Origin of the sequence: Streptomyces griseicoloratus (assembly GCF_014534645.1) — a bacterium.
Taxonomy (GTDB): Bacteria; Actinomycetota; Actinomycetes; order Streptomycetales; family Streptomycetaceae; genus Streptomyces; species Streptomyces griseicoloratus.
Map to the genome: position 1 here is coordinate 1 of NZ_JACVQF010000177.1, position 57,671 is coordinate 57,671.

Genomic DNA, 57,671 nt, shown 5'->3' on the forward strand with positions numbered 1-57,671 from the left:
TTGCTGCGCAAGGCGGGTGACGCTCCGTCCGCTGCGCTCCCGGAGCTGCGGGGCCTGCGGCCCCGCGAGGTGGCCTCCGCTGCGCTCCAGCCACCCGGGGTGCGGTGCGCCCCAACGGCCGTCCCGCTGCGCGGGGCGGCCAACGGGCCTTCGGCCCGAGCAGCTACGGGGAGGGGTGGCTGGGGCTCGGCTTGCTTCAGGCTTTGCTCTTCTTTATCAGGGACCCTCCGAGCAGGAATTTCAGATAGGACCACGTGCTGGAGCTGTACTCAGGGAACCACTCTGGGAGCGATCCTCCCAGCTCTTCCTCGGTGTGAACGAGTTGCCCCACAGTCACCCGGAAGTGAGCCTCTGCCTGACGGGATTTCAACTGGACCACCCAGGTGCCGGCCTGAGTGGCGAACACGCTGCGGTGCGGCCGGTCCCCCGGGCGGAGGTAGAACGACTCCGGTATGTGAGTCTTTGCCATTCGGAGTCCTGCGGCCTGCGCATCCTCCTGGCTTCCCTCCACGTGCTCGGTCTGCCTCATCTCCCATTGCGGCCGGTAGCAGCACTGCGCGCGCTCGTAGTCTATGTGGCCTTCTTCAAGCAAGGCGTACCAGGATGTTGTCACGCGCTGGATCCTAGGAGAGCGTTCAACTCATCGGGAAGATGTTTGCTGCTAGTACTCTCCACAGTCCTTTGCTTCATTTTTCAGTCTGGATGGACTCTGGAATTATTTGGCGTACCCTGTGAGAGGAGCGGGCCACCTTCTACCGCGCTTCCTCTCCGCATCCCTCAGGCGCGCTAGCTCACTCCCGAAGCTTCAACGAAGCCGATCCGAGGTGTTCTACCGGCGGTTGACCTCTTCCTCCAGCGTAGAATCTCTCGCCCCGCCCACAGGAGAAGACAGATCGGAATGGCAGCAAAGGAACTCCGTCCCCACCAGCGAGAAGCCGTGGATGCGGTGCTGCGGGCGCTCGAATTGCCTGCACGATCAACTGTGCCTCCGCGCGGACTCCGGACTCAGGTGATCATGGCGACCGGAACCGGCAAGACCCTCGTTGCCACCCGGAGCGCCGAGGAGCTACGTGCGGGTCGTGTGCTGGTTCTGGTGCCCTCGCTGGATCTGCTCGCCCAGACCGAGGCTGCGTGGCGGGAGGGAGGCCGCGGCGGCCCGATGGTCGGGGTGTCGTCCCTGCGGGGTGAGGAGGTGTCCTTCCCGAACACCACGGACGTGGACGAGCTGGTCGACTGGGTGCGGCCGTTCGACAAGGTCACCGTGTTCGCCACGTACGCCTCGCTCGGGCTCGGCACCCTGGAGCGCGCACACAAGGCCGGCCTTCCAGGTTGGGACCTGATCATCGTGGATGAGGCCCACCGGTGTTCCGGGCGGATCGGGAAGCCGTGGGCGGTCGTGCACGACAACACCCGCATCCCCGCCCTGCGCCGCCTGTACATGACCGCCACGCCCCGGCTGTGGCAGCTGGACGAGGACGCTGAGCAGGGCGCGCCGGGCGAACTGGTGGCCTCGATGGAGGACGATCCGGACGGGCCGTTCGGCAGCAGGGCGTTCATGTTGACGCTCTCGGAGGCCGTCGACAGAGGAATCTGTGCCCCCTACCAGGTGGTGTGCGTGGACATCACCGACACCCAGCTCCAGGCCGCCCAGCTGCTGGGCGTGGAGGGGCGCTCGGAGCAGGTGCGTGGGGCGCGGCTCGCTGCTCTGCAGACCGCGTTGGTGAAGGCGTCGGCCGAGGAAGGCTTCCGCAGGACGCTCGTCTTCCACCACATGGTGAAAGAGGCCGAGGCGTTCGCGGCCGGCCTCCCGGACGTCGCCAAGCGGCTGCACGCCGCCGACCCGGAGCTGTACCCCAAGAGGATCTGGGTCGACTGGCTGTGCGGCGACCACAAGCCACTCCACCGGCGGCGGGTGCTGGGCGAGTTCGCGGCCGGGATCGCCACGGACGGCACGGTCGTGGAGAAGACCTTCCTGAGCAGCGTTCGCATTCTCGGCGAGGGCGTCGACACATCCCGCTGCGACTCCGTGTACTTCGCGGACGTACGCGGTTCGATGCCCGACCTCGTCCAGGCCGTGGGCCGGGCGCTGCGGATGCAGCCCGGCGAGGGGAAGGTGGCCAGCCTGGTCGTGCCGGTCCTGCTTGGGCCGGGCGAGACAGCGGACAGCATGCTGACGAGCCGCGCGTTCGGCGGGTTGGCGAAGCTGCTGGAGGCGCTCAGGGCGCACGATGCCCGCGTCGTGGAAGCTCTGGCCGAGCAGCAGGCACAGAGCCGTGTCCGGGGCGTGCAGAGCCGTAGCGGAGGGCTGGAGGGTGAGGAAGCCGGGAGCGACCGAAGCGACCGGTTGTCGGTGCCGGCCCGGGCACTGCTGAAGTTCAGCACGCCGCGTGACCCTGCGCAGCTGGCGGCGTTCATCAACCTGCGCGTCCTCAGCCCCGAGCACGAGCACTGGCGGCGCGGCATCGAGGCCGCCGTCATCTACCACCGGCTCCACGGCGACCTGAAGGTCCCGTTCACGTACCGCGTCCCCGGCCACGACGACCAGGGGGCCGAAGCCGAAAAGTGGCCGGCCACGCTCGTCGGGTTCCCACTGGGGCAATGGATCGCCGACGCCAGGAGGTTCTACGCCCGCGGGGACATGGACGACGACCGCGCCCGGCAGTTGGAGAAGCTCGGCATGATCTGGTCGCATTACGACGTCGTGTGGGAAGAGGGCCTCGCAGCGGCGCGCGGGTGGGCAGCCGAGGCGGGCCACCTCCTGGCACCGGCAGACGCCACCTACCAGGGGTATCGGGTGGGCATCTGGCTGAAGAACGCCAGGGCCGCGGCCCGGAAGGCGCAGGAGATCGAGCAGCGGCGCGCCGAAGGCCTGCCGGTTCCATCGGCGGCCGGCGCGCTGACGGAGGAGCGGCGCGAGCAGCTCGAGGACATCGACCCGTCCTGGTGCCCAGCCTGGCCAGTGGGGTGGCAGCGATGCTTCCACCTGGTCCGGCAGCACCTGGAGGCCGGCGGCGAGCTGCCGATGCAGCCTGGCACCGTCGTGCACCAGGGCGAAGACCTCGGCCAGTGGGTACGGTCCGTCCGGCTCGGCTGGGACAAACTCACCACCGTCCAGCAGTGGATGTGCGAGCACATCCTCGGCATCCAACCCGCCACCGAAGACGAGAAACCCAGACCGCGCCGCACACAGGCCGACAAATGGGCACTGAACTACGCCGCCGCCAAGCAGTTCTTCGAGCGTGAGGGGCACCTTCGCGTCCCGAGGAAGCACGTCGAACGGATCGCCGTCGGCGGCGACGGGAACGGTGGCAGCGGGGAGCACCAGAAGGTGCGGGAGCTTCGGCTTGGGGCATGGATCGGGAACCAGCGCAGCCGGGCCTCGACACTCACACCCGAGCGGATCGAGCAACTGTCCGCCATCGGCATGCGATGGGCGTAGGTCCGTACGAGTGGTCAGCGGGCGAGGACCAGGCAGGGTGATCCACGCGCGGAGCACCCCCGCGTCGGCGGGGAGACGGACCTGTGACCGCCCCGCCCTCGAGGCGTCTGCGGGCCGTCGCCGCCTCTTCTGGGTGCGCTCACGTGGTGGCTGCCGGGGCGAGGCTGAGCAGGCCGGCGCCGTAGGGCTTGGCGCGGCCGATGCCGGTGAGGAGGGCTCGGGTGAGGACTGTTGGGTCGGTGACGGCGGCGGTGCCGTCGTAGCGGATCAGGCTGTGCCGTATGGGCTTGGCGTCTTTGCCGCGGGGACGGGCGGGGTCCATGTTGGTGGGGGTCAGGACGTGGAGGTCGAGGCCCCCTTCGGCGGCCCGGCGGAGCCACCACTGGTCGGCGTCTGCGCCGGAGAGCGGCACGATCCGTCCTCCGGCCGGACGGACGGATCTGGAGGTCGCCGTCGCGCTGACGCGGCTGCTGTACGACGACTTCGTCTCCTACGGCACCAATGGCCATGGCAGGCGCTTGGACGACGAGAACGTCCCCGTGGTCATGAAAGCCCACCGCACCGTCCTGGAGCGCCTCGCGCTGAAGCCGCCTGTCTGGCCGTTTCGGACATTCGACGGACCGCGCGGCTTCGGCACCTACTGGCGCGCCAACGGGATGAGCGGCAGCTGGCAGGCCCGTCGGGACTGCATCGAGCACATCCTTGGGTCTACGAGGGACGCGCTGGAGGATCTGCAGGAGCTGGAGTACGAACGCCGGTTCACCAAGGGGCCGTCGGGTGCCTTCAAGAACCTGATCTTCGCCGCCGACGGGGTGAAGCCGGATCTCGTGCTGCGTGACGCGGTGAACAATGAGGTCGAGATCGTCCGTCACGCCGATGTCTGCCTGGTGTTCACCGATCCATTGCCTCATCACGGGCTGACCTGGCGGCAGATGGTCGCCTGGTGGCAGAAGAACCATCAGCCGGACGCCGACGAGAGGACCGCGGCCGACGACCTGTACCGGCGTCTGTACCGGTCACTGGACTCGGTGCCCGAGCAGCTCCTCATGATCACCTACTGTGCCCGCTACGCCGAGGACGGCGGTTTCGACCTGCCAGCGCTGATTCCGCAGGTCTACCTCCACTACGACCCCTACACGCGCAAGAGCGGCAAGCAGTCCGGGGCGCTGCCCCGGCAGCGGATGGACTTCCTGCTGCTGGCGCCGGACCGCTCCCGCATCGTCCTCGAGGTCGACGGGGTTCAGCACTACGGCCGGCCGAACCCGCCCGACGAGAAAGGGCGGGTCACGCATACCGCGGTGCCGCGGCTGTACGCGGAGATGGTCGCCGAGGACCGCCGGCTGAGGCTCGCCGGGTACGAGATCTACCGCTTCGGCGGCTGGGAACTCACCGCCCCGGGCGGCAGGCAGCTCTTGGAGGACTTCTTCACCACCCTCCTCGCACGGCACCAGAAGCCGACGCTGTGACACGGGGGCCTGCCCCGGCCCGGCGGATGGCAGTGCTGCCGTGACCGGTGCGGCTTCGGGGGCGCGGCGCAGCGCCGGTGTGGTGTCAGTGCCGGGTGGGATCATGAGCGGGGTGGGGGTGCGAAGGCAGGGGGCGGTTGTGGCGGTGGAGTGGGACCGGGTCGGGCAGCCAGGGTTCGACAGGATCGTCGAAGCGCTGGTGCACCGCATGTATGACGCGTCCGCGCGCGTGGAGGTGGTGAACGGGCGCGGCGGGGACAAGGGCATCGACATCAAGGTCACCCATGGGACCCGGGTGCGGATCTTCCAGTTGAAGTACTACATGGACGGCTTCCCGACCACGGCGCACAAGGGGCGGCGCAAGTCGATCAAGCAGTCGTTCACGCGGGCCATGCAGCACCAGCCATGGGAGTGGATCTTGGTGGTGCCGTGCACGCTGAGCACGGCGGAGCGGGAGTTCGTCACCTCCCTGGCGTCGGGGCAGGCGGTGCGGGTCGAGGTGTGGGACCGGGCGAAGCTGGATGGACTGCTGGCCGCGCACGCGGACCTGGAGGCCTCCTTCACCCGGGATCAGCTGTACGAGGCGGCGAAGGTCTACGGGCAGGAGCGCGCGCTGCTCAAGGACGGGGTACGGGATGTGACCGCCCGGGTGACGGCGCTGGGGCACCAGGCCGACGGGCTGGACGACCACTGGACCGTGGACTTCGCCCGCCAGGGGAAGACGGTGGTGCACACGCTGCGGGCAAAACACCCGCGGGCGCACGAGGTCTCCCCCATCAAGATCACCCTGGCAGGCAGCGGCCCGCTGGCGCCCGACCTAGCCCAGGCCGTACGACGCAGCCTGGGTTTCGGACTGCCGGAGGAAGTGGTGCTGCCGAGGGAGGCGGTGGAGAGCCTGACGGTCAGCGGACCCGCATGGCTGTCCGGCGTGCACGGGGCGTCGAAGTGCGGTGGCAGCCGGCTGAGACAGCCGCACTGGCCGAGATGGCGGTGGAGGTCGTCTTCCTCGACGGCGAGCACGTCACCGCCCGCTACCCGGGCACGCCGTCGCATGTGGGGCGCGGCGGTGTCGGCCGGTCGGTCACGGTGGACCTGGCCGGCGGCAGCATGCAGCTGATGATCCCTGCGGCTTCCGGCACTCCGGCCACGCTCCGGTTCACGTTCTCGCTGGAGAAGCTGGAGCCGTCGGCGGCGCTGCGTCTGCTGCGGATCTATGAGCGCATCGCGGTCGGCGGTGCCTTCGAGGTCCGGGCGAGCGCCGGGGCCATCGGAGGCGGTGATCTGCCGCCGCGCCCTGAGGCCGCGCGCCAGGAGGCGGCCCGGCTGGCCGAGTATCTGCAGGACCTGGACGTGGTGCAGCGTCACTGCGAGCAGTATTTCCTCGTTCCGGCGGAGCTCACCCCGACGGACCGTATCAGTCTGCGCATGGCGCGCCTGCTCATCCAGGGACACTGCGTGATCTCCCCGTTCCTGCCCCGGGCCCGCTTCACGCTGAACGGGCAGGACTCCCCCGCCGTGCGGGCCCTGCTCAGCGGTGAGCCCCATGCGATCCAAAGCGGGGCCCCTATGTGCGTGATCACTGTCGCCGGGCGGCACCTGGACCTGGGCCCCGTGCGTTCCTACCACCCTCACATCACCGTCGACGAGGAAGACGGCCGGCAGGCGCTGGCCGCCCTGGAGACTGGGCGCGGCGATGGCTGCGAGGTCACCGTCCGGCCCGTCGACGGCGAATGCTTCCGACTCCTGCTGCAAAACACCACACCCCGTGACGGGTGGACTCCCGTGCCGCTGGAACTGCCCGGCTTCCCCGAACCCCGCTGAGGCAGTCCACGGCAAGCGGGGGTTTTACTCGTCGCTCAGTGCACGCGAACGACGAGTCCGGAGCCGGAGAACACAGGGGAATAGAAGTGCGTATTTCCCAGTCAATCGCGAACGTCACACGAACCCGGGAGTCTGTAATGAAGCGCGTCGTAGCCGCAATAGCCGTCGCAGCCAGCGTGCTTGTCGCGAGCGGCTGTTCCAGCTCGCCCGAGGCTGCCGAGCCGGAGTCGACCACGGCTCCTTGGGAGGCAGCGGCACCAGCTCAAGACGACGGGGCGGACGTGAGCGATGGGCTGGGCCAGTACGAGGCTGAAGTCGATGCTGATGTCGCCATCGTGGACGTCAGGGCCTCCGACTCGGATCCGAACTATGCAATGGCTGTAGTCAAGGTTAAGAACCGAGGGGAAGAGTGTCCTGTCGGTGCTGTGACGGCCCTTTTTTACGACAAGCAGGGAACCTTCTACACAGAAGGGGTCAACCATTTCATGGAGCTCGGCAAGGGAGATACCGTCACCGTCAATGTAGAAGCCATCAGAATGGGCAATGCCAAAAGAGCCGAGGTGGTTGAGGTGAGCTGCCAGTAGGCCAGTTCGGGTCAACGCGGCAGCCGGCAGGCATCTACTCCAGGACCCGGCGGCCTCGATCGTCCAGTCGCCGTCGAAGAGCGCGGCGACCATGCGGGCACGGCCGTCGGAGAGCTGGCCGGATCGGTGCCTAGTGCGGGCCTTGGCGAGCCATGCACCGATCTTGACCGTGTCGCCGTCGATGCGGATGGTGTCGCGGGCCGTGAGGGCCCGGCCTTCGCGGCGACGGACGGGTCGGCCAGATGGCACAGCCGTCGATGAAGGCACCTTACCGAGCAGGTACCTACCTCCCACTGCGACTTGCGGGCGGACAAAATACGTGCCGCGTACGCGATCCGTACGCTTGCGTATCTCCTGCGAGGTGTCTCCGCCGCCGGTGGCGGGCAGTCGGGCAGGACCGAGCCTCGGCTGCCCGAGCCGGGCGGGCGTGCAGGCACCTGCTCACGCAGGGCGAGGTCCCCCTCGGTGTCAGCCCTCCGGTTCCCGCGGCTCCACGCGGGAGAAGAACTCCTTCGCGGCCTGGGTGTCGAGGTCCCCGTTCGTGGTCGCGGACCGCCGCAGCGCTTCGCCCGTGACCTGAGCGGGAATGCCGAGTTGCTTGTCAGCTTCGCTCATGATCTCCCCGACGTACCACTGAGCCGAGGTCGGGAAGTGCTGGATGAACCAGCTGAGCATCTTCGCCAGGGGCAGCGACAACATGAGGTCGAAAGCCTTGAGCTCACCGCCCCGGCGTTCGACGACGCGGAGCGAGGTGGTGAAGTCCTCGAGGACGGCGTGGCGGATGGTCGGTCCGAGGGCGTCGGTCGGGATGATCCGCCTGAGGCTGTCGGCGACCTCGAAGGCCAGTTGGTCGGCCACCTCCCGCACGGTCGGCTCGTTGCGGTGGCGCAGGGTCCAGCGCTTGCGGATGTCGGGGCGCTTCCACAGGAAGCGGAAGAAGGTCTCGCTGAACCGGTCGCGGACCTGGGCCGCCCCCGGGGCGAGACGGTGCCGGTCGCCGGCCGACATGGCCTCCTTCAGCCCCTCGGAGGAGCGGCGCCGGGCTTCCGCCCAGTCTTCGGCGACCGGGCGGGACCACTGGGCCCGGCCGCCGACGGTCGCCTGGGGCGGCGGCACGTCGTTCTCGCCGCGGGAGATGTAGCCCCGCAGAGTGGAGGCCGTGATGCCGCCCAGCGCGGCCATCTCGGGCACGCCGAGCAGCCGGTCCCCGGCGAGTTCGGGACTGGCCAGGTCGACGACGCACCTGTCCAGCGGCCGGGGGTCGTCCTGCTTCTGGTGGCGCTGCGCCCACCGGGTCAGGTCATCGAGCCAGTTCTCCGGCTTGGCGGTGTCCGGGTCGAAGGTGGCGACCTTGTGCACGTGCGCGCGTTCCGGGTGGGCCCGGCCGTCGAGCATGTCGGCGGCGTGGACGGTGGCCGTGGCGCGTGCCTTGTGGCGTGCGTAGTCCTCAGTGACCGGGTCCCAGATCTGCCCTGGCCGGTACCAGGCTTCGCCGTCCCACCAGTAACCGCCGGCCCGGAACAGCAGCGGGGCTCCCGACCAGTAGGTGTGCAGGCTGGCGGTGTCCTCATCGCGCAGCAGGAGGACGGTGCGGCCGTGTTCGGGGTGGTAGCGGACGGCCCATCCCAGGTGGTGGGCGATCGGGTCGGTGGTGAAGGCCAGCCAGCCCCCTTCGTGGGAGGGGTCGCACCGGCCCCACATGCCTTCGCCCTTGTTGCGGCCGACAGCCTCGATGGCGTCGGGACCGTCGTCGAGCGGCAGGTGCGAGTCGTCGACGAACGGTAGCCCGGGCACCGGGTGGTCGGTCCGCAGCCCGTTGGCGAGCGGACGGATGTCGTAGACCAACACGTCCCCCTTCTTGTGCTGTAAATGACTACAACGCTTCCGATGCCCAGTAATACACCGCTAGCAAACCAGATGGTACAGCGTTATCAAGCCAACATGGCACAGCGGGAGTCGGAGCCAGTCCCCGTGCCGGTTCATGGACCCAGCACGCCGCCCCGCTCGGCGTGGTCGGGGGCCGTTGCTCTACTTGCCGACAGCTGTACATCGGCCGGGTGAATGGCTGCTGCGGACAGCACTTCTTCGCCCCGGCGCCGGAGGCGACGGCCGGTGCGGCCTCGATCTCACAGCGATAGCCGCCTAGAGCCTGTCTCCTTGTTGGAGAAGCTGCTCGGCTGACCCGAAAGTCTGGGGCCCCGAGGAGCGTCCTCGACTACGGTCAATGCGTGTCCTGGCCATCGGTGATCATCCTTGTCCCCGCGGAGCGACGTCCGCTGCTTGAGGGGCGAATCCGCGCTTTCGACCTCGTGCCGGATCCTGCGACGGGGGACGACAGGCTGCACCGGCACGGGTACTCGTACTACATCGACCTCTCAGGCGGGATCCTGGCGGACTACGAGCGTGAAGAGCTTGACCAGGTGACGAACCGGATCGGCGAACCTTACCCGGTCTACGTGTCATGCCAGTCCATGGACGCGGCCCGGGCCTTGCTCCGCGAGGTCCTCCCTGGTCTGGACGGTCTTGTCGACACCAACCATTACGAGATCCTTCAGTCGAGCAAGTTCCTCACGCTGCTGGACCGTTATGCCGGATGGGACTGGCGCCGCCAACCGAGCACGGACCTCACGTAGACCGGCTTACGCAGCGCACTGTCACCTGCGGGACCAGATCAGAATGGCAGCGAGGTGCAAGGCAGCCCGATAGGCGACTGCGAGCTTGTCCGTGCGCATTGCGAGGCCGCGCCACTGCTTGAGTCGGGCGATGCCCCGCTCGACAGCATTGCGTTCCTTGTATGTCTCAGCGTCGAAGCCGGGCGGACGACCTCCGGCGCGGCCTCGCCTCAGACGATGGCCGATCTGATCCGCAGGCTGTGGGATAACGGCACGGACGCCGCGACGACGCAGATGCCCACGGATCGCACGGGAAGAGTACGCGCGATCCGCAAGGACAACCGCAGGACGGGTTCGTGGCCTGCCAAGTCCCCGGCGCGGAACCCGGATTCCGGCCATGACCGCCTCGAAGGCCGGTGCGTCACCAGCCTGGCCCGCGGTGACAAGAATAGACAGAGGCCGTGCCTGGCTGTCACTGGCCAGGTGAACCTTCGTGCTCAGGCCACCGCGGGAGCGTCCAAGCGCGTGATCCTCCGGTTCGGACCGGCCGGGCGCCCCCTTTTCCGAGCTCCGGCCGAATGCTGGTGAGCCCGGCAGATGGTGGAGTCCACCGAAACTGTCCAGCCCACGTCGTCGTCGGCATCCGCCACCGCGAGGACAGCCGCGAGGATCCGTTCCCATGTGCCGTCCAGGGCCCACCTGATCAGCCGTTTCTGCGCGGTCTGGAAGGGCCCGAGTTGTTCGGGCAAGTCTCGCCAGGGCGAGCAGGTTCGGTACTTCCACGCGATGGCTTCCAGGGTGCGGCGGTGATCGGCCCACCGTCGTCCACGGACGGGATCGGCCGGCATCAGCGGCTCGATCCGGTCCCACATCGCATCAGTGATCAGTAACCGGACAGACACGTCTGATCAACTGATCAACCCACCAAAGAGACACGCTCTAGGGCGGGCAAGGAACGGTTGTAAAGGTGAGTTGTGGCTGCCAGGGCGTTGTGGAACTGCTGGCCGAGGAGTTGACGGTGCTGCTGATCAACCGGGCGGCGGCCCGCAACGGGCTGCCGCTCGTCAGCGTGCTGAGCCACGGGGCGACTTGCGGGTGCCGGTGCGGGCCGTCCGCGTGCCGCCCGGTGTTTCCAGCCGTTCTTGACTGCACGACAGAGGCGTGGCGGGACTGACTCGGTGCTCCCGCTACGCCCCCTTCCGGGCCTGCCCGAGCCCACGAAACCCTCGGCGCCACCTGCCCCGAGCGCTCGGCCGACACGACCACCCCGTCGGCCGAGCAACGAGCGAACCCGCTTGACGCCACGCACACCTGCCGCGCAGGGCGGCGCAGCTTCCCAGATACCAGGCTGCGCCGCCCTCGGGCTCTCTCGCACGTACGCACGAGCCCCGCATACATGATCCGGGGCTCGTTGAGATTGGTCCAGACCAGTAGGTCTTGGCGTTGAGCCCCCTGCTACGGCTGGATCAAGGCTTCCCACACGTAGTGGAGCACTGCCCTGACCACCCCGCCGACTACCCATCCGCCCACGGCCTTCGTGACGGTGCGAATTCGCCGCTGCTTTTCTCGCTTGACCTGGTGCTTCTCCATCTCGGTCCCCTTCTCAGTACGGCCCTTGGTAGCCGGCGGGACCCATCTGCGGGGTTCAGAGGAGAGTTCAGGTACTGCTGTTCTTGCTGAACAGGGCATCTCACGAGGTCAGAGCAGGCAGATTAGTGTTCAGAGGGGTGTTCAGACTGAACGGAGCCACATGGCCAGCACACCTAGGGAAGAGTTCGCCGCGCGGCTACGCGAGCTCTTCGAGGACTCCAAGATGTCGTATAGGGGCGCGGTGCGGTGGGGCGAGAGTCTAGAACCGCCGGTCAAGCTCGGGCCGGGGAAGCTCAGCAGCTGGTTCACGGGGACGAACGTCCCGAGTGCGGGACAGGACTTCGACTTGTTCATCCAGGAGCTCGAGAAGCGGGCGCTATGGAAGTCAGCGCGGAAGCCTCACGGTGTTGCCCACTGGCAGAAGTTGAGGGCTCGTGCAGCTGCTTCCCCTCGGGAGGGGACGCAACAGGGGAAGGTGCCTTCTGCGGGAAAGACCGGGGGAGGCTCGTCACTGAAGGCCGGGCCGGGTCCGTCATGCCGGGTAGGCGTTCTTCCGCGCCGTGCGGTTGCCTTCCAGGGCCGACCCGAGGCAGCGCTGCTATCGACTGGGCTTGCCGTCCCCGGGGCCGGACCCGCGTCCAGCGTAGTGCTGAGCGGGATGGGGGGCGTGGGCAAGACGCAGCTCGCCGCGGAGTATGTCCGTTCCGTCGAGCAGGATCTGGATGTCCTTGTGTGGGTCACGGCTTCCAGCCGGTCCTCCATCGTGGCCGCCTATGCCGAGGCTGCCGTCGAGCTGTGCGGTGCGGACGCCCAGGACCCGGAGCGTGCTGCTCAGAAGTTCCTGCAACGGCTTGATGCGGCAGGTCAGCCTGTCCTTCGCTGGCTGATCGTGCTGGATAGTCTCGCGGATCCTGGCAATCTCAATCACGAGCTGTATCCCTCGTTGTGGCCGCCTCCCAGTGCTCACGGGCGGTCACTGGTCACCACGCGTCGACGTGATATGACCCCATTCCCTGAGGAGTTCGCTCAGGTGGAGGTGTCTTTGTTCGACCGGGAAACTGCCGTGGCCTACCTCAATGGTCACCTCTCGCGGCACGGACGCAGTGAGCCCACCGCTCAACTCGCAGAGCTTGCTGCCGATCTGGGACACCTGCCCTTGGCGTTGTCCCAGGCAGCGGCGTACCTGGTCACCGCGGGGATCAGGTGCGACGAGTACCGGCGACAGTTTGCGCGGAAGAAGCTGGCCGCGATGCTGCCGGACTCCAGCGCGCTGCCTGATGGCCAAGCCGTTACTGTCGCCACGACATGGGCACTGTCTATGCAGTACGCCAATCGTCTGTCAGTCCTGGCGGAGCCCATGCTCCATCTGGCCGCGATGCTCGCCCCAGAGGGGATCCCACGCACCGTGCTTACCGCTGAGCCCGTTCGCGGGTTCCTGGCTCAGTTCTACACGGGAGATCCTTCGCAGGGCGGAACAGAGCCGTCGCCCGAAGACTGCACCGCCGCTCTGCAAGCCCTCCATCGCCTCAGTCTCATTGATCACGACATCAACAATCCGGTAGCCGCAGTCCGTGTCCACCAACTGGTTCAGAAGGCCACGCGAGAGGCACTGTCGCCCGATCACTTCCAAGTTTTCGCGCTCACAGCAGCCGACGGGCTTTATACCGCCTGGCCTGAGGACACAACACAGCCGGTGGTCGAGGAAGCGGTGCGGGCGAACGCGCTGGCTCTCATTGATTGTGCCAATGACGCGCTGTGGAGCACTGACAGCGTCCATCCCGTTCTCCAGCTGCCTGGCATCAGCCTCTCTGATGGCGGGCATCTGACGGCGGCCGTCAGCTACTTCACTCAACTCCTGGCGCAGGCAGAGATCAGATTGGAATACGGCAGCAGGACGCTGCGTCGCCTTCGCCGCTACCTAGGGCGAGCGCAGTCGATGTCAGGCGAAACACAAGAGGGCATCACGACGCTGAGCGCCGTTCGAGATGAGCTGACGGTGCTGCTCCAGACCACCTCGCCGAACGGCCCTGAGACGAAGGAGTACGCAGACACATTGCGAGATTTGGCGCACGCGCTCGGACACTCCGGCCAGCAGAAGGCCGCAGCTGCCACGCTGGCCGAGCTCCTCCAGGCTGTCCACAGTGGGAGCATCGGCGTCACGGACTTTCTAAAGATTCGTCACGACTACGCCTATTGGCTTCTTGAGTCAGGGAACACGGAGAAAGCCCAAGAAGTTTACGAGCAGGTCCGTGATGAGAAACTTCGCGTCCTCGGGCCTGAGGACCTGGAAACCCAAATCGCCCAGTACGAGCTTGCCCGTCTTAAATTTCTCTCCAAGCGACCTGCCGAAGCAGCCGACGATTTCGAGGCATTACTTCCGATCCAGCGCCGCCTACTTGGCCAAGAACACCCAGAGACCCTCAAGACGATGGCAGAGGCAGCTCGCGCTCGAGCTGTCGCTGAGCAGGACCCCCGAATCGCAGTTCAAGGGGTCGCAGAGGTCCTTGCGATCTATCTCCGCACCCACGAGGCACAGAACCCCATCGTTTTACACACCCGCATGGACTTCATCATGTGGCGCCATATGGCACGGATTCATGACGGCTCCCTGGAAGAGAAGGGTATCGCTCAAGATGTAGCGGCCATGCGCAGCCTTCTCGCGGACATGAAGAAGGTGCTGAGCTCTGGCGCCCCATTGATTAGGCAGTCCCGCCACTACCTCCGCGTCCTCCTCCTATGCAAGCTCTATGTCAAGAAGGCGGGGCCGACAGCAGCTGCCGCCTACTTCAAGCGCCCCATCACTGTGACCACAGCCCATCGAGGTCCTCAATGACGAGTAGTGGCAGACAGACCTCCGATGCTGCTGTCGCAGGCACCCACATTCACTCGATCGCCCGCCTCGGCGACCCCGTCGGGCCCGCCGAGACGGACACGGCGTCTTCAACTCGCACGTCCTGGTCCAGGCTGCATGGGGCTTGGGGCTCTCCGTTCATGCTCGGCTGTACGGGCCGCTGAGCGCCGATCTCGTGCCCGCGCGAGGCGGTGGGGTTTGGGAGAGGAGATCGGCGCCGTGAGGGCCGGGCTTGTGATGGTCAGCCGCTGGGCAGGTCAACCATTCCGTGGTACTCGGGTTCGAAACGGTGCCGGTGCAGCAGCACGGCCGTCTTCCCCTGGGCTGCTGAGGGCTCCATGACGTCGTCCAGGCTGGGCAGGGTGTGTTCCTGCTCGTGCGCGCAGGTGGGCTGTGCCCAGAACCGGCATGTTCCGGTGCGCTGCCAGTTGCTCCAGCATGCTGAAGGTGGCCTCGGGTACCTCGTAGTCGTGGACGGCCAGGCGGAAGCCATCGACAAACAGGGAGTGGCGCGCCCCATTCGGAGGGCTCGATGGCCTTCCACCGTTCGTCGATGAACCGGGTGCTGCAGCCAGCGCACACGGGACGGCGGGCCTCCCGCTCGGCCCTCTGCTGCTCGGCTGCGCGCCGCAGCTGCTCCTTGCACTCCCGCTCGCGGGCTTCGTACTCGGCCCGCTGGCGGGCGTCGAACGCTTCCCGGCGAGGGTTGCTGCTCGCCTCCAGGAGGGTCTGGTTGTGCGGGCTCAGCTCGGCCAAATGCGCGACGCCGGTGTTGGGGCTGCGCAGGCCGACGCGGTTGAAGACCAGCAGCGACGGGTGCGGCTGATCGCCGTGCCGTCCGTCGGGCACCCACCAGCGGGTGCGCCACATCGGCCGCTCCTTGCCGTCGGCGTCCTGGCCGCGGCGGATCTCCGCACGGTGCTGACACGGCAGGCGTACCCGGCGCACACCCGCCCCGACGCCCCCTGCCGGGCGCCAGCAGCACTCTTTCGTCGCCCGCACGGCACGCCCGCTGCGGGGTGCTCCAAGATAGGGCTCCAGTGTCGTCACGGAGGGGGATCAGGTGCCTGGCCTTGGGTGGGAAGACTGGACAGCCGCGGGAGTGGACCCGAACCGTCTGCCGGCCGACTGGGGCTGGAAGGTCACACGCCCTTCAGGCCGCGGCTTCGAAGACGACCCGATCGACTACGCCGCCTCCCTGCGCGACCGCCGCAGCATCCTCATCGAGGAAACACCCGGCGTGCCGCTGCGGCGCCGCAAGCAGCCATGGCACCGCGCAGCACCACGTGCATCAGGTGCCTCTTACCTGCCGTTCACGACCGAGATTCCGTTCGGGCTGTGGGTCATCAGTCTCGTTCCGAACGACGACGAGGAGCGCTCCGCGCCGACCTGGGCCAAAGAATATGGTTCCGGGTGCCGGCCTGGTGGGCGCTGGGGCCCCAAGGGCGAACAGCGTCAGCACTGCTCGCCCGGCTGGAGAAGCTGACCTGGGCTGAAGTCCTCACCCTGCGCCGCTCCTACAACAAGGCATGGCCGACCGATCGCGAAGACCCCGCTTGGTACGAGGCACAGGACCTCGCCGCGACCGCCGACCGGGCCACGCTGAAGAACGCACTGATAAAACACACCGAAACAGCACTGGACCGAACAGCCCGCTCCCACGGCAAACGCGTACGGGACTTCTCGGACGAACAAAAGGCCGTGTGCTTCGCTGCCGCGGCCCTCGCCATCGAAGACCTCGCCCCCAGCCTCGCCCACCGCCTCCTCGGCCCCCTCCGCCTCGCACTCGGCGACGTCCACACCTACCCCGTCCCCTCATGGGCCGACAGCCTGTAACCCGAGGAGAACTGATGGACTCGCCAGTCCCGGAACATGTGACCACATAGCCGAGGGATTACGTGATCGTCGAAAGGGCGATAGAGGTCAGCGTCTGGGCGTCGCTGTCCGGTTCAAGTAGGCGGATCGTCCGAGCGCCGCCGCTACCAACGACTCCCAATGACGTTGTCAAGCTGCCTCGGTGACGGGAGGTGTGAGTTGGTAGCACCGTCCGTCACGCAGCAGGGCCCACAGGACGTTGACTCGTCGGCGGGCCAAGGCGAGCACGGACTGGACGTGTCGTTTACCCTCAGCGCGTTTGCGATCGTAGAAGCGGCGGGACTCCTCGCAGCAGCGGATGCTGATCAGTGCGGAGGTGTAGAAGACGCGCTGGAGTCCGCGGTGGTAGCGGGCTGGGCGGTGCAGGTTGCCGCTGATGCGCCCGGAATCGCGGGGTGCTGGGGCCAGACCGGCGAAGCCCGCGAGGCGGTCGGGGGTGCCGAAGCGGGTCATGTCTCCGCTCGTTGCGGCCAGGAACTCGGCGCCGAGCAGGGGACCGATCCCCGGCAGACTGGCGATCACTTCGGCCTGGTCGTGGCTGCGAAACCGTCCCTCGATGAGTTTGTCGATCTCGTCGATCTTCTCGTTGAGGGTCATCACCTCCTTCGCCAGGCTGTGCACCATCTGGGCGGCCATCGTCTCGCCGGGCAGTGCGGTGTGCTGGCGTTCGGCGGCCTCGACGGCGGCAACGGCGAGGTCGGCAGCGTTGCGGACCTTGCGGTTGCGCAGCCAGGTCTCCAGCCGCTTGGCGAGGTCGACTGGGAGCAGCTGCGCGCGGTGGAGAAAGGCCGGCGCTCCCCGCTCGCCGCGCTGGCGAAGCAGGCCGCCCCGGCCTGACCCGGGCCGCTGTCCGGCGACGCCGCCTGTCCGGTGGGTGGGGCGGCGTCGTACGGGGTCAGCAGTGGCGGTGGAACAGGCCGCGGCGGAGATGGTCCGGCTCCCGGTGAAGCCGCCTCACTCGCATCGGTTCTTGTCGACGAGAACATGCGGCAGCTCCCGGACGAAGAGCGGCTTGCTGAAGCCGGAGACGATGACGGCTGGTAACCCTGCAGCTTCCACACGAACACCCCCGGACACAGCCGAGGGACCAACCCCATTCCCTGGCGGAACCTGAACACCAGCGAGCCCCCGGCCCCACGTCCGCTGGCCATTCGGCCCCAGAAGCAGGCGGCTCGTCTCAACACCGCCGCATACCAACGACCAACGGAAATGACCGCGCCGCAGTTCAGATGACACGACCTGATCACCACGGCCCGCTACCTGACAAACCTGCAGTTCACGCCCACTGCCCGGGACCAGCGCCCGCACTCGCCACGGCTACCGAGGCACCATCACCGTCCGGCCACAGCCACACACCAAACTGATCAGCCCAGGCCAGAACACCCGCTCCTGATCACAAACACTGCTCCTGGACAGCAGCTCTCCGCCATCGGCATGCGCTGGACGTAGCGCATGGGCGTACGCACGGGCAGTGGGTCCGAACGTGAACGAGGGAATCACAATCGTCCCGGACAGCGGCCAACAGCGCCGCCGTCTGTCCGACAGCGACGACAAAACGTTCAAGCTACCGGATTAAGACAGACAGCTGTCGTGACCCCCGTCTAGGCTCCACCCGTATCCGGAACACACGGGGGTGGCGGATGGATCCTGTGGTACTCGGTGGCAGGTTGGCCTCCAATCTGGTCGGCTCACTGATCAGGAAACTCTTCGTGGCGGACGGGCCTGGTGCTGGACTGGTCGACAGGCCCGTGCGACTGAAGGACCTGGTCTCTTTCCGTGGTGAGAAGCGCACGCTGGGCGAGAAGGACGTGCACAAGCTCGCGGAGCATCTGGTCCAGGAAGCGATCGACTCGCCCGGCGAACGCCCCTTCCGCACCCAGGAGCGGATTGCCGTGGCCAATGCACTGGCCCTAAGGCTGCTCGCCCTAGGGGATCTGGACATGAGCGATGTCCAAGCCGTGCGGCTCGGTCAGCGGGAGCTGGCGCGCAGGTTGCGCCATCAGGGGCCCGAGCCGGATGGGCTGTCATCCGACGCTCAGCTCTTCCTCGACTCCGCGACGGAGTGGGCCTGCCTGCAGATTCTGGAGTTCTTCACCCGCCGCTCGACTTTCGTGGCTCGTACCCTGGTGGAACAGACCCGGACGCAGGCGGATCTCATCGCGAAGGTCGATGAGGTGCTTGTCCGTACCCCGCGCCCAGGCGCTCGGGACACAGCCTTCGAGCACAGCTACCTCAACTACGTCGCCAAGAAGCACGGCAAGCTCACGATCTACGGCATCGATCTCAGCAACTCGCCGGATCGCTGGCCGCTGGCCGCCACCTACCTCAGCCTGGACGTCATTGGACACAGGGCAGAACCGGACTTCGGGCTAGAGTCGGGCTCCCCCGTCTCGGCCCCTGCCCCCGCCGATCAGACGCTAGCCAACCACGACCGAGTGCTGTTGCGTGGTGTCGCGGGCTCCGGAAAAACCACGCTGATCCAGTGGTTCGCGGTGTCGGCGGCGACTGGCCCCGCGGACCGTATAGCCTACCTCATCGGCCGGATCCCGTTCGTGCTGCCCCTGCGCACTCTCACCCGGCACGGCGACCGCCTCCCCTCCCCCGCGCACTTCCTTACCGCCGTCGGCTGCCCTCTGGCCGGCACCCAGCCGGAGGGCTGGGAGCACCGCGTCCTGACCAGTGGGCGCGGACTCGTCCTGGTGGATGGCCTCGATGAGGTGCCGGAGCCCGAACGCGAACGTACACGGACCTGGCTACGCGACCTGCTGGATGCCTACCCCGGCAACCGCTGGCTCGTCACCTCACGCCCCTCCGCCGTGCGCGAGGACTGGCTCGCCGCCGACGGATTCACTGAACTCGGCCTCTCCGCGATGAGCCCATCGGATGTGGCAGACTTCATCAGGCGCTGGCACCGGGCAGCCGCCACCGGCGCGCCCGACGAGGACGCCGTCCTGGCCGCCTACGAGGCCCAGCTGCGCGACGCCGTCCGCACCAAACCGGACCTGGGCCGCCTCGCTACGAATCCATTGATGTGCGGTCTGATCTGCGCCCTGCACCGTGACCGGCGTGGCTACCTCCCACACGGCCGCAAGGAGTTGTACGACTCCGCGCTTTCCCTACTGTTGGTCCGCCGCGACCGCGAACGCGACATGGCGACCCCCGAGCTGAGCGAGGAGCCCCAACTGCAGCTCCTCCAGCGACTCGCGCACTGGCTCATCCGCAACGGCCGAACAGAGATGGACCGCAGCCGGGCGGAGAGCATCATCGCGGAGGTGCTCCCGGCGATCCCGGCGGCGCAAGTCCTCGGGGACGCAGACGCAGTGCTGCGCCACTTCCTGATCCGCACCGGTCTGATGCTCTCACCCGCCCCGGACACGATCCACTTTGTGCACCGCACATTCCAGGACTACCTGGGGGCGCGGGCGGCCGTGGAAGCCGGCGACTTCGGCCTGCTGACGGAGCACGCCTCCGACGACCAGTGGGCGGACGTCATCCGCATGGCAGTGGCACAAGCCCGGCCTCGTGAACGGGCCGAGCTACTGAATCTACTGACGGCCTCCTCGGACAAACGTGTCCACCTGCTGGCGATGGCGTGCCTGGAACACGCCACGGAACTCGACCCGGCCGTACGACGCAAGGTCGAGGAGGCGGCGGCAACGCTGCTGCCGCCCCACACAGACGCCGAGGTCAAGGAACTGGCACAGATCGGGCCGCTGATCCTGGAACTGCTACCAGGCCCGCAGGAACTGTCCGACGACGAAGCCGAGGCCGTAACGGCGACGGCGGCGCTGGTCGGCACGGAGGCCGCGGTGCCGGTGCTGGCGCAATACCGGAACCATTCCGCGCAAAGGGTCCGGATCAACCTGATGCGGGCGTGGAATCTCTTCGATGCAGAGGTGTACGCCGATGAGGTGCTGACCCACGTCGACACCCACGACCTGTTTCTCTTCATCACTTCGCCCGCGCAGGTGCGTGCCTTGTCACGTCTCGGCGATCGGACACGAATCGGCGTAACAGGCGACCACGCTCCTGCAGACATCCTCCGGGCTCTGCCCGAACAGGTGGAGTACCTCGGTCTCTACGAGAACACCCTGCTGAACGACCTGCGACCATTCGCCTCTCTGCCCTCGATCCACCACATGAACCTGGTGAGCTGTCCAGGAGTTGAGGACCTTATGCCCTTGACAGAGATGGGGCTGACCTCACTGTTTATCCGAGACCTTGACGGGACAGCCGGGCTGGACCACCTCTCCACACTCCAAACGCTCACCGTCTCGACGCCTCTGCCGGGCGGGCTGTCCGCCATGCCGCAGGACGCTCCTCTGACCAGCTTGTCACTGAGCGAAGACGCCGTCGCGGAAACCGGACTGCGCGGTCTGAGCACCTGGCCGACACTGGAGTACCTCAACATCCAAAACGATATCGGCGACCTCCGCCCCAGGGACTGGGCCGAGATCGCCAGGCTCCCGCGTCTCAGCTCAATAGGCATCGCGGCGAGACACCTCCCCCAGCTCCTCTCCGCTCCGCACCTGGTCGCACTTGAGACTGTCTCTGTGACGAACATTCGCGAAGACACTGATCTCACGTCGCTGTACGGCAACTGCCCGCAGGTCCGCACGCTCAGGCTGTACTCGGAGGAGCACTCCACAGGGCTGGAAACGGCCCCCTACCAGGCCCTCTTCCCCGAAGCCGAGATCACGGTCCACCCCACCCGCCCTCTGCTCTTCTGAGGCAGCCCAGCACAGCGAAGGGTTCGGCGACGCCGACGCCTCCAAGGAACACGACCAGTCGTGGTCGCTGTAGGCGGTGCCAAGGATCCCGTCCCGGTCGCTGCTGCACCGACCGTTCGTCCGGGAGAGCCGCTGCACGACGATCGGAACGCGCCCAGCGTGCCTGGGCCGGTTCGACGGGCGAGCCGTCCGCAGGGCGGTCAGGGAGTGTTCGTGCGCCGGCCCTGCGCCGTAAGGCGGTCACCGGGGTTCAGGCGGGGCATGGCCGACTTTGAGGTGCACGTCGACACGTCGGAGGTACCGTCGCCCGTCCGGCCCCGACGGGACATCGTCGACGGCATCCGCTACATCGTCGACAACGGCGCTAAATGGAGAGCGCTGCCCGGGGACTTCCCGCCGTGGGAGACCGTCTACGGGTTCTTCTGGCGGTGGAACCGGGCCGGGGTCGTCACCTACATCCGTGACCAGCTCCGCCGCCGGATCCGTACCGGCAAGGGCCGCTGCCCGCACCCGGTGGCCCTGATCGTCGACTCCCAGTCGGTCAAGGGCGCATCCACCGTCGGCAAGAACAGCCGCGGCTACGACGCCGCGAAGAAGATCAACGGTCGCAAGCGACATATCACCGTGGACACGCTCGGCCTGCCCGTGATGATCACGGTGACGCCCGCCGACGTCCAGGACCGCGACGCCGCCCGCGACGTCTTCTGGCGCCTGCGCCTTACGCAGCCGCAGATCACCCAGATCTGGGCCGACCGCGGCTACGCCGGCGACCTCGTGGACTGGGCCCGCGACCGCCTCTGGCTCAACCTGCGCATCGTCTCCCGCCCCAAGGGAACCAAGGGCTTCGTCATCCTGCCCCGCCGTTGGAAAGTCGAGCGCACGATCGGCTGGTGCATGAACGCCCGCCGCAACGCACGCGACTACGAACGCCTCCCCCAGCACTCCGAAGCACACCTGAACTGGGCACTCATCACCACGATGACCCGACGCCTCACCCGCAAAAGCCCCCGCACCAGCCAGTGGACCAAGAAGCCATCGGCGACCGGCTGAGCTGGGACGATTCCAACGTGAATCGTCCCAGCTCGTGAAGTGAAAGACGCGGTCATCACCAGGATGCGGTCAGCATGCGAGGTTCGATGCGCTCCTCCACCACCCTGACTCCGTCGCTTTTGACGATGTAAGCGCCTTTACCGGGGATTTCCGTCACCGCTTCCACCAATTCCGTTCCGCGGTACACCAGGCCGACTCCATCGTCTGTGCAGTGAGCAGTAGGCATGGTGCCGTCCGCCACGAGCTGATGAATCAACGGACGTCGACCCTCATCCGAGTCGTAGTGCACGCCGTTTCCATACGGCAGGAAGCCGAGTGCGTCCGTGACCGGGCGCAGTTCCGGCCCGAACGAGTCGGTCGCACCCCCCTGGAACCAGCAGAGGGAACCCGCGCTGACTCCGCTGAGCACGACACCGGCCTGCCAGGCACGGTGCATGATGCGGTCCAGGCCATGTGCTCTCCACACCGCGAGCAGGTTGACCACCGAGCCTCCCATGACCCAGACCACATCGTGGTCGAGGATCGAGCCCTCGACATCTTCGAGGTTGGGCATGGGGAACAGGTGCAGAGGCGTCAGATCGAATCCCGCTATTCGCGCAGCCTCGGTCATGCGGGTTGTGAAGTGCTCGGCGTCCCCAATGGCGGTGCCGACGTACATGATGCGCGGGCGCCGACCATGCACGCCGGAGAGGTCAACCGCATGATGCACCAGAGCATCAAACATCACCCTGGTCCGCCCTCCGACTCGATGGCCGCCGGAGGTCGCGAGGATCGTCGGTTCCAAAGCCGTCATGACCATGATCGTATCGGTGGCCTGCTTACGGTCCTGGGCCGCCTGCGGTTGAAAAACACCTACTCAGGTCGTCGCGCACCCGCAGGTAGCGGACGGGATGCCGGTAGCGGCCCTCGTCCACCGCACTGTCACCGGCGAACTCGACAACCACGTCGGGCGCCACCGGCCGGTGGTCGATCATCTCGCGTGAGCCCCAGCCGACGGCGAAGCGGCGGTGCTGCCACGGATGCTCGGCGCCGCCCGGGTAGAGGAGGCCGCCGACCTCGCGCCGTGCCGTCGCCGACAGGGGTGACGTCCGCGCGATGAACCGCAGCCGGCCAGCCTGGTCGTAGCGGCCCAGCAGCAGCGTCGACGGCGCCGTCACCCGGCCCGTCACCGAGGCGACGACCGCCTCCGCACTGGCGCGGGCACGCACCTTGATCCAGCCCCGGCGGGCCGGCTGATACCGCTGCGACAGCCCCTTCACGACGACACCCTCGATACCGGCCGCGCCCCACGCCGGGTCGAGCCAGTCCTCCGCCATCGCCCGGTCGGTGGTCGCCGGGCACAGGACGAATGGCGCGGCCAGCACCCCCTCGGCGAACAGCGCCTCCAGCAGCGCGCGTCGTGCCCGGTACGGCTCGTCCAGGAGCGGGCCGTCGGCCGTGTCGAGGACGTCGAACACGATCAGGTGCGCCGGGGTGGTCCGGGCGGCCTGCCGGGCACCGGCGCCGTGGCGCCAGGCCCGCTGCTGGAGCTGGCCGAAGTCGAGACGGCCCTCCGAGGCGACGACCAGCTCACCGTCCAGGACCAGCGGCTCGCGCAGGGCCCGCCCGGCAGCCGTGATCTCAGGGAAGGCACCGCTGAGGTCGGCTCCGTTCCTCGACTGCAGGTACGCGCGGCCAGGGCCGGCGAAGAGCAGCGCCCGGTAGCCGTCGTTCTCCAGACTGCGGGGTGTCTCATGAGACACCGGCGGCTGAGCTACCTCTCCTACCGCCAAGTCATTGGCTCGGCTTGCACTGGCCGTTGTGCATGGTTGTCAGCAGACTGTCACCACGAATCAGCGGTGCTCGGAAGGTGAGAACCCTTGCTTGTTGTGACTGGCGGTGTCGTCATCTGCCTATGGCTGCTCCTCTTTACCTGGGTCGGCTGGCGGCGGCGCAGGCATGGCGGCGGCGGAGCGTCCACTGCTGAGGCATGGGCCGAGCTCTTCCATCCGTCACAGCGGCACGTGCGACAGGAGCGGGAACGCCAACTTGTCCTCCGGGACGACGCCGAATCCGGTGCACCCCCCAGCTCTGTTGACCTTGACTCCGGCAAGGCGGTTATTCGCCCTGCGCAGAGCGCCACAAGCAAATACGACGCGCCGTAACGGTTCGGCACGTCCCCATCCGCCCAGCACGGTTGCCCGGAGTTCTCGGTTTCCTCCAGCCCTGCGCTTCCACGGACCGGCAGCAGCCGGTCATCTTGCCGGACCGCTGCCGCCGCACCAGCCGCGCATGAGCTCGGAGCGTATTTCTACTCCAGCAGCTTTTCCCTGGTGCAGTAACTTGCCAACGCCGCCTGGAAATGACCAGCTGCCGCAGAGCAGGACAACCGGAGGATCATCCATGCCCCGAGAGGCGCCGTACCTCGCAGTAGCCGACGTGCTGCGCGCGCGGATTGTCTCCGGAGAGTGGGAGATCGGGCAGCGCCTGCCGTCCCGGGCTCGGCTTGCCGTGGAGTACGGGGTCGGACGCAACGTCATACAGAGGGCCATGGACCGTTTGATCATCGAGGGTCTCCTTGAAGGCCGTGCCGGCTCGGGCACCTACGTCCGCAGGCCGCGAGAGCGCCTCCGACTGATCCGCTCGCGGCACCGCGAACGGCGGGAGGGTTCTCTTCCTTGGCAGGACAGGAGGGAGCGGGGAAGGGCCGACGCCTGGGACTCACACAGTCAGGTCCGCGTCCCCGCCCCCGAGCCAATCGCCGAGAGGCTCGCCATCAGTCCCGGCGACTTCTGTGTCTGTACGCATTACGAGTTCCTTGCCGACGGGCGACCTGTCCAGCTTTCCGAGTCCTGGGAGCCGATGGCTATCACGGATGGAACGCCGATTGTGCTGCCCGAGATGGGTCCCCTGGCGGGTAGGGGTGTGGTCGAGCGCATGCGATCCATTGGCGTGGCCGTCTCGACTGTGGTCGAGGTGCCGCGCCCGGCTCGTGCCACCCAGGTTCAGGCGAACCTCCTGGGCATCAGCGTGGGAGACCTCGTGCTGCAGATCGAGCGGACCATCTTCGACACGGACGGACGTCCGGTGGAAACAGCCGACATGGTCATTCCGGACGTGTGCCGGGAAGTGGTCTACGAGTTCGGAGTCGACCATCCGTAGTCGTTGACATTAGAGAGACATCGACTATTCGACAGCAGGGTGTTCCATGGCGAAATTCTCCAGGCTTGGCCTCTTGCACGATCGGGACTTCGGGCGATTGTTTGCTGCCACTGCGTTGGGTCAGTTAGGCGACCGAATCATCTTTCTGGCCTTGCCTCTGGTTGCCGTCGTGGCATTGCATGCCGACGAGTTCCAGGTGGGCTTGCTGGCCGCGATGACTTCGGCAGGATCGCTCCTGGTCGGGTTGCCGGCGGGCGCGTGGGTGGACCGCATGCGGAAGCGATCGGTGATGATCTGTACTGATCTCGCTCGTGCGCTGTTCCTCCTGGCGGTTCCGTTGGCATGGTGGGCGGGGCTTCTTAGCATCTGGTGGCTCTATGCAGTCGCCTTGGTTCATGGAGTGTTGACTGTCTTCTTCGATGTTGCGTACGTCAGCTATCTCCCGTACTTGGTGGGGCGGGGGAATCTCGTGGAAGGGAACTCGAAACTTTCGGCCACACGCTCGGTGACCAGTATCAGCGGGCCGACGGTGGCGGGGCCGCTGGTCGGCCTGGTTGGAGCTCCTGCAACGCTTTTGGTGAGTTCGGCCGGGATGGCTATGTCGGGGCTGCTTGCGATTACCATCAAGAAACGCGAAAAGAAGCCCGAGTCGAGCGAGCATCCTCGATTGGTTCGCGAGATCAAGGAGGGGCTGAAGTTCGTCGTCAAGTACCCCACCCTCCGCGCGATCATCCTGGGGGATGCGATATTCAATCTCTTCCTGGTCATGTATCAGACCATGTTGCTGGTCTTTTTGGAGCGGGAAATTGGCCTCCAGTCCTTTGGTATCGGTCTCATTTTTTCAGGGATGGGTTGTGGTGCCTTGCTGGGCGCGCTGTTGGCAACCAGGGTCTCGAAGCGGGTCGGGCACGGTCCGGTCATCTGGCTGGCGGCGCTGGTTACTTGTCCGTTGACCGCGCTCATGCCGTTGGCCCGAGCGGGTTGGAGCGTGTATGTGGCTGCCATCGGACTTGCGGCTCTGTCACTGGGTGGAGTCGTCCGCGTGGTGGCTCAGTCAAGCTTCCAGCAGGCTCTGACGCCGGATCGGCTTCTGGGTCGGATGAGCGCAACAGCTCGGTTTGTTTCCTGGGGTGGCATTCCTCTCGGTGGGCTTTTGGGTGGAGCCTCGGGCTCTGTGTTCGGAGCGGCAGGCACTTTGTGGATTGGTGCAGCGGGTATGACGCTGAGTGTCCTTCCCAACTTGCTGTCACCGCTTCGGACAATGCGCACGATGCCCACGGAGAAGGCCCCCGAATTCGCGCGTTGAGGTGTCGCTGATGGCTGACAAACAAGCGCGTACGGCCTGTAGGGCGAAGCGTCTTCACTCAGAAATGAAGTGGGTGCGGTCGAGGGGGATGACGACAGCCGATTGTTTGGTGGCCTGCTCGCGCAGGGCTGTGTTCTCCGCGAGCAAGACGGCGATGACGGTAGCGGCTGCGTCGACCTGGTCCAGGAGTTGCTGTCGCTCTCGCCGGTTGTTCTTGAGCTGGCGTCGAAGATCAGCCATCTCCTGCGTCTGTCGTTGGTCGTGGAGACTTGCCGGGCTGTGGCCGATGTGGTCGTCCCAATCAGCAAGCACGCCGGTGGCGCGGTTCATAGTGGCTCGGCTGACGCCGGCCTCCCGCCAGAGGTTGTTCTTTGTCAGCTTGCCGTCGGTATGGGCCGGTCGGCCGGTGAAGAGTCGCTCCATAGCTTCCCGCAGTGCCGTCTCGGCCCGTGCCGAAACCTTGAGCTGAGGGCCTCGCTCATGCGCCGTCTGCCTTCCTGAGCGCGAGTTCGACGTCACGGATCTGTTCGTCGATGGCAGCTCGGCGATTTGGGGGCAGCCGTGGCTGGTCACGGAGTCGGCTCAACGAATCGTGCTCGGCCTTCCAGATCGGTAGGTGTTCGGAGGTGATGATGCTGTTGCTGCAGCGTGCGGGCTGGCAGCGGTCGATGAGCGGCCCTCGGTGCCCCGGGGGCACGATGGCATCTTCCAGGCACTTCGCGCCGACGGGGTTGTTCTCGTCCATGGTGCAGTGGTTGAGCTTTCCGAACCGGATCGACAGGTGCGTGCGCTTGAGCAGGCCGTGTTCGACGCGAACGTCCCCTCGCTGGGCCTTTCCGTTCGCTCGGAGGGCTTGGGCCTTCTCCCGGACGGCAGCGAAGGCCGAACGCATCTGGTCAGCGCCGGGCCCGAAGCCGATGGCCTCGCCGCAGCTGTCGGCGTCGAAGAGGTCCCTCAGCCGTTGGAAGCGGCGTTCGGCGATAGCTGTGGTGAGGAGACGGGCCCAGGAGGGGTCGTGATCCATGTAGCCCTGGGTCCAGCGGTTGGCCAGGGCTCGGGTGGCTGCGTGCTTGAGCTGCATGCCGACAGCGATTTCCGATCCGGGATAGTCGCGGGTGAGCATGGCCATGGTCCGGCGGAACATGTGCGGGGTGACCTTGCTGGAAGGGATCTCGGCGAGACCGGTGACGCTCCGGTGACCCCCGCAGACCCTGCCGCGGTGGAGCACTCGAGTACGAGGAAGCCAAGACCACCCTCCCCTCACCGACGCCGCCGCCAACTGCGCCAACTGTGCTGCTTAGGCTGGTCGCTCCGAGCGCGGGCGGGGGGCCTGCGCCCTCACCTAGGAGGCCGCACATGGCCGTCGAGTACTGGCACGCCTACGTCGCACGCCAGCTCAGGCCGCTCATCGACCTGCGCCGAGCCGACTACGCGGCGCAGCGTGCGACGGGGGACCTCAACTCTGAACCCGTGGAGGGCGTGGTGGAGTGGACCCTGCCCTACGGGATGGACGACGGCAACGGACTGGTGCGGCTCACCGTGTTCACCGAGGTGGTGCCGGACACCTACGAGCGCCGGATCCGGGTCGTGGTGGCCGCAGCGGCGCGCGGATGGCACCAGGACAACGGCCGGGTCGCCCTGCCGCGCTTCACCGAATGGGGTGCGGAGTACATCCGGCCGCGACGGAAGACCAACGCCACGGCCGATGTCCCACGCCCCGACGGGCCGTTGACCCGCGGCATGGCCGAGGCCCTGTGTACGGCCGTCGGCGGGCTCCCCGACTCACTGCGTGAGGAACCCGGCGGAGAGTTCGGTTTCGCGGTCGCCGTACGGGACGGGAGCTGACCGGACGCGCCTGGCGGTACGCCGCGCGGTGCCTGTGTACCCATCAGCGAGCGCAGGGGGTAGGGCGGGATGTAGGGGCGGGCGGATGCGGTGGACCAGGAGATGGCCGCACGTCTGCTGCCCGATGCGGCGCTGCGACCCGCTGGTGAAGACGTCGTCGAGGAGCAGGATCGTGGCTCTGTCGCCCGTGTCGCCGGTCCAGGTAAGGGCAGCAGCGTGTGCGGCCGCGGCCGCACGTTTGTCGTCCAGGCTCCGGTTCGCGGATCGGGGCGTATCGCTCCCTTTGACCAGGCGGCGCGCGCCCGGAGGGCTGAGCGGGAAGGAGCGGGTGATGTCCTCGGTGTAGGCGGCGTCCATAATCGCCTCGACGTGCTGGAGGGGCTGGCGGCCGGCGTGGGTGGGGTTGCCTACGACGTGGTCGACGCCGCGCATCTGCTCAGGGTGGCTCTCCATCCAGCCGACGAGGAGACGGCCGAAGACCATCGCTCCGCCGTGCACGCCGGAGCATTTGAGTTCGTGGATCTTGTCTCGCAAGGCTCCCGGACACACGGCTAACGAGGCGGTCATGTACGTGCCCTGCCTCGAGCGCAGCAGCACCCGGCCACCGGCGTAGCGGGCAAGCTGGGCGCGGTAGCCGTCCTTCTCCAGACTGTGATGTGTCTCATGAGCCATCACCTCGCGTCTGGGGCCCCAGGAAAGGATCAGGCACGCAGGCGCCGCTCGTGTCAGGACTGCGGGCTGTCGCCCTCCCCGAAGCTGGTCTCCTCGGCCGTGAGCTCGTAGCCGGCTTGCTCGACCGCGGCGCGTACGTCCGCGGTTTTGAGATCCGTGTCGCAGGTCACCACCACCTTGCCGCTGTCGACGTCCACTGTCACGGCGGTCACGCCTGCGATGCGTTCGAGCTCCTTGGTGACCGACTCCGCGCAGTGCCCGCAGGCCATGCCCCTGATGGTGTACGTGCTCGCGGTCATGGCGCCGCCTTTGTCTGCTCGCCGCTGCCGTCCGCGGGAACAGTGCGGGTGGTCATGTGTGCCTGGCGCATACGCCCGTCGGGGGCGAACCGGCCGAAAAAGTAGACCTCGATGGCGAGGTCTTTGCCGCGTTGGGAGGAGAACAGGGTGTAGCGGGCGGCGAGCCGGTCGCCGTCGGCGACGGCCTCGTGCACCTCCATACGGATGGTGGGCCGGTTCTTGCAGACTGGGCGGGTATGCGCGATGAGCTTGTCGCGGTCCATCCGGTGTCCGTCGGCGATCTCGACGATGTCCGGGGTGTGATAGCGGTCCACGATCAGCGCCGCATCCTCGTCGGTCTGCAGCAAGTCCTCGGTGAAGGAGGTGTAGAAGTCGGCGATGAACTGCTCGGGGTCGGTGTTGCCGAGTGGGCGCATGTCACTCCCGCCGGTCTGGTGTTCACACACGATCTTTTACACCTTGTAAGATATGTAGTCCCCGACAAGTTTGGCAACATGTAAGAGATGACGTCGCCTCCCGCCCGAAGCCGCCGTGCTGACGCCCGTCGCAGCAGAGCCGCCATCCTGGACGCCGCAACCCGGGTCCTCAACGTCGAACCCGACGCCAGCCTGGAGGCGATCGCCAGAGCCGCGGGCGTGACCCGCCCGACCATCTACGCCCACTTCCCGTCACGGGAGCAGTTGCTGCTGGCCGTGGTCGAGCGGATCACCCATGAGGCCGTCGTCGCCATGGATGCCGCCGACCCCGGCACCGGGCCTGCCGCGGACGTCCTGATGCGCATGCTCGACGCCGGCGCCCAGGTGACTGGGCGCTACCCCGTACTCGTGCAACTGATCAGCGCCCACACCGTCAGCCCGGAGGCCGACCACGAACGGCACACGCCCGTCGCCGACCGGATCAGACGGGTGATCCAACGCGGTCGCCAGTCCGGAGAGTTCGACGACCGGCTCCCCGTCGACTGGCTGGTCGCTGCGACCATCAGGCTAGGCCATGCCGCAAGCGAGGAGACGCATGCCGGCCGACTGTCCGCCCCGGCTGCACAAGACGCCCTCCGCATCAGCCTTCTGCGCATACTCGGTGCCACGGAAGAGACAGATCCCTCACCTCGGCTTCGGTGAACAAATGATTCCGTGCCGACCATGCTCATAGGCTGGCTCAGCTAGTAGGTGCCCTGCCTCTTCGTCCAGGCGGAGACTGGCTTCTTCCGGGTCAGCCGACTGGCCACAAGGGGGATGAGTGCCCATGTTGAGGTGGGCCTCGCTGTGCTACCGCTCTATGTCATCACCGTCGGCTGACCCGCCCATCGCCGCCGTGCCGCCCCATCGGGGGCGGCCTTCGCCGTACCGGCGCTGCGACCGATCACGGTTACAGCCCGGCCGCCGGCTCGTCGGTGTTCACGGTCCGCAGCGGGCGGTGTCCTGCTTGTCGAGCTGGGCGAGTTCACGTTCATAGCCAACCGTGATGGAGCCGCCGACCTCACCGTCCATCTCGCGTCGGCGCTACGAGGATTGATCAGGACACCTCGCCATGTCAGCCCGGCGGCTCCAGGCTTGGCTTCGTTGGCTTCAGCGGCAGAGGAACCCGGGCACCTGGGCGCAGCTTCTCCCCGAGCAGCAGGAGCGGCTGTCGAAGCTGGGCGTGCAGCCCGCTGAGGCGCCCTCTCCCGCCCCGGCAGCCGCGCGCACGACGAAGGGACCGAGCAAAGCGCAGGCGGCGTTCCAGCGGGGCCTGGCCGCCCTCACGCAGTGGGTGGAGCGGGAAGGCGACCGGCCGGTGCCAAGGGGTCACAGCGAAGAGATCACCGTCAACGGCGAGCCGGTGACCGTGAAGCTGGGCGTATGGATTTCGAACGCGAAATCGAGGAGATACCGGCTGGACGCCGACCAGCTGGCCGCGCTCGCGGAGTTGGGCATGGACTGGGCAAGGCCGGTGACGGTCCCGCGGGCCGCTCCGGACAGCCTCTGATCGGCCTTCTTGCGCCGTGACCGGACCCCGGGCCTGTCACGGCCCGGGGTCCGGTGCTGTGTGCGCCAGGACGATGTTCTGCCAGGTCAGGGGTGCAACACGTCTGGGGAGCGAGGCGGTGGGTGTTCCACGGTCCAGCGACGTTCAATGTTCTGACTGGGCGGAAGTACGCCGTACTCCAAGATGTACTGAGGAGCAGAATGCGTCTGCCCGTCCCATGGCTTGGGCTGCCCTGGGCTGTTCGGCTTCCAATGCTTCCAGGGATCGTGCTCTGGGTGGTGGATCACGAACTGGTCAGCCACGTCGTACGCCACCTCCACAAGCGCGAAGCCGATGGCGCCCTTGGCGTGCATCAGGTGGTCTACGTGCTTACGCGGGTCGGTGCCCCGGGTAGCGGGGCCGGGTAGGAACAGAAAGCGGTGAGGGTCCAGCGGGAGCAGGATGTCGCTCAGTGCGGCGGCGCGCAGCTGGTCTTCGTCGTCGGGGCGGTTCCATATGGCGATCGGCGTATCGCTGGTTAGCAGGCACATGTCGCTGAAGCCCAGCGCCCACGGACGTGCTTCAAGGATCAGCGCTAACGTGACGATGTTCTCAGCGATGTAGCGCAGGTGGGGGTTGTTCTGTGCGAGCGTGTGCACTTCCTGTGGCAGGCCGGTGATGTCCGGCGCTTCGGTCTGCTGGTGGGTAAGCCGTTTCCGCTGGCGCGTGGTGCGCAAGATCTGGGCAGCCATCCACCAGGCAAGGAAATGGCGCTGGTCCGGTCTCAACGGCCAGTGCGGTGTGAGCGCCCAGTCCGGGTCGTTGAGGAGGACCTTCAGTACTGTTTCGGCGTGTCCCTCGAGGGAGGTGAACAGTTCCTCAACATGGTGGTGAGGGACCCCTTCGGCACTGATCCCCCAGTAGTAGCCGGTCTCAGCAGCGATGCCTGTGGGCGTCACGGGAAACGGATCATTGATCTTGTCGAGCCTTCGCACCTTCAGCTCGTACTTGCGGCGTGCTACGTGCTGGGCGAAGTGCTTCAGGTACATCTGCGGCACTGTGTGATCCCGGGTTCCGCCTGCCTTGGCCGCGCGCTTCCCCGACGACGCCTTACCCACCGGCTGCCCTCCCCTGTTTGGCTTTTGGCGCCAGCCATACACGGGACCAAGCAGAGAGTGTCACCGAATTTCGCGGGGCACTGCCGGAGTGTCTACAGCTAACCATGTGTTGGAGAGAGGACTGGCAGCGTCTCGGTTGGAACCTCAGCCCACCATGCGGGCCCCTGGGTTGATTCTCCCCGACGCTGGGGCGGACCCGGACCGGGCCCGCCCGGCAGGGCTCAGTTCAGAGCAGCGTGGCCGGCCTCGGTGGCCTCCATCAGGTCTGGTCGCTCTCCGTTAGCCGGGTGCACAATCCGAATGAGACCGGCGTCGTGCAGGTCGATCATCGCCTTGTAAAGCCCGAACTGCTTCTCCTGCCAGGCCACGCGCCGAGGGTCTTCCTCGGCGGCGCTTCGTTCAAAGTTCGCCGGGCGGATGGTGTGAAAGAAGTCGGAGGCGGCCACCGGCTCTGGTGACTGAGCGATCAGGCGGAGGAGCGCATGCTCGTCGGCGTTCAGCGTCATGACGGCAGCGTAGAGGCCGGACTGGGCGGACCGGTGGCTCCGAGCGAGGTTCCCTGTTGTCCGGCCACCAAGGAGCGAACCGCCCAGCGGCTGCACAGGCGTGCCCTGCCGCCGCCCGGCCAGGGCCCTCACCACCCCACGGCTCTGCGGGCTTCTCGCTCACACGGCGCTCCACTGGTGGGGCAGGCCCCGCGCCACTCCACCCAGCGTGGATCATCCAGCACCCGGTCCGGGTCGATCACTCCAGCCGCATCGAGGAACACAACCAGGTCGTGGTCGGAGTGCGCCAGACCCAGAATCTCGTCCCGGCCGTGCCGGTGCAGGGTGACCCGGCGGCCGCCGGACTGCGACGGCCGGTGCACGACGACCGGCGCACTGCCCACGACCCCAGGCTCGCCCACACCGCTGCGCCCCGGCCAGCCAGCCCGTCGATCTCTTCCCCTCGGCTATCGCGTGGGAAGAGGTGTCGTCGTCGCCGGACGGCTTGCCCACAGGAGCTGATCGTGCCCGTCATCTTGATAGCAAGGCCGGTCCGCGACTGGTGACCGCGCAACCGGACTACGCCGCGCTCCCGTGCCCGGCCTCCCTCGGGTCCCCCGTCGGCCGGATCGTCCCGTCATCGGCAGCCGCGCGTCGGCCGGGCTCCGTCTCGTCCAGCTCCCAGTAGTGCCGGCAACGCCCTGGTCGTCCTCGCCAACCTCTGACCAGCCCACACCACTGCGACAGACTGCATGACCGCGGGGCAGCATAGAGACAGCGTTCCTCGACAGGCGGGACGCAGTGAAGCGCCCCCACGATCCGGGCCCCGACCCGGGGAGGGGAAGAGCTGGCGATGCCCCCAGACATCCGCTGGGGGCGTCCTCACACCTGCACGTCGCCCACGGCCGCGGCAGCGCCCGGTGCAGCTTCAGTCCAGGCCAGTCAGGTCAGCCTCAGCCACCGGCAGAACCCGCGTCGGCGAGGCCGGCGCTTTCAAGGAAGACGACTAGGTCGTGGTCGCTGTAGGCAGTGCCGATCTCGTCCCGGCCCCGCTGTGCACGCGGACTCTCCGGCCACCCGTGATCAGTAGTACGCCATGCGTCCGAAGCCTGCCCAGAGCCAGCGGCGCCCTCCCCGAAGGGCAGGCAGCTCAAGCGCCGAACGACGGCACGCTGTCCGGGGACACGTCCAGGCGCGCCCGGTGGAGGCGTACGGGGTGGCGCCAGCGGCCGGCGGCGTCGCGGGCGACTCCACGTCGACCTCCACCACCAGCTGCGGGTCGACGAGCGTGACGTCCAGGACGTCGCGGCTGCCCCACCCGGCGGTGAACGTGCGCCCCGACCACGGGTGCTCGCTTGTGGCCGGCGTCAGCGTTTCCGCGAGTGCGGCTGTCGCGGTGCGGGCGAGCGGGACGGTGCGGCCGGTGTAGCGCAGCACGTCCGCGTCGTCGTAGCGGCCCAGCAGCAGCGTGCGCGGCGCGGTGGCGGATTCGGCTGTCAACTCTGGACGCCGGTATCTGACAGGGTGCCTTCGAGTACGTCGCGGAGTTGTGAGCGGGCGGTGATGCCCAGCTTGGGGAAGACCCGGTAGAGGTGGGAGCCGACCGTACGCGGTGAGAGGAACAGTTTTTCCCCGATCTCGCGGTTCGTCAGACCGCGGGCCGCCAGCTGGACGATCTGCTGTTGCTGGGGGCTGAGTTCGGTGAAGGCGCTGGGCACGACGTCGGTCGCCTCGATGCCGGCGGCGCGCAGTTCTGCCTGTGCCCGCTCGGCCCACGGCCGGGCGCCGAGGCGCTGGAAGGTTTCCAGAGCGGCGCTCAGCAGGGGACGGGCCTCAGCGATACGGCGCCGGCGCCGGAGCCATTCCCCGTAGTCGAGCCGGGTCTGCGCCCGTTCGAACGGCCACTGTTCACCCGCGGGCTCCGCGAGCGCCGCCTGGAAGAACGGCTCCGCGTGCTCGGGATCCGCCAGCAGGGCGCGGCCACGGGTGATCAGTGCGGCCACCCGTGCCGACATGCCCGTACCCAGGCGCTGCGCCGACCGTTCCAGCAGCTGTGCGGCGTGCTCCTGCCGTCCGCGGCGGACGGCCGCAGCCGCGAATTCGGCCAGGACGGTGTAGGAGACGTGGTAATGGACAGGATCGCCGTCGTCGGTGAATGCCGAGCGGAACTGCGTGTACGCGGTGTCGTAGTCGCCCTCGGCCACGGCCGCCAGCCCCAGGGCACGGCGGGCGAAGACCGCGACGGAGCGGCTCTCCATCGGATCGACCAGAGACAGGGCTCGCTCGGCGAGTCGGCGTGCGGCGGCCGCGTCGCCGAGCAGGGCGACCACCGTGGCGTCGAGTGCCTGGGCACACGCCTCGGCGTGGTCGAGTCCGGCGGCCGATGCCATGGCTGCGATGTCGGCCGCCACCGAGCGAGCCTCGACCCACCGGCCCTGCTCCAGGCGGGTCCAGCCGGCCGCGCAACCCAGTCCGTCCGGGAGCGGGCCGTGGGCCTGCCACTGGTCGAACGCCTTGTCGAAGGTCTGGGCGGCGAGGGTGGTCTGGTCGAGCAGCCAGGCGACGATGGCCAGCGCGGTCAGGCGCTGGGCGTCGCCCTTGGCCTCGGCGATGAGCTCGGGCAGCAACGATGCGAGCAACGCTCCTGCGCGGTTGGGATCGGATACGGCCAGCACCCAGGCGCGCAACGGCGCTCCGGCGGCATCGTCGGGCATGCGGGAGAGCAGGCTCTGGATCTGTCGCTGCTGGGACTCCTCGCCCGAGTAGTAGCGGACCACCGCTGCTGCGGCCAGCGCGTCGAGTACGAGGGGTGACCGGGCGTTCGCTGCCTCGTCGGCGACGCGCATCAGCAGGGCGAAGGCTGCTGTGTGATGGGGGCCCAGCGACATGAGCCGACCGGTGGCCAGCGCGGCTCTGCCCCGCAGTGCCGGGTCGTCGGTGCACTCGCGGACTGCGGCGGCCAGGTGCTCCACCCAGCCGAGCTGACCGGTGAAGACGGCGCTGGCAGCGGCTTCGGCCAGCAGGCGCGCCCGGTCCTCGCGGTGCGGGCTGAGCTCCGCGGCACGCTCCTGGGCCGCGGCGGCGGCCGCGAAGCCACCTCGGCGCCGGGCCCGGTCGGCCGTCTGCTGCAACGCGGCCGATACGTCCTGGTCGGGGCGTACGGTCGCGGCGGCCAGATGCCAGGCACGGCGGTCGGGCTCCTCGCGCAGCAGTTCCGCGAGAGCCAGGTGTGCCTGGCGTCGTTCCTCGAAGGACGCGGCATGGTAGACGGCGGAGCGGACGAGGGGGTGACGGAAAACGATCCTGGTTCCGTCCTGGCGTACGAGACCGGCCCGGTCCGCGGGCTCCCATGCGGTGTCGTCCGCCTCGGGCAGTCCCATGGCGGCTGCCTGCGCGTCCGCCGCGTCGGCGGCCGCGAGGAGCAGCAGGATGCGGCGGGTCGGTTCCGGCAGGTTGGCCGCGTGTCCTGTGAAGATCCGCTCCAGCCGGTCGGTGACCGGCAGCGGGCCCTCCACGCTGCTGCCCTCGGGGTTGCGGATCGCGGTGGCGTGGGCGAGTTCCACCAGGGCCAGCGGGTTACCGGCCGCCTCTTCGAGGATCCGCACGCGGATTCGGCCGGTGGGCGGTGTGGGCTGCCGGTCGAGCAGCCGGTTGGCTGCCGCACTGTCCAGCGGGCCGAGTTCGAGGCGCTCGTACCCCTTGTCGAAGCCGGGTAGTACGGCCGCGGTGCGGACTCCCAGCAGCAGTGTGACGGGCTCGCTGTCCATGCGTCGCGCCACGAAGGAGAGAGCGTCCAGGGATCCGCGGTCGATCCACTGGGCGTCGTCGACCACGACCAGCAGCGGGGCGGTTTCCGCCAGGTCCGACAACAAGGTCAGAACCGCCAGACCCACGATCATCGCGTCGGGGGCCTCGGCACACTCGTCGAGCCCCAGGACGGCGCGGAGCGCGGAGCGCTGCCGCGACGGCAGGCCCTCCGCGGCACCGAGTACCGGGCGGAGCATCTGATGAAGGCCCGCGAATCCAAGGTGGGCCTCGGATTCGCTGCCCACCGCTCGCAGCACTCGGCCACCCGCACTCCGTGCGCGATCGGCCGCGATGCCGAGGAGTGTGCTCTTTCCGGCACCGGGATCACCCGTGAGGATCAACACGTCGCTGTGGGACCGATCGGCGCGGACCCGCCGGACTATTTCTGCGGTCTCGGTTTCCCGGCCGACCAGTGCCAGACCGGAATTCCGCGTCGAGTGCTCCCCACGAGCCTTTCCATCGTTTTCCACGGATGCTCCAGGGAATTGAGATACCCCAGATACTAGCCTGGCAGAACCGCGGCAGAGCCTGCGGGAGCGGCCTCGAAGCCGGTCAGAAGCACATCCGAGCGCCAGTCTGTCGGCGACACGCAGTCGTCGTCCGGGATATTCCGGCCATGGCGTCCATGGAGTCTTCCCGGAGGCCTGGTTTCACCCGCGGAGTCGCACGCGGCGCGGACATCGTGGCGATGCGACTGCAGACCTCCGCACGCCTTGAGCCGTACGTCTCCGCACCGGCGGCCTCGGGATCGCCACGGCGGGACAACCGGCCGACGGGCGCAAACGCCCCCATCCGGTGGCCGACCAGCACCGATGCAGTCACGTGACGCATATCCCCGGCTGTTCGTCCGGCCACAGAATCGTGAAGCGAGCACGGTCGAGCCTTTCCGGGTCGGCGGGCAGGCACGATCGTGCGTCGCCGGTGGCGTTGTGCCATCACAGACGGGGATCGCGGAAGCCGTACATCTCGACCGGAAGGCGCTGTCATGGTTACTGGACGCTCGTGGCTGGCAGGACTCGGGTTCCGCACTCCATGCGGTCGGCTTGTACGCCACTTCTACGTCCTCGACGGCATGGCTGGTCCGGAGCAGGCCCATGAGGCTGCTCTTGAGCGGGCGAACGACCCGAGCGAACGCGCGGCGCACGGAAACCTGCGGCTCGATGACGGCTGTGTCGAGATGCGTCGAATGTCGCGTGACCTTCTGGGCGCCTGGCGGCTGTCCGTCCCAAGTCCGTGCGGTGCGTAGCCCCTTGAGCCCGGAAGCCATCGTCGACGGGTGCAGGCCTGTCAGCGCTGCGCGGTCGCCGACGCCGGCAATGGACGCCCACGTGCTGCAGAACCTCCGAAAGCAGTCACCTGACGCATACCGGACGGAACCCCGCATGCCGAGACTGGTGACGCGGGCGGTGGCCGGTCAGAACCCGAAGGCTCCCGCACGGCCGTGCGCACGCGAAAGGACCTACGGAGATCCCCATGGTGGCAAGGACAACGACATCGTTGTGGGACCGGTTCGCGGCCTTCGACCCTGGGCTCGTGCGTCTGACCTCCGCGATGCGCGCCGTGCTCGGTACTGCCGCGGCCCTTGCCGTGCTGACAGCGCTGCGAGCGCCCGAGACGGCGCTAGTGGTCGGCGGTTTCACCGCGATGACGACTTCACTGGCCGTTAGCGACCTGCACCCGCGCAACCAGCTCATCACGCTCGGACTCGGTGTTCCGCTCTCCCTCGCGTCTCTGGCCGCCGGAGCCGCGCTGACGCCGTACCCGACGGCAGCCAAGCTGGTCTTCCTGGTGGTGATCTACCTTGCCGTTCAGGCCCGCCGGTTCGGCCCGCGAGGGCTGGGCTTGGGGATCTTCGGTTTCATGGCCTTTCTGCTGTCTCAATTCACCCAGGCCCGGGCAGACCGCCTTCCGGAGCTCGGGGCATCGGTACTGGTTGCGTTCGGGGCCGTCACGGCCGTGTGGTACTGCGTGGGCCCCATCACGGCGTCCCGAGCTTTGAGGCGGCTGCGGCACGCATTCGACGTGCGTCTGCACGATGTCCTGCGGGACACGGCTGCGATGGTCGCCACCGGGCGGGACGTCGACACCCGGAGCCGCTCGTTGCAAGACCGCCTCGACACACTGCACGCGTCCGTGCTGCTGATCGAGGACTTTCTCGACGAGCGCGCCGTCGACGAGGACACCGAGGCTCTGCTGCCGCACCTCAGCCGGGTGGAGGTGGCCGCGCAGCGCCTGGCCGTACTGACGGTCCGCGCGGTCCGCACCCCGGCGGCACGCAACGATCTGGCGGGACGGACGGCGCGACAGCGGCTCGCCCGGCGGATCCGGGCTCTCCGGCACCAGCCCACCGGGGGAACTACTTGCGCAGCCGAGCGGTGCGCAGAGGGGTACGAAGGCGGCCCGGCGAACCGGCCGACCGGCTCCGCACTCGTGCTGGACTGCTTCCCCGCGGTCGACGAACTTACCGAAGCCCTGCGGGTTCTCGGCCCACGCGACCGCCCGGCAGGACGCCGGACACCTCCACGCAAGCCCGCCTCACCCACCTTCGGGGCGCTGCCGCGCAGGGACACAGACACCGCAAGCCTGAAGCGGGGAGCCACCCGTCAGGCGTTTCAGGTGACGGCTGCCTCGGCCCTCGCCATCGCAGGCGGCCATCTCCTGTCGCCGCACCTGTGGTACTGGGCCGTCGCGGCCTCATGGGTCGTCTTCATCAAGAACGAGAGCACCGGCGAGGTACTGCTGCAGAGCCTGCGGCGGCTGGCGGGCACGGTCCTCGGCGTGGTGTTCGGCTACGGCCTCGCCGCCCTGGTCGGCGGAGACGGCCCCGGCCTCCTGATCCTGCTCCTGCTGTGCATGTTCGGGATGTTCTACACCCCGTCACAGGCCTACTGGGCCGTGACGTTCTTCATCACCGGCACGCTCGGCATGCTGCTCGCGCTGATGGACACCTTCTCGACACACGTGCTGCTCCTGCGCGTCCAGGAGACCGCACTGGGAGTGTCCTGCGGGATCCTTGCCGCCGTCCTCGTCCTTCCCACCACGGTCCGCCGCGCCAGCGACGAGGAACTGGTCGGCTTCCTGCGAGTCCTCGACCGCCTCCTGAGAGCCGTCGCGGCAGGAAGCACGGACACGAAAACCCCGACGAGCTGGGTCCGCGCGGCACACGACCTCGACCAGGCACTGGAATCCTTCCGCAAGGCCTGCCTGCCTCTCACCCATCCGCTCAATCCGCAGCGCCGCCGCCGTCACCGCGCCTGCCACCTGCTGGAACTCCTTGAGGCCAGCGCGTATCACGCGCGGAGCCTGGCCGCCACGGCCGAACGTCTCCCGGCGGGCCACGTCCCGGAGTGCGCCGCCCGTCTCACAGCTGCGGCCGACCGCGCGCACGAGACCGTGACCCACCTGATCCGCGTCACCGGCCATCGACCCGAAAGCGCCCCACAAACGGCACGCCCCACGGTCATCAGGGCACTGGCCCTGCTCTCGGAGGAGCAACGCGTGAGCCGCAACTGGCCGTCGCCGGAGCATCGCCTGCTGCTGCACATCAATCGCCTCGACGCGACCCTGACCGCGCTCGTACGAGCCTTGGACCCACTTGCATCGGACCCCGACCGCACCACCGTGGCCCCCTCTGAGAGCGTGGACATCCCGTTGCCGCACGGCCCGGTCCAGGCTGCCGCAGTAAGCTGCGCCGTCCTCGCCGACCGGTGCGAACGCGCCCAAGCCCGTTAGCTGGGTGGCGGTGTTCAGGTGCCGGTGAACGTGACCGAGACGGTGAGTCCGCCGCCCTGTCTCGGGCGGGCGGTGACGCGGGCAGTGTGCGCCTGTGCGATCGATGCGACGATGGACAGGCCCGACCGTGGCCGGAGGTGCTGGTGCGGTCCTGGCCGAGGCGCCGAAACGGTTCGAAGAGACCGTCCGCCTGGTCCGGGTCCACGGGTGTCCCCGTGTTGGTGACGGTGAGCGTCCGGCCGGTGAGCCGGACCCACACCGTTCCGCCGGGCCGGTTATACCGCACGGCGTTGTCCACCAGGTTGTCATCAGATGGCGCAGCAGCACCGGGTCCCGATGACCGGCATCGGTCCGTCGGCTGCCAGTTCGAGGGAGACCTTCTTCTCCTCGGCCTGGGGCAGCAGTCTCCCGACCGCCTGATGTGCGGCGTCCCTGAGATCGCTCTCTTCGGTCTCGTCCTCGTCGAGGCCGAGGTCGCTGCGGGCGAGCAGCAGTAGCGAGGCGATCAGTGTCTCCGCGTCGCGGTTCATGGCGAGCAGGTCCTCGCGTACGTCCGCCAGACCTTCCGGGAGCGGGTCGGCGAGCCCCACTTCCAGGCTGGTGCGCTGTACAGCCAGCGGGGTGCGCAGCTCGTGTGAGGCGTTGGCGACGAAGCGGCGCCGGCTCTCGAAGGACTTCTCCAGCCGGTCGAGCATGCTGTCGAAGGTGCCGGCGAGCCTGTGCAGTTCGTCGTCGGGGCCGGTGAGCGCAAGGCGTTCGTGCAGGTGCTGTTCGCTGATCCGGCGGGCGGTGTCCGTCATGGCGGCGACCGGTGTGAGTGCCCGGCCCACGAGCCACCAGCCCATGAATCCGGTGAGCAGGGCGATCAGTGCCAACCCGGCCCCGGACCAGAGCAGCAACTGCTGGAGAACCGTGTCCTGCACCATGCGCACGATGTGGTCGGTCAGCCGGAGGCCGATAGCGTCGTCCGGCACCGCAACGGAGACGAACTCGTAGACAACAGACGTAGGGGCCATCGGAACGTGGGGGCACGCGTCTTCCGTGGCCGCCCGGTCGCAGCCGGGTGCGACCAATTCTATGCTCCGGACCCGCTGAACCGTAGCCGAATTCATGAGGCAGGTGCAGTCACATGACGGATACCGCGCCCACTGGGGTCGCTCGTACCGTTGAGTAAATCCCCCGAATTCCAAGGAAATCTCATGGAACAGATCACCCTCGGAAATGTCTCCATCACCCGGGTGTGGGAATACTACGGTTCCGTCGAAATGACGCCCGACACCTTCTTCCCGGAAAGCTCGAAGGAAGTCTGGGAGAACGGTGCCGACTGGCTTGTCCCGCATTTCCTGGATTCCGAGACCAACATCGTGAATTCGGCGATCCAGACCTGGCTGCTGCGCAGCGAGGGCCAGACGATCCTGGTCGACACCGGCGTGGGCAACCACAAGGACCGTCCCTACGCCCCGGTCTGGAACCGCCTCGAAACGGACTTCCTGGCCAACCTCGCCCGGGCCGGTGTCCAGCCGGAGGACGTGGACATCGTGATCAACACGCATCTCCACATCGACCACGTCGGCTGGAACACCTACCTGGACGGGCGGCAGTGGGTGCCGACGTTCCCCAACGCCACCTACCTGATGCCGAAGGACGACTTCGACTTCTGGAACCCGGAGAACGGCCACCAGCCGCTGCTCGGCCGCGGCAACCAGAACGTCTTCGAGGACAGCGTGGCCCCGGTGCACCAGGCCGGCCTGACGCAGCTGTGGGAGAACAGCCACCAGATCGACGCGAACCTGCGCCTGGACGCCGCTCCCGGGCACACCCCCGGCTCCTCCGTGCTGACTCTCACCTCCGGCACGGACCGTGCGGTGTTCGTCGGCGACATGCTGCACAGCCCGGTGCAGATCCTGGAGCCGGACGCCAACAGCTGCTTCTGCGAGAACCCCGCCGAAGCCCGTGCCACCCGCCGCAAGGTGCTGGGCTGGGCCACCGACAACAACGCGCTCGTGATCCCGGCGCACCTGGGCGGGCACGGCGCCACCGAAGTCGTACGCGAGGGAAGCACCTTCGCCGTGAAGGGCTGGGCGCCCTTCGCCCCGTACACCGAGCAGGGCTGAAGCCCGCGGAAAGGCACCAGAGATGAACCACCACCCCGAACCCGTCGTGACCACCGCGCAGGGAGCCGTGCGCGGTCTGCGCCAGGAGGACGGCACCGCCGCCTTCCTGAACATCCCCTATGCCGCCCCGCCCCTGGGCGCCGGCCGGTTCGTGCCGCCCGAGCCGCACGAGCCGTGGGACGGCGTACGGGACGCCACCGTCCCCGGACCCAACGCGCCGCAGTCCGAGCGCAAGCTCGGCAGCATCGACATGGCCCCCTACTTCGGCACCGGCTGGAGCCGGGGCGAGGACTACCTCACCGTCAACGTCTGGACGCCCGCCGTCGCGCAGAGCGGCCTGCCGGTCATGGTGTTCGTACACGGCGGCGGCTTCGTCGCCGGATCGACGCGGTCCGCGATGTATGACGGTTCCGCCTTCGCCCGCGACGGCGTCGTCCTCGTCACGCTCAACTACCGGCTCGGCATCGCCGGGTTCCTGGACCTGCCCGGGGCCCCCGCCAACCGCGGTCTGCTCGACGTCGTCGCCGCGCTGCGCTGGGTGAGGGAGAACATCGCCGCGTTCGGCGGAGACCCGGACAACGTGACGCTCTTCGGCCAGTCGGCCGGGGCCACCGTCGTCGGCGGCGTCCTCGCCACTGCGGAGGCCACGGGTCTGTTCCGCCGGGCGATCGTGCAGAGCGGCAGCGGCCTGGGCGCGTTCAGCACCGAGCAGGCCGGCCGCGTCACCGCCGCGGCCGCCGAGGTCCTGGGCGTCGAGCCGCACGTGGACGCCTTCGCGGAGATCTCCGACGAGCGTCTGGTGGAGGCCGCCTCCAAGCTCGCGGGCATCGACCTGCAGACCGCCACCCACCACGACCCGCTGATCGGCCTCAGCCCGTTCAGCCTGGTCCTGGACACCCAGCCCGCCGAAGCCGTCGCCGCAGGCCTCGCCGCCGGCGTCGACCTGCTCATCGGCACCAACACTGAAGAGGGCAACCTCTACCTGGTCCCGGTGGGCAAGTACGCCACCTCGACCGCAGCCGACGTCGACGACGCGGCGGCGCGCTCGCACCCGGATCCGGCGCGGCTCGTTGAGACCTACCGCAAGTCACGCCCCGAAGCGTCCTTCGCGGAACTGCGCTCGGCCATCATGGCCGACGCCCTGTTCGGCGCGGGCACCCGCGCTCTGGCCAGCGCCCATGCCGCCCATCCGAAGTCCGTCACCTACGCGTACGAGTTCGCCTGGCGTTCCCAGTCCCTGGACGGGGAGCTCGGCGCCACCCACGCCGTCGAGCTGCCCTTCGTCTTCGACCTCGCGGACCGGCCCGAGCTGAACGGCCCCGCCGCCCTGCTCGGCCCCGACAAGCCCCCGGCGGATCTCGCGGACCGCATGCACGAGACCTGGATCCGGTTCGCCGCCACCGGCGAACCCGGCTGGGACCCCTACGACACCGACCGCAGGGCCACGATGCACATCGACGCCGAGTGGACCCAGGTCGACGACCCCCGCAGCCAGGAACGCCAGGCCTGGAGCTGACGCCCGCACGGGTTTCGCCTGCTCACCCCCTCCAAGGACCACCGCTTCAAGGAACACCGTGACCAGAACCGTCATCACCACCGAGCACGCTCCCTCTCTCCCGGCTCCGCTGTCCCAGGGCATCCGCAAGGGCCCCGTCCTGCAGATATCCGGACAACTCCCGTTCGCCCCGACCACCGGCGAGGTCGTCGGCACGACGGTCGCCGAGCAGACCGCACAGGTCCTGCGCAACGTCACCGCCGTCCTCAAGGCGGCCGGCGCGGGCCTGGAAGACGTCGTGATGCTCCGCGTCTACCTCACGGACCCCGCCCACCTGCCCGAGCTGAACGAGGCGTACGCGGCAGCCGTCGGCGAGCCCTTCCCCGCCCGCACCACCGTCTACATGCAGCTCCCGCCGGGACTCCTCGTGGAGATCGACGCCCTGGCCGTGCTGGACTACTGACACAGCCACAGAACAAGGCCCGTCCGGCGCGGTTCAAAGGGAGACCGCGCCGGACCGGCCAGCCATCCCAGAGAGCGGAAAGGGGGAGGACAGGATGGATGGCCGTCTATCGAAGGCGTGCATCAACCTGAGAGTTGTGCCGGCGGACCTGCTGGACGCCCTCTGTTCCCTGTCAGGACGCCCCTCGCCGCCCTCAGGAGCTCATCCGGCACGGCGCGTCCACGAGCACGTGCTCCACGCAGCGGCCTTGCTGCCGCCGGGCGTGCTGCAACCGGGCGACATGAGCGCGGCCACCGAGGTACGCGCCGGCCTCCTGAACGCCGACGTACCGCCCGCGGCCGACGGAGCCGCCCGCTGCATCCAGCACATGGTCGACGACCTGGGCCCCGCCGACCTGTGGACGCTGGCCCGCGACACCGCCATGACCCGCGACGACCTCGCATGGGGCGCCGGCGCGACCCTGGCGCGGGAACGCCTCGCGCTGCCCGACTCTCTCGACGAACTCGCCGCGCAGGCTATCGTGGACGAACTCGCCGAACGGACCCCGTGCCGGTGGGGCCGTCACCACACCGATGCCGTTCGTGCCGCCGTGTACCGGACTCTGGCCGACCTCGCCGACGTCCTCCTGGAAGTGTCGGAGTCCACCCCGACACCCCTGGATTGGACCGTCGACCACGACGGATGGCGGGCCTCGGCCGTGATCGGCGGGGTGGTCCACGGCGTGGTGGTCCAGCAGGCGGAGAACGCACCCTCCGCCGCACAGCCCGTCTGGCACCACCCCTCACCCCCAGCCGCACGCACCGCCTGGCAGTGGCAGATCACGAACGGACCGACCGGGCGCGCCTCCCACGGCTGCGGGCCGATCCCCTCCGCGCTCGCGGCGCGGCACGCCGCCGAGTGCGCGATCACGGCACTCACCGCCGGAAGATGCAGTCTGTGAAGGGCGCGACGATTCGTTCCGTACTCGGAGTACGACATCGACCGAGCCCTGAGCAGATGACGGGACGGCCAGGGCAGTGGGAAACAATCTACGTGAGCGCGGGAAACGACTTCCGCCCACCCTCGCGTACCCGCTGATCAGCGAATTCCGTCGGTGCCCCCGCTGACGCTCGCGAGCGAATGCTTACGGCGGCGTTCGAGATCGCCACGCGCGACGGTGTCGACGCGGTCTCCACGCGCGCGGTCTGCGCCGCCGCGGGTGTACAGGCCCCGTCCCTATACCACCACTTCGGCGACCGGGCGGGACTGATCCGCGCTGTCGTCGATATCGCGTTCGAGGAGTACTTCCACCGCAAGGACGCCGTGATCGCGACGGATGACGCGGACCCGCGCACCCGCGTCGCCGCCGGATGGGACGCGCACGTCGCGTTCGTGCTCGCCTACCCGGGTCTCTACCCGGCGATGTACCCGACATCAGGCCCACCGCCCGCCGCAAACCCGAACTCGAGCGTGTCGCCAAGGACATCACCGCCGACGGAGGCAACGTACTCGCCATTCAGGCCGACACCACCAACGGCGAAGAGATACAGCGAGCCGTCGCGGCCGCGGTCGAGGAGTGGGGGCGCCTCGACGGCGCTCTGAACAACGCCGGCCGCAGCCAGGGCGGCGGCCGCCTCGCCGAGGTCACCGACGAGACCTTCGACTCCGTCCTCGAGACCAACTTCAAGGGCGTATGGCTGGCGATGCGCGCCGAACTGCAGGCGATGACCGCGCAGGGGACCGCTGGTGGCTCGATCGTCAACATCAGCAGCATCGGTGGCACCTTCGGCGCCACCGGGCAGAGCGTGTACGGGGCGACGAAAGCTGCCGTCATCGCCATGAGCCGAGCCGCCGCCGCCGAATACGGCCGCGACGGTGTCCGTGTCAACTCGGTCGCGCCCGGCTCCACGATGACCGAGATGATGATCGCTTGGCAGCAGCGCGACCCAGGCATCATCGAGCACCTCAGCTCCCTCGCCGCCCTCGGCCACCCTGGCCAGCCGCGAGATCGCCGAAGCCGCCGCCTGGCTCCTCAGCGACCGCGCGAGCTACGTCACCGGCATGGCCCTCGGCGTCGACGGCGGCACCGCCCCTGGCCGCACTGAGCTGAGTCATGCTGAGCCGCGCCGCCACCCCATTCGAGTCGTGCGGCACACGTAAGTGTGGCGGTTGGTCGCTGATGCGTCGGCGGTGACAGCCAAGTGGATGGTCAGGGTGATACTCCGGCCGCTCGGGCAGCAGGCCCTCGAACTGGCCCCAGAGTTATTTCAGTCAGCCATGACGACAGCGGGGGCACAGATCCCCCCTTTGATCACAGAGCATCGCAACTCCACGATTACCGGACCCACGCCCGTTTTGCTGCCGGTATCCCCCAACCGCGCCTATCCGCGCGACCTCTGAGTGAGCCAGAGCGGCGCCGGCTGCAGCGCACCCACGTGCGCAGTCCGTACCTGTGCCCGGCGAGGGCGCTCGCGGCGACGGATTATGCACGCGGCTCGCCGGCCGCGTGGCGGCGAAGCGGCGCCAGCCGCCTCCCCTCGACCATGCCCAGAGGCTTGCGAACGCGGACTGACCCCGCGTCCGACATGAGACATCGACGGACTGAGACAGGCCCACAGCTCACATAACACCGTCCAGACCAGTGTCGTAGGGCAACTGCGCGAGGGCGGCGTCCAGGATCTCCGGGAACGATGCGGTCATGTCCGTGCCCTGCCTCGAGCGCAGCAGCACCCGGCCGTCGGCCCAGCGGGCGAGCTGGGCGCGGTAGCCGTCCCACTTACACCGTGTCCCATGTGGTGGTGGTTCGTTGGTCAGGTCATGGGGCGGGGCACGTGGAGTTGGATTGTTCCGGACGGGCTGTGGGAGATCGCGAAGCCACTGATCCCACCGCCGAGGGTGCGGCCACAGGGCGGTGGAACACAGGACACGCCTGATGAGACGCTGTTCGCCGCCATCATCTACGTGCTGGTCAGCGGCTGCGCCTGGCGGGCCCTGCCGCCCTGCTTCGGCATCTCGAAGTCGACCGCCCACCGCCGGTTCCTGATCTGGTCCAGAGCCGGTGTCTGGGGCCGACTGCACGAGGCCGTGCTGCACCGGCTCGACGACGCCGGCCTCGTCGACGTCACCCGCATCGTCCTCGACACCGCCCACGGCAGGGCCAAAAAAGGGGCGAACACACAGGTCCGAGCCCCGTGGACCGAGGCAAGCCGGGTTCCAAGATGCACGTCCTGTCGGACGCGAACGGACTGCCTCTCCTCGTCGGCGTCTCCGCCGGCAATACCCACGACAGCGAAGGACTGAAGCCGATGGTGGAGGGTCACCAAACGAGACACGACCCCCACCGCGGCCGCCACTTCAAGCCCCAGCGCCTGCATGCCGACAAAGCTACGACCGGGCCGACCTGCGCAGATGGCTCCGCGGGAAGCGCATCGGCGTGCGCATCGCCCGCAAAGGCATCGAGTCCAGCGAGCGATTAGGGCGCCGCAGGTGGGTCATCGAGCGGACGATGTCCTGGCTGTCCGGCTACCGTCGACTCAGCCCCCGCTAGGAACGCGATCCCCGCAACTACCTGGCCCTTCTCGGACTCGCCGCCGCCCTGTGCTGCTACAAGCGACTCGTCCGCCTCACCACGTAGGACACGGTCTTAGATCTTCGTCTAAGGGGACGCCCGAGAACGGACGCAGCACGGCGGCGTCCGAAGTGGCGAACAAGCGCCTCCTGGAGCGGGGACTGATGCGGGTGTGAGTAGTTGCGGTACAGGAGCCGTTGAGATCGGTCCTTCTGCCTCCGCGGTCCCGAGCCCGCACCTGACGAAGGGCGGCGCGCGCAGCTCGGCGCCGGGTTCCGCTCCGGTTCGAACCGGCACCCGTCAGACAGACGTCACGTGACTCGGCTGATCCCATCGGCCTGCGCGACGGCCACGACCACGGCCAGCAGGCACCAGGCCAGGACGTCGCCCACCGCGGCGGATGCCATAGCCAGCGTGCCGACCCGGGTCCGGGACGGACCGCTGTCCCGGACGATGCGCGCCCGTACGGGAGCCGCGGTGATGGAAAAGGCCGTTCTCAAGTAGAGGACGAAGACTCCGGGCTGGGGGCGTTGGTGCCATACCGGCCGTACAGCAGGGCTGCGGCCCCGGCACCGAGAGCGAACGTCACGGCCGTCGACAGCCCGGGCATGACGCCCGAAGATCTCACCTTGCCACTTGTATAGTGGTGGACCGGCGTTGGCTCTTGATGAGGTGGGTGTTGTTGTGCCTGGCAGCGAGGCAATGCGCACGGGGACACGGCGCCATGCTGCTGTTCGTGGAGGACTACGCCGTGGACGCACTGTGGGGTTGTCTGTTGCGGTCGTCGCGGGAGTCATCGGCACAGTAGCCGGGTTCAAGCTGGCCGAAGAGGAATCGACTCAACAGCCAGAGGGCGTGATCGTACACACCGTTCCAGAGCAGACCGAAGAGGGTTCGGAGTTCTGGACCAAGGAGCGAATGCGCCAGGCAGAAGGTCTGTGATGCGACTGGTGCCGCCCGATGAAGCACCGGGCGGCACCAGTGAGCAGAAGACCGTTTAGCTGCCGTTCACGGCGTTGATGACCGCAATGGCGTGGTTCGCGTGCTCGGACGAGAACAGGTCATCACTCGACCGCGGATCGCCCTCGGTGTGGCTGTTGGCTCCGACGATCTTGATGTTCTGCGAGAAGCCGGTGAGGAAAGGGCCTCCGCTGGACCCTTCGCCCATGTCGCAGTCCATCTTGAGCCGGTTGTCGTAGAAGTTGAAGGGGAAGGCATCCTCCGTGTTTCCCTGGCAATACATCATGTACTCGCCGTTGTTGAAGTCGGAGGCCGGTCGGTTGTAGCCCTCGGCCGGGTAGCCGAAGGTGTACACGTCGTTGTAGTCCGTGTCGAAGCCGAAGCGGTAGCCGTACCCGCCCATGGCATCCTGGATGTTGCCATACGGAGCCAGCGGCTTGAGGATGACCGACCCCATGTCCGCGTCGAGCATCCTGTCGAAGTCGCCATCGGCGAAAGAGGTGGGCACGATGAGATTCTGTGCCTCCCATTTCCCCCAGGGCTCCTCACCGTTGCGGTAGGCCGGCACGAAGGTGACGTTGGTGTAGAAGCCGGACTGTCCGCTCTCGCCGTCGTGAAGGCAGTGCGCGGCCGTCCACAGTGCGCTCCTGGTGTTGGAAACGATCACGGAGGCGCTGCACTTTCCAAGACTTCCGTCAGGCAGGACGACGAACAGCCTCCCCACAACGTTCAGCGGCCAGGAGATGGTAGGCCAGGGGACCTGCTGAGAGACGGAGGTTTCGGCTGCCTCAGCGCTGATGTCACCGACCATGGGGGCAGTCGCGTCCTTCGGCGGCATGGCATCGGCCTCCGCCAGCACTCCGGTGTTTGTGGCCCCCCTCGAGCCGGCCCTTTCTTCGACTCGGAGGCCACTCGGTGCTGAGGGTGCCGTCAGCTCCTTGGCTGCCTCCATGCGCTCGGGCGTCCAGAATGCACTGACGTCTCTGACAGTCTTCTTGGCGGGGACGACGGTGGCGCCAGGGGTGGACGGTTCCGCCGAACCGCCTGCCGCGGCTGGGGCCGTGAGTCCGGCGACGGTGACTGCAGCCGCGGACATCGCAACGACGCAGGCTCTGCGTATTCGGCCTGCGAGGGGCACTGACATACAGGAACTCCCAACGGAATCAGGTGGGTTACCTGGCAAGGGGGGCGGCGTATGGATCTTCCCCACCACCTATGTAGCCTTGAACATCAACTGCGCAATCTGGCCCGTTCATTGCCATGCGCATGTCCATACCGATGCTCTGACAACCCCGATCTCACGTGGGCGTGAGGCCCCAGACTGAAGGCTCAGTGGACTGCCTTTGGCTGATCCGCGACGGTGAATGCACTCTGGCCCGCCGCGAACTCGTGCGTGAGAGGGGTAGAAACCCGACCCACCCCAAAGACTCACTGATCTTTGAATCTAGAGTTCTACATCGGATGCGGAGCCTGGCGCGGCACCCCGCAACCCCTGCCGCATGAACACCACGAACACAGACCCCCGGGCACATCGCCCGCCACCAGGCCGACCGCTCACCTCCCGGAGAAGTACGGCAACTGGCGGGGTGTCTACAACCGGCTGCGGATGTGGGCCGTCGACGCACCTGGGAGCGAGTGTGCACCGCGCTGATGGCCCAGGCCGACGCCGAAGAGGACCTGGCCTGGGCCGTGTCGGTGGACTCCACGCTCGTGCGGGCTAACCAGCACGCCGGGGCCCGCCAAAAAAAAGGGGGCCCGGCCGGCGAGCCGGCCGACCACGCCATCGGCCGATCCCGCGGCGGACTGACCACAGAGATCCACCTCGCAGCCGACGCCCGCTGCCGCCCTTTGGCCTTCGTCCTCACCGCGGGGCAGGCCGGTGACACGCCCGGCTTCACGGACGTCATGGCTCGCCTGCGCGTTCCCCGGCGGCGTGGCCGGCCGCGCACCAGGCCGGACGTGGCCCTTGCGGACAAGGCCTACTCATCTCGCGCGATCCGCGCCCGCCTGCGCAAAAGCGCGGCATCCGCGCGGTGATCCCCATCCCGGCGGACCAGCGGGGCCACCGGCTCCGACGCGGCAGCCGGGGCGGTAGACCGCCGGCCTTCGATCGCCAGGCCTCTGTGCATGTTTCCCGGATCTTCCGGTGCTGCCTGACAGAGCAGTCATGCGGGCGCCGCGCATCCCCAGGCCGATGGAGTCGGGGGCGGGGCTCATCCCGCCAGCTTGGGGCAGCGGGGCAGGCCCGCCGCAGCAGCCCCCGCACAGAGTCCGCGAAGTCCCTCTTGGGTGTCAGCCGCGGCGATCGCCGGACGACTGCCTGGCCGTGGTGCCGGAACGGTTCCACCCCGCCTCCCAGCCGATCAGGACGATGGTCAGGAAGCGCGCGGAAAGCAGGTCCGATTACACCAGGCTCGAACCGGTCGCGGACCCGGTCGACGGGCCTTCTCCGCCACCAGCCACGCGGTCCGGTCGTCTGCGGGCTGGCGCCTCTTCATACCCGACCCAGCCTGCTCGACCTCGGCTTACCCGGCGTAACGTTCATCAAGATGATCTTGCTCTCAGAGGTGTGCCGGTCGATCAATGGCGTGAGGTCGCAGCGCCGCGCGCCCGTTGCAGGCTGCACCGCACCCGGCGCCCGCTCTCGGCTTGCCGGGGAGCCGGACCCGCCTCTGTGGCCATGGTCCGGAACGTGGCCTTCCCAGCTCTCGCAGGAAGGGGTTCGCCGAGAAGAGCACTTTGTCATGCCTTGTGCCGTTTCTTGTTCGGGTCGGTCCCTGACCGCCGCCACCGTTCACAGAGAAAGCACGTCTCGTTGATACCGATGAAAGTCCGATCTGCTCCGCCCCGGCATGCCCGCACCGTCGCCTATGGCCGGGTACGGGGTGTGTATCTGCCTCGTCTCGCGGATGCAGCCGCGGCCTCCATGGCCACCTACGGCATCCCCTTGCTGGTGCTGGGCACGACGAACTCGTCTTCGCTGACCGGGATCGCCTTCGTGCTGGCGTGGGCGCCACGGCTGTGCACGTTCAGTCTCGCCGGCGTGGCCGTCGACCGTTTCGGGCCCGCGCGGGTTTTCCGGCTGGCCGCCACGGCCCGGGCGCTGGTCGCGGGGCTTGCGGCGCCCGCCTTGGCCATGACCGACGACGAAACGGCCTCGAGCCTGGTGATGCTCCTGGCGGCGTGCGCGGGGTGTCTGACCCAGTTCAGCTACATCGCGGCCGAGAGCGTCGGTGCGGTCGCCAGCCGGGACGCCGGTGGCGCGGCACACCGCGTCCAGTCGGTCCTGCTGGGCATCGACCAGGCAGCCGCTCTGGCCGGCCCCGCGGCAGGCGGCCTCCTCCTGCAGTGGGGCGGCTCCAGCGGCATGCTCGCGGTGATCAGCGGCTTATCGATGCTCTCGGCAGCCATCGCCCCGCGCACATGCCACGCACCCCCGCAAGCACCGGAAGCAACCGGAGGCGTGGCACGGGGGTGGCGGACCGGCTGGTCCACCCTGCGCGCGCTGCCGAGGCTGGCGTGGCTGGTGGCGGGGCTGGCGCTGTCCAACCTGGCCCTCGGTCTTCTGGAAGCGGCCACCCCGGTGATCGTGGTGAAGCAACTCGGCCAGTCCAGCGCCTCGGTCGGGCTGGTGTGGTCCTGCGCGGCAGCCGCCTCGCTGCTGGCAGTCACCACCTGCCGCGTCACCATCGACCGGTGGGGACTGACGAGGGTGGGCCGCTGCGCCGCTGTGGTGACCATCGTGGCGTGCTTCCTCATCGCGCACGCCGGCTCCTACCCCGCCTACCTGATCCTGACCGCCGTCTTCATGGCCGGCGACAGCGTCCTGGCCGTCGTGCTGCGCACCCTGCGATCCCACCTCATCCCCGCCGAAGTGTTCGGCAGCACGCTGTCCGTGACCGTGCTGATCCTGCTCCTCCCCTACCCCCTCGCCGGCATCCTCATGGCACTCGTCAACCCAGCAGACATACACACGGTGATCACCGTCTGCGCCGTCCTGCAATGCCTCGGACTGGCCTGCGCCTTCACCCGCAGCACCCGCCCCCGGCCACGCCACGGCAAGCACCGCAGATGAGGCCAACACATGCCCCCGAGCGTAAAATCCACAGACGTACGACCACACGCCACCGCCCCCGGCGAATCCCGCTCGCCCAGAACCAGTGACGCATGACGCCGAGCCAGTCCCCCGCCATGACATGGCGCCAAAGCGTCCCTGTATCGCCTGCCCTGCGCCGTCGAAGGCTGAGGCCACGCACGTACGATCGACCACGAACACGGCCGTGTCACGACGCACTTCGACCGGCTTGTGTCGGTGATGAGCGAGGACGGCGCGTCACGTCGGATCGAGGGCGGCCGGTGAGTGGTGAGCCGGGCCTGGGTCATGCAGCGCACCGGTGCGTCGGCCGCCACCGTGAACCGCTGGTACGTCCAGCGCGAGCGGTACCCCGAGGAGCGCCGGTTCCCGGAGGTGGCGTGCACGGTGGACCGCACCCACTTCTACGACCAGGAGGCCATAGAAGCGTGGTGGAGCGCCTGGCAGGAGGACATCGGTACGGGTCTATCGGGGCTGCTGGACGGCGCCCAGGGGACGGCCGGGGCAACCAGGGCGGCGGCTCCGGGCGCGCCCAGCGGGACCGGGCCGTCGCCATCGTCCTCGCCGAGCTCCGGCAGGCCGGCGGCTACCAGCGCGGCATGGCCGCACGCCTGGCCCGCGAACACGGCGGCGGTGAGCGCAGCTGGCAGCGCGCCCTGACCGAAGCCCGCGCCCAGTACGAGCACAGCCAGGACCAGAACGCCGAGGACGACGCGGACAGCGCCCCGCGGGCGGCGCAGCCCTCGCCCTGACGTCTGTCCGTGCGGCTGCGCAACGGCCAGCGCCCTGGCCCTCCTAGGGGCTCATCTCAGAACGTTGAACGGCCATGGACACAGCGGTCGGTGAGGTCTGTCCGTGTCCGGGGCTGCTCAGTTCGGCAGCCTCGCTGCATAGATCCAGTCGAGGCCGTCGTAACCGGTTTCGTCGAGGTGCTCTGCTCGGGTCAGACCAGCACGCGCTGCCACGCGTTGCGAGGCGATGTTGGCCGGCCGGACGCGGGCGATCAGTGGGAGGTCGGGAACGTGGCGGGATGCCCATGTAGTGACCGTCGCTGCGGCCTCGCTCGCGAAGCCCTGGCCCCAGGCCGAAGTGGCGAAGCGGTAGAAGAGGTTGAGGACTTTCATCCCGTGCAGTTCCATGGGCTTGATCCCGCAGAATCCCAGTTGCAGGGCGGAGCCGTGGCGTCGGACGACCCAGTACCCGTATCCGCACCGCTGCCACTGGTCGTTCCAGCGGCGATACAGTTCCCCGGCCTCATCGAGCCGGGTGAGCGCGTCGGAGGGGTTGTGCAGACAGGTTTCGGGGTCACGGTGGATCGCGAAGATCGCGTCGATGTCGGCTTCGGTCGGACGCCGCAACGACAGCCGGGCGGTCTGCAGTTGTCCGCCTTCCGGGTTCAGGTCACTCATATGGAGATCGTAGAGGCGGGTCAGGTGGCCCTGGCCGGGTAGTCGGTCCAGGCGCGGACCGGTGAGTCCGGCGCGAGGTTCGTCTTCGGCTTGGCTCGGACGTTACGCCAGCGGACGTAGGAGGCGATGGCGGCGTTCTGCCCGTCGTGGCTGCCGTGGGCGGTGCCGTTGAGGGCGAAGCAGCGCAGGGCCGCGAACTTCGATTCGATCCAGAGCATCAGCACCACGATCGCCTGGCGGAGGCTGGCCGGGTCCTTCGCACTCCGGCTGATCCGCTGCAGCTTCCGGCCCTCGTCCATTGTGAACGGCCGGACGAGCACACTCGGTCGACGTCCCACGACCACCTCCAAGATCAGGTATTGGAGACAGTCTGCTGGTCGATGAGCAGGAGGTCGATTACCCGGCCGACGATCCGTGACGAGCCCCTAGTGCCCCGGCTCGTCCGGCACGGAGCGCGGAGGCCCCGCCGACGCGCAACCCCATACAGGACCGCCCCGATCCCCCGGCCGCACACCGCACCCGCCCCGCCCGCCCATCACCTTCCCTCCCTTCTTCTCCTTCTGTTTCTTGAGCGAGCGCGGGGGTGTGCAGAGGGGGATGTCGGGCTGCCGACCACGCTCTGACAGGCGTGGTGAGCTGCGGATACGCCGTCAGCTGCCGTGTGGCCGCGGGCAGTTGCCGCTGGGGTTGTCGGCGGTGTCTGTGGAGGGGTTGCGGGCCTGGTCGGGGGCGGTGTTGTCGCATCGCGTTCCCTGGTCCGGCCTTCACGGTCGGCGGACCGGTCGGGGCCGGCTGCTGCTGTGGGCGGTACAGGCGGTGCCACAAGGGGTTCGGCGCTGCATGGACCGAGACAGCGGCGGAGGAGCGGCGATGCTGAAGGTGGATGCGGGTGGCGGGGACCGGTTGGCGGTGCGGTGCTGGCTCAGTACCGGATGGCCACCACCGAGCAACTGCACCTGCTGCTCACGCCCGGGGTGCGGATCGAGCAGACCCGGCGGCGGCTGGTCAAGCTGCGGAGCGAGGGGCTGATCGACCGCGTCACGCTGCCGCAGGCCGGCCGCACCCGGGCCTGGTTCTCACCCAGTACGGAGCCCAGGTCGCCGCGGAATGGCCCGAGCTGCGGGACTGGCAGCCGTCGAGGACGGTGGCCGACCGCACCGCCGCACGGCTGCGGGTCGAGCATGCCCTGACGGTGACGGAGACCGGGCTGGCCTTCGTGCAGGACGCCCGGCGCCGCGGGGACGTGTGCCGACCGCTGGACTGGATCCCGGAGGTCTACCACTCCGTCGGGGGCGGTGAGGCCGTCATTCCCGATGCTCTGCTACATTACCGGTGCACCGACGAGGGCGTGATGTTGCGGGCGGTTGTGGAAGTCGACCGGGCCACCATGGGCCCCGAGCGCCTGGCTGCGAAGATCCATGCCTATGCCCGGCTGCACCAGTACGTGCCCGCACCCCCGCCCGGTGTGCGGCACCGGCCGGCCGGGCAGGAACCGGCGAGGGAGGACTGGCGGCGCCGGTATCCCGTGTTCCCGCGGCGGCTGTTCGTCCTGGACGGCACCGGCCCCGCTGGCATCCACACCCGCCTGCAGGCCCTGAACGCCGCCACCCGGCAGCCGGAACTCGCCGCGCTCCTGCGCGACGTTCCCGTCCTGGCCGAACCCATGACCGATCTCCTGTGGCACGGCCCAGCCGCACCCGACTGGTACCCCGTCACCGACCCCGACCAGCGCGTCGGCTGGATGCACATACGGCAGGCGAGTCCGGACCCGACCACGGGCACCGAACCCGGGGCCGCAGGCCCGACCACGCCAGGTCACAGCCCTGACTGGGGTTAGTTGACGACCTGAACCTCACCGACTCGGACACCGACGGTGCTGCTGCGGATCTCGGTGAACTCCCAGAGTCCTCACCCCTGCCGGTGGCTCCCAGTCAACCGTCCACGTAGACGTAGCAGTCAGCGAGAACCGCTCGCCGGGCTGACCGCTGCTCGTAGTGGCGTAGCGGTGTCCGCAGTCCGGGGAGTCGACCATGCCCTCACTGCCCCGGTAGGGGGTGCCAGGGCCGGCACAGGTGATGATCGTGCCGTCGCCCATGATCCAGCGGATCGAAGTGACCGTGCGGTGGCGGTCACCGTTGACCGCGCCCACGGACGCCGTCGCGGTGGCCGGACCGTACGTCGTCTCGCCCTGGCGGACCCACAGCCACATCGGCACCCCGACCGTGTATCGCCCCTCCGGAGGTGGAGAGGCGATGTCCGGGCCGGTGAGCTTCATCGAGTCGACCGCACGCTGGGCGAGGACCTCTGTGTCGATCGCGGGCACGGCCGGGTCGGCGCCGTCGGGGATCGGTTGCATCGGAAACCAACTACCTGTACTCAATCGTCTCTCAGGTATGTCTCAGCCCAGTCCCGGGCCGTCCCTGGCCTCACGTAGCTGGCCGCGCTGCGGCGAGGACGCCAGTCCGGAAAACCCAATCGGCTGCCCCGGCATCCACGTCCCCGGTCACACCAGATGCCTCGCCTACCTTGGCGACCCCGAGCGCGACGCCTACCTTGCGGGCCTGACGCCCGGCTCCGACATCGACCACCGCGGCACCCCATTCACCGGCACCCTCCTCGGCGCCTTGCTCACCCGCCTCCGTGACCCCGCAACCGGCCACCCACATCTGGGCGACGCCAGGTTCACGTCGGCGACCTTCAACGGCGACGCCGGGTTCGAGTCAGCGGTCTTCGAGAACGGCGCCAGGTTCGAGTCGGCGACCTTCAAGGGTGACGCCAGGTTCGAGTCGGCAACGTTCGAGAGCGACGCCAGGTTCGAGTCGGCGACGTTCGATAGAGCTGTCAGTGTGGGGCCGTCGGTATGTGCTGGGCGCGTCCGGCTGTCTGGGGCGGTTTTTGGCGGCCCGGTGACCCTCTTGTTTGCCACGCGTCGCCTGGAGTGCCGTCGAACCCGCTGGTCGTCGACGGCTGAGGTACGTCTGCGCTACGCCACGGTGGATTTCGCTCATGCAGTGTTCGAGTACCCGCTCACGATCGCCGCGGAACCGGATCCGTTCATGGTCGCCAATGGCCGACAGGTGGCCGAGGATCTTGTTGCCAGTGCGCCTGGCCCGGAGGTGAGGCTGGCTTCGTTACGCGGCGTGGATGCGGCTCACCTCGTCCTGTCCGACGTCGACCTGTTGGAATGCCTGTTCGTCGGCACGGTGCACTTGGACCAACTGCG

46 protein-coding genes and 9 pseudogenes (1 of these 55 running past the window's edge) are annotated in these 57,671 nt (G+C 68.1%); 30 read left to right on the plus strand and 25 right to left on the minus strand.

The annotated features are described in order from the left end of the window. Nucleotides 1–196: 196 nt before the first annotated feature. Nucleotides 197–613 carry a hypothetical protein gene (locus H0H10_RS08900; RefSeq protein WP_188180320.1) on the minus strand — a complete coding sequence of 139 codons (417 nt, stop codon included), beginning with the start codon at nt 611–613 and terminating at the stop codon, nt 197–199. 285 nt (nt 614–898) lie between these two features. Between H0H10_RS08900 and H0H10_RS08905 the strand changes: the two genes are divergently transcribed. Continuing rightward, nucleotides 899–3,439, plus strand: coding sequence for a DEAD/DEAH box helicase (locus H0H10_RS08905; RefSeq protein WP_188180321.1), 2,541 nt, complete (start codon nt 899–901; stop codon nt 3,437–3,439). Between the two features lie 139 nt (nt 3,440–3,578). Here the strand turns inward: H0H10_RS08905 and H0H10_RS08910 are convergent, their stop codons facing one another. Next, nucleotides 3,579–3,851 carry a type I-E CRISPR-associated protein Cas6/Cse3/CasE gene (locus H0H10_RS08910; RefSeq protein WP_309141753.1) on the minus strand — a complete coding sequence of 91 codons (273 nt, stop codon included), beginning with the start codon at nt 3,849–3,851 and terminating at the stop codon, nt 3,579–3,581. A 106-nt stretch (nt 3,852–3,957) separates the two neighbouring features. Here H0H10_RS08910 and H0H10_RS08915 point away from each other — a divergent pair, with 106 nt between their 5' ends. The 4 genes from H0H10_RS08915 to H0H10_RS08930 all read left to right on the plus strand — a co-directional run bounded on the left by H0H10_RS08915 (nt 3,958) and on the right by H0H10_RS08930 (nt 7,310). Beyond that, nucleotides 3,958–4,905, plus strand: coding sequence for a hypothetical protein (locus H0H10_RS08915; protein ID WP_223179593.1), 948 nt, complete (start codon nt 3,958–3,960; stop codon nt 4,903–4,905). Between the two features lie 112 nt (nt 4,906–5,017). Continuing rightward, entirely contained in the window at nt 5,018–6,022 is a 1,005-nt protein-coding gene (locus H0H10_RS08920) for a hypothetical protein (protein WP_188180322.1), read from the plus strand. Next, nucleotides 5,992–6,726 carry a hypothetical protein gene (locus H0H10_RS08925; protein WP_188180323.1) on the plus strand — a complete coding sequence of 245 codons (735 nt, stop codon included), beginning with the start codon at nt 5,992–5,994 and terminating at the stop codon, nt 6,724–6,726. Before H0H10_RS08920 ends, H0H10_RS08925 begins: the two co-directional genes overlap by 31 nt. A gap of 86 nt (nt 6,727–6,812) precedes the next feature. After that, nucleotides 6,813–7,310: a hypothetical protein gene (locus H0H10_RS08930; protein ID WP_188180324.1), complete on the plus strand. Its 498-nt coding sequence runs from the start codon at nt 6,813–6,815 to the stop codon at nt 7,308–7,310. 468 nt (nt 7,311–7,778) lie between these two features. On the opposite strand, the gene H0H10_RS08935 is transcribed toward H0H10_RS08930, so the two are convergent. Continuing rightward, the gene (locus H0H10_RS08935; protein WP_309141754.1) at nt 7,779–9,158 is read right to left on the minus strand and encodes a helix-turn-helix transcriptional regulator; all 1,380 of its coding nucleotides are present in this window, start codon (nt 9,156–9,158) and stop codon (nt 7,779–7,781) included. 380 nt (nt 9,159–9,538) lie between these two features. On the opposite strand from H0H10_RS08935, the gene H0H10_RS08940 reads away from it, so the two are divergent. Beyond that, entirely contained in the window at nt 9,539–9,943 is a 405-nt protein-coding gene (locus H0H10_RS08940; RefSeq protein WP_188180325.1) for a hypothetical protein, read from the plus strand. 21 nt (nt 9,944–9,964) lie between these two features. On the opposite strand, the gene H0H10_RS08945 is transcribed toward H0H10_RS08940, so the two are convergent. Continuing rightward, a protein-coding gene (locus H0H10_RS08945) for an IS5 family transposase (protein ID WP_373566823.1) occupies nt 9,965–10,794 on the minus strand; the annotation gives its coding sequence in 2 pieces (ribosomal slippage) (nt 9,965–10,468 and nt 10,471–10,794; 828 coding nt in all). Between the two features lie 941 nt (nt 10,795–11,735). Here H0H10_RS08945 and H0H10_RS08950 point away from each other — a divergent pair. The 3 genes from H0H10_RS08950 (at nt 11,736) to H0H10_RS08955 (ending at nt 16,199) form a co-directional block, all read left to right on the plus strand. Then, entirely contained in the window at nt 11,736–14,345 is a 2,610-nt protein-coding gene (locus tag H0H10_RS08950) for a tetratricopeptide repeat protein (RefSeq protein WP_262506245.1), read from the plus strand. 1,120 nt (nt 14,346–15,465) lie between these two features. Further along, nucleotides 15,466–15,849, plus strand: coding sequence for a hypothetical protein (locus H0H10_RS39690; protein ID WP_223179595.1), 384 nt, complete (start codon nt 15,466–15,468; stop codon nt 15,847–15,849). After that, entirely contained in the window at nt 15,777–16,199 is a 423-nt protein-coding gene (locus H0H10_RS08955) for a hypothetical protein (protein WP_223179596.1), read from the plus strand. The genes H0H10_RS39690 and H0H10_RS08955 overlap by 73 nt, the downstream gene beginning before the upstream one ends. 168 nt (nt 16,200–16,367) lie before the next feature. Here the strand turns inward: H0H10_RS08955 and H0H10_RS08960 are convergent. Further along, a pseudogene (locus H0H10_RS08960) lies at nt 16,368–16,985 on the minus strand (transposase); the annotation flags it as partial. Nucleotides 16,986–17,878: 893 nt separating this feature from the next. Here H0H10_RS08960 and H0H10_RS08965 point away from each other — a divergent pair. After that, complete coding sequence (locus H0H10_RS08965) at nt 17,879–20,968, plus strand: NACHT domain-containing protein (RefSeq protein WP_188180327.1); 3,090 nt, start codon at nt 17,879–17,881, stop codon at nt 20,966–20,968. Nucleotides 20,969–21,229: 261 nt separating this feature from the next. Then, nucleotides 21,230–22,012: pseudogene (locus H0H10_RS08970) on the plus strand (IS5 family transposase); the annotation flags it as partial. A 61-nt stretch (nt 22,013–22,073) separates the two neighbouring features. Here H0H10_RS08970 and H0H10_RS08975 read toward each other — a convergent pair. Then, nucleotides 22,074–22,811, minus strand: coding sequence for a Type 1 glutamine amidotransferase-like domain-containing protein (locus H0H10_RS08975; RefSeq protein ID WP_188180329.1), 738 nt, complete (start codon nt 22,809–22,811; stop codon nt 22,074–22,076). A 25-nt stretch (nt 22,812–22,836) separates the two neighbouring features. Further along, on the minus strand, nt 22,837–23,760 hold the full coding sequence (locus H0H10_RS08980; protein ID WP_309141757.1) for an ATP-dependent DNA ligase: 924 nt from the start codon (nt 23,758–23,760) through the stop codon (nt 22,837–22,839). A gap of 126 nt (nt 23,761–23,886) precedes the next feature. On the opposite strand from H0H10_RS08980, the gene H0H10_RS39695 reads away from it, so the two are divergent. From H0H10_RS39695 to H0H10_RS08990, 3 genes are all read left to right on the plus strand, one after another. Then, on the plus strand, nt 23,887–24,162 hold the full coding sequence (locus H0H10_RS39695) for a DUF6191 domain-containing protein (RefSeq protein ID WP_309141760.1): 276 nt from the start codon (nt 23,887–23,889) through the stop codon (nt 24,160–24,162). Nucleotides 24,163–24,400: 238 nt separating this feature from the next. Further along, complete coding sequence (locus H0H10_RS08985) at nt 24,401–25,159, plus strand: GntR family transcriptional regulator (protein WP_188180330.1); 759 nt, start codon at nt 24,401–24,403, stop codon at nt 25,157–25,159. A 46-nt stretch (nt 25,160–25,205) separates the two neighbouring features. Then, nucleotides 25,206–26,465: an MFS transporter gene (locus H0H10_RS08990; RefSeq protein WP_188180331.1), complete on the plus strand. Its 1,260-nt coding sequence runs from the start codon at nt 25,206–25,208 to the stop codon at nt 26,463–26,465. 54 nt (nt 26,466–26,519) lie between these two features. Here H0H10_RS08990 and H0H10_RS08995 read toward each other — a convergent pair whose 3' ends face one another. Together H0H10_RS08995 and H0H10_RS39700 are read right to left on the minus strand one after the other, a co-directional pair. Further along, nucleotides 26,520–26,888, minus strand: a complete 369-nt coding sequence (locus H0H10_RS08995; protein ID WP_188180332.1) for a hypothetical protein — start codon at nt 26,886–26,888, stop codon at nt 26,520–26,522. 55 nt (nt 26,889–26,943) lie between these two features. Beyond that, nucleotides 26,944–27,594: a hypothetical protein gene (locus tag H0H10_RS39700; protein ID WP_223179598.1), complete on the minus strand. Its 651-nt coding sequence runs from the start codon at nt 27,592–27,594 to the stop codon at nt 26,944–26,946. A gap of 227 nt (nt 27,595–27,821) precedes the next feature. Here H0H10_RS39700 and H0H10_RS09005 point away from each other — a divergent pair, with 227 nt between their 5' ends. After that, the gene (locus tag H0H10_RS09005; protein ID WP_188180333.1) at nt 27,822–28,310 is read left to right on the plus strand and encodes a hypothetical protein; all 489 of its coding nucleotides are present in this window, start codon (nt 27,822–27,824) and stop codon (nt 28,308–28,310) included. Here H0H10_RS09005 and H0H10_RS39705 read toward each other — a convergent pair. The 3 genes from H0H10_RS39705 to H0H10_RS09020 are packed head-to-tail and all read right to left on the minus strand — an operon-like array spanning nt 28,248 to nt 29,727. Further along, nucleotides 28,248–28,982 carry a hypothetical protein gene (locus H0H10_RS39705; protein ID WP_223179599.1) on the minus strand — a complete coding sequence of 245 codons (735 nt, stop codon included), beginning with the start codon at nt 28,980–28,982 and terminating at the stop codon, nt 28,248–28,250. The genes H0H10_RS09005 and H0H10_RS39705 overlap by 63 nt on opposite strands. A 53-nt stretch (nt 28,983–29,035) precedes the next feature. Beyond that, complete coding sequence (locus H0H10_RS09015) at nt 29,036–29,281, minus strand: heavy-metal-associated domain-containing protein (RefSeq protein ID WP_188180334.1); 246 nt, start codon at nt 29,279–29,281, stop codon at nt 29,036–29,038. After that, complete coding sequence (locus tag H0H10_RS09020; protein WP_444875692.1) at nt 29,278–29,727, minus strand: nuclear transport factor 2 family protein; 450 nt, start codon at nt 29,725–29,727, stop codon at nt 29,278–29,280. Before H0H10_RS09020 ends, H0H10_RS09015 begins: the two co-directional genes overlap by 4 nt. A 57-nt stretch (nt 29,728–29,784) precedes the next feature. On the opposite strand from H0H10_RS09020, the gene H0H10_RS09025 reads away from it, so the two are divergent. Together H0H10_RS09025 and H0H10_RS09030 are read left to right on the plus strand one after the other, a co-directional pair. Continuing rightward, entirely contained in the window at nt 29,785–30,399 is a 615-nt protein-coding gene (locus H0H10_RS09025; RefSeq protein ID WP_188180335.1) for a TetR/AcrR family transcriptional regulator, read from the plus strand. A 439-nt stretch (nt 30,400–30,838) separates the two neighbouring features. Continuing rightward, nucleotides 30,839–31,246, plus strand: a pseudogene (locus H0H10_RS09030) (Helicase associated domain protein); the annotation flags it as partial. Between the two features lie 86 nt (nt 31,247–31,332). Here the strand turns inward: H0H10_RS09030 and H0H10_RS09035 are convergent. From H0H10_RS09035 to H0H10_RS09055, 5 genes are all read right to left on the minus strand, one after another. Then, entirely contained in the window at nt 31,333–32,385 is a 1,053-nt protein-coding gene (locus H0H10_RS09035) for a DUF4238 domain-containing protein (protein WP_309141758.1), read from the minus strand. Between the two features lie 179 nt (nt 32,386–32,564). Continuing rightward, nucleotides 32,565–32,849, minus strand: coding sequence for a hypothetical protein (locus H0H10_RS09040; protein WP_188180357.1), 285 nt, complete (start codon nt 32,847–32,849; stop codon nt 32,565–32,567). A gap of 128 nt (nt 32,850–32,977) precedes the next feature. Continuing rightward, on the minus strand, nt 32,978–33,232 hold the full coding sequence (locus H0H10_RS09045; RefSeq protein WP_188180337.1) for a hypothetical protein: 255 nt from the start codon (nt 33,230–33,232) through the stop codon (nt 32,978–32,980). Nucleotides 33,233–33,911: 679 nt separating this feature from the next. Then, complete coding sequence (locus H0H10_RS39710) at nt 33,912–34,328, minus strand: hypothetical protein (RefSeq protein ID WP_223179600.1); 417 nt, start codon at nt 34,326–34,328, stop codon at nt 33,912–33,914. Continuing rightward, on the minus strand, nt 34,325–37,105 hold the full coding sequence (locus H0H10_RS09055; RefSeq protein ID WP_188180338.1) for a helix-turn-helix transcriptional regulator: 2,781 nt from the start codon (nt 37,103–37,105) through the stop codon (nt 34,325–34,327). Before H0H10_RS09055 ends, H0H10_RS39710 begins: the two co-directional genes overlap by 4 nt. A gap of 1,081 nt (nt 37,106–38,186) precedes the next feature. Between H0H10_RS09055 and H0H10_RS09060 the strand changes: the two genes are divergently transcribed. Further along, nucleotides 38,187–40,367 (plus strand): FUSC family protein, encoded by a 2,181-nt coding sequence (locus tag H0H10_RS09060; protein WP_223179601.1) that lies wholly within the window; start codon nt 38,187–38,189, stop codon nt 40,365–40,367. Between the two features lie 175 nt (nt 40,368–40,542). Here H0H10_RS09060 and H0H10_RS40705 read toward each other — a convergent pair. After that, nucleotides 40,543–40,665, minus strand: a pseudogene (locus tag H0H10_RS40705) (two-component sensor histidine kinase); the annotation flags it as partial. Nucleotides 40,666–40,675: 10 nt separating this feature from the next. Then, entirely contained in the window at nt 40,676–41,341 is a 666-nt protein-coding gene (locus tag H0H10_RS09065) for a histidine kinase dimerization/phospho-acceptor domain-containing protein (protein ID WP_309141759.1), read from the minus strand. Between the two features lie 225 nt (nt 41,342–41,566). Here H0H10_RS09065 and H0H10_RS09070 point away from each other — a divergent pair, with 225 nt between their 5' ends. The 6 genes and pseudogenes from H0H10_RS09070 to H0H10_RS09095 all read left to right on the plus strand — a co-directional run bounded on the left by H0H10_RS09070 (nt 41,567) and on the right by H0H10_RS09095 (nt 46,578). After that, nucleotides 41,567–42,481, plus strand: coding sequence for an MBL fold metallo-hydrolase (locus H0H10_RS09070; RefSeq protein ID WP_188180340.1), 915 nt, complete (start codon nt 41,567–41,569; stop codon nt 42,479–42,481). Between the two features lie 22 nt (nt 42,482–42,503). Further along, complete coding sequence (locus H0H10_RS09075) at nt 42,504–43,997, plus strand: carboxylesterase/lipase family protein (RefSeq protein WP_188180341.1); 1,494 nt, start codon at nt 42,504–42,506, stop codon at nt 43,995–43,997. A gap of 58 nt (nt 43,998–44,055) precedes the next feature. Next, nucleotides 44,056–44,439, plus strand: coding sequence for a RidA family protein (locus H0H10_RS09080; protein WP_188180342.1), 384 nt, complete (start codon nt 44,056–44,058; stop codon nt 44,437–44,439). Between the two features lie 280 nt (nt 44,440–44,719). Further along, entirely contained in the window at nt 44,720–45,379 is a 660-nt protein-coding gene (locus H0H10_RS09085) for a hypothetical protein (RefSeq protein ID WP_188180343.1), read from the plus strand. Nucleotides 45,380–45,558: 179 nt separating this feature from the next. Beyond that, nucleotides 45,559–45,687, plus strand: a pseudogene (locus tag H0H10_RS41190) (helix-turn-helix domain-containing protein); the annotation flags it as partial. A 101-nt stretch (nt 45,688–45,788) separates the two neighbouring features. Continuing rightward, nucleotides 45,789–46,578, plus strand: a pseudogene (locus tag H0H10_RS09095) (SDR family NAD(P)-dependent oxidoreductase). Nucleotides 46,579–46,587: 9 nt separating this feature from the next. On the opposite strand, the pseudogene H0H10_RS39720 reads toward H0H10_RS09095, so the two are convergent. Beyond that, a pseudogene (locus tag H0H10_RS39720) lies at nt 46,588–46,714 on the minus strand (IS5/IS1182 family transposase); the annotation flags it as partial. A gap of 323 nt (nt 46,715–47,037) precedes the next feature. Beyond that, nucleotides 47,038–47,352, minus strand: a complete 315-nt coding sequence (locus H0H10_RS41195) for an ATP-dependent DNA ligase (protein WP_373566825.1) — start codon at nt 47,350–47,352, stop codon at nt 47,038–47,040. On the opposite strand from H0H10_RS41195, the pseudogene H0H10_RS09100 reads away from it, so the two are divergent. After that, a pseudogene (locus tag H0H10_RS09100) lies at nt 47,236–48,052 on the plus strand (IS5 family transposase). The gene H0H10_RS41195 and the pseudogene H0H10_RS09100 overlap by 117 nt on opposite strands. 931 nt (nt 48,053–48,983) lie before the next feature. Here H0H10_RS09100 and H0H10_RS09105 read toward each other — a convergent pair. After that, nucleotides 48,984–49,805: a trypsin-like serine peptidase gene (locus tag H0H10_RS09105; RefSeq protein ID WP_188180344.1), complete on the minus strand. Its 822-nt coding sequence runs from the start codon at nt 49,803–49,805 to the stop codon at nt 48,984–48,986. A gap of 687 nt (nt 49,806–50,492) precedes the next feature. Between H0H10_RS09105 and H0H10_RS09110 the strand changes: the two are divergent. The 3 genes and pseudogenes from H0H10_RS09110 to H0H10_RS09120 all read left to right on the plus strand — a co-directional run. After that, nucleotides 50,493–51,096, plus strand: a pseudogene (locus tag H0H10_RS09110) (IS5 family transposase); the annotation flags it as partial. Nucleotides 51,097–51,770: 674 nt separating this feature from the next. Further along, nucleotides 51,771–53,021 (plus strand): MFS transporter, encoded by a 1,251-nt coding sequence (locus tag H0H10_RS09115; protein WP_188180346.1) that lies wholly within the window; start codon nt 51,771–51,773, stop codon nt 53,019–53,021. A gap of 446 nt (nt 53,022–53,467) precedes the next feature. Next, nucleotides 53,468–53,791, plus strand: coding sequence for a hypothetical protein (locus H0H10_RS09120; protein ID WP_188180347.1), 324 nt, complete (start codon nt 53,468–53,470; stop codon nt 53,789–53,791). A gap of 117 nt (nt 53,792–53,908) precedes the next feature. On the opposite strand, the gene H0H10_RS09125 is transcribed toward H0H10_RS09120, so the two are convergent. Together H0H10_RS09125 and H0H10_RS39725 are read right to left on the minus strand one after the other, a co-directional pair. Beyond that, the gene (locus H0H10_RS09125) at nt 53,909–54,448 is read right to left on the minus strand and encodes a GNAT family N-acetyltransferase (protein WP_188180348.1); all 540 of its coding nucleotides are present in this window, start codon (nt 54,446–54,448) and stop codon (nt 53,909–53,911) included. Between the two features lie 20 nt (nt 54,449–54,468). Continuing rightward, entirely contained in the window at nt 54,469–54,786 is a 318-nt protein-coding gene (locus H0H10_RS39725; RefSeq protein ID WP_223179603.1) for a hypothetical protein, read from the minus strand. A 545-nt stretch (nt 54,787–55,331) separates the two neighbouring features. Here H0H10_RS39725 and H0H10_RS09140 point away from each other — a divergent pair. After that, the gene (locus H0H10_RS09140; protein ID WP_373566824.1) at nt 55,332–56,285 is read left to right on the plus strand and encodes a replication-relaxation family protein; all 954 of its coding nucleotides are present in this window, start codon (nt 55,332–55,334) and stop codon (nt 56,283–56,285) included. A gap of 15 nt (nt 56,286–56,300) precedes the next feature. Here the strand turns inward: H0H10_RS09140 and H0H10_RS09145 are convergent, their stop codons facing one another. Then, entirely contained in the window at nt 56,301–56,804 is a 504-nt protein-coding gene (locus H0H10_RS09145; RefSeq protein WP_223179604.1) for an ATP/GTP-binding protein, read from the minus strand. Between the two features lie 37 nt (nt 56,805–56,841). Between H0H10_RS09145 and H0H10_RS09150 the strand changes: the two genes are divergently transcribed. Continuing rightward, on the plus strand, nt 56,842–57,671 hold the 5' portion of the coding sequence (locus tag H0H10_RS09150) for a pentapeptide repeat-containing protein (protein WP_188180349.1). Its footprint extends 142 nt past the window's final position; 830 of the gene's 972 nt are visible here — the first part of the coding sequence; the start codon lies at nt 56,842–56,844; its stop codon lies off the right edge, out of view.

Coding starts and splice junctions, on each gene's coding strand:
- H0H10_RS09125 (WP_188180348.1), bottom strand. CDS start 54,448: ATGAGTGACCTGAACCCGGAAGGCGGACAACTGCAGACCGCCCGGCTG.
- H0H10_RS09075 (WP_188180341.1), top strand. CDS start 42,504: ATGAACCACCACCCCGAACCCGTCGTGACCACCGCGCAGGGAGCCGTG.
- H0H10_RS08905 (WP_188180321.1), top strand. CDS start 899: ATGGCAGCAAAGGAACTCCGTCCCCACCAGCGAGAAGCCGTGGATGCG.
- H0H10_RS08975 (WP_188180329.1), bottom strand. CDS start 22,811: ATGACGGCTTTGGAACCGACGATCCTCGCGACCTCCGGCGGCCATCGA.
- H0H10_RS08990 (WP_188180331.1), top strand. CDS start 25,206: ATGGCGAAATTCTCCAGGCTTGGCCTCTTGCACGATCGGGACTTCGGG.
- H0H10_RS09005 (WP_188180333.1), top strand. CDS start 27,822: ATGGCCGTCGAGTACTGGCACGCCTACGTCGCACGCCAGCTCAGGCCG.
- H0H10_RS09060 (WP_223179601.1), top strand. CDS start 38,187: ATGCGCGCCGTGCTCGGTACTGCCGCGGCCCTTGCCGTGCTGACAGCG.
- H0H10_RS09115 (WP_188180346.1), top strand. CDS start 51,771: ATGAAAGTCCGATCTGCTCCGCCCCGGCATGCCCGCACCGTCGCCTAT.
- H0H10_RS09025 (WP_188180335.1), top strand. CDS start 29,785: ATGACGTCGCCTCCCGCCCGAAGCCGCCGTGCTGACGCCCGTCGCAGC.
- H0H10_RS09145 (WP_223179604.1), bottom strand. CDS start 56,804: ATGCAACCGATCCCCGACGGCGCCGACCCGGCCGTGCCCGCGATCGAC.
- H0H10_RS08950 (WP_262506245.1), top strand. CDS start 11,736: ATGTCGTATAGGGGCGCGGTGCGGTGGGGCGAGAGTCTAGAACCGCCG.
- H0H10_RS08995 (WP_188180332.1), bottom strand. CDS start 26,888: ATGGAGCGACTCTTCACCGGCCGACCGGCCCATACCGACGGCAAGCTG.
- H0H10_RS09140 (WP_373566824.1), top strand. CDS start 55,332: ATGCGGGTGGCGGGGACCGGTTGGCGGTGCGGTGCTGGCTCAGTACCG.
- H0H10_RS08985 (WP_188180330.1), top strand. CDS start 24,401: ATGCCCCGAGAGGCGCCGTACCTCGCAGTAGCCGACGTGCTGCGCGCG.
- H0H10_RS39705 (WP_223179599.1), bottom strand. CDS start 28,982: ATGGCTCATGAGACACATCACAGTCTGGAGAAGGACGGCTACCGCGCC.
- H0H10_RS09040 (WP_188180357.1), bottom strand. CDS start 32,849: ATGACGCTGAACGCCGACGAGCATGCGCTCCTCCGCCTGATCGCTCAG.
- H0H10_RS09015 (WP_188180334.1), bottom strand. CDS start 29,281: ATGACCGCGAGCACGTACACCATCAGGGGCATGGCCTGCGGGCACTGC.
- H0H10_RS39700 (WP_223179598.1), bottom strand. CDS start 27,594: ATGGCCATGCTCACCCGCGACTATCCCGGATCGGAAATCGCTGTCGGC.
- H0H10_RS08965 (WP_188180327.1), top strand. CDS start 17,879: ATGGATCCTGTGGTACTCGGTGGCAGGTTGGCCTCCAATCTGGTCGGC.
- H0H10_RS09085 (WP_188180343.1), top strand. CDS start 44,720: ATGAGCGCGGCCACCGAGGTACGCGCCGGCCTCCTGAACGCCGACGTA.
- H0H10_RS09070 (WP_188180340.1), top strand. CDS start 41,567: ATGGAACAGATCACCCTCGGAAATGTCTCCATCACCCGGGTGTGGGAA.